This is a genomic window from Nocardia sp. NPDC004260, from assembly GCF_053603155.1.
Genome location: NZ_JBSGEZ010000033.1, coordinates 1 through 55,017 on the forward strand (window position 1 = coordinate 1; position 55,017 = coordinate 55,017).

At 68.7% G+C, this 55,017-nt stretch carries 63 protein-coding genes (1 of these 63 only partly in view); 31 read left to right on the forward strand and 32 right to left on the reverse strand.

Features of this window, described 5'->3' with window-relative positions; all coding sequences use genetic code 11:
* Nucleotides 1–149 precede the first annotated feature (149 nt).
* On the reverse strand, nt 150–1,541 hold the full coding sequence (locus tag ACWEO7_RS20035) for an IS1380 family transposase (protein WP_452425144.1): 1,392 nt from the start codon (nt 1,539–1,541) through the stop codon (nt 150–152).
* 409 nt (nt 1,542–1,950) lie between these two features.
* Here ACWEO7_RS20035 and ACWEO7_RS20040 point away from each other — a divergent pair, with 409 nt between their 5' ends.
* The 3 genes from ACWEO7_RS20040 to ACWEO7_RS20050 all read left to right on the forward strand — a co-directional run bounded on the left by ACWEO7_RS20040 (nt 1,951) and on the right by ACWEO7_RS20050 (nt 2,943).
* Nucleotides 1,951–2,244, forward strand: a complete 294-nt coding sequence (locus tag ACWEO7_RS20040; RefSeq protein ID WP_452425146.1) for a methyltransferase domain-containing protein — start codon at nt 1,951–1,953, stop codon at nt 2,242–2,244.
* A gap of 66 nt (nt 2,245–2,310) precedes the next feature.
* Complete coding sequence (locus ACWEO7_RS20045) at nt 2,311–2,580, forward strand: MerR family DNA-binding protein (RefSeq protein WP_452425286.1); 270 nt, start codon at nt 2,311–2,313, stop codon at nt 2,578–2,580.
* A 162-nt stretch (nt 2,581–2,742) separates the two neighbouring features.
* Entirely contained in the window at nt 2,743–2,943 is a 201-nt protein-coding gene (locus tag ACWEO7_RS20050; RefSeq protein WP_452425147.1) for a hypothetical protein, read from the forward strand.
* Nucleotides 2,944–3,009: 66 nt separating this feature from the next.
* Here ACWEO7_RS20050 and ACWEO7_RS20055 read toward each other — a convergent pair whose 3' ends face one another.
* Nucleotides 3,010–3,291, reverse strand: coding sequence for a hypothetical protein (locus tag ACWEO7_RS20055; RefSeq protein ID WP_452425148.1), 282 nt, complete (start codon nt 3,289–3,291; stop codon nt 3,010–3,012).
* Between the two features lie 175 nt (nt 3,292–3,466).
* Between ACWEO7_RS20055 and ACWEO7_RS20060 the strand changes: the two genes are divergently transcribed.
* On the forward strand, nt 3,467–3,751 hold the full coding sequence (locus ACWEO7_RS20060; protein ID WP_452425149.1) for an ANTAR domain-containing protein: 285 nt from the start codon (nt 3,467–3,469) through the stop codon (nt 3,749–3,751).
* A 13-nt stretch (nt 3,752–3,764) separates the two neighbouring features.
* Here ACWEO7_RS20060 and ACWEO7_RS20065 read toward each other — a convergent pair whose 3' ends face one another.
* Genes ACWEO7_RS20065 through ACWEO7_RS20075 form a run of 3 tightly spaced genes read right to left on the reverse strand, consistent with a single transcriptional unit; the run spans nt 3,765 to nt 5,156 of the window.
* Complete coding sequence (locus tag ACWEO7_RS20065; RefSeq protein WP_452425151.1) at nt 3,765–4,529, reverse strand: trans-aconitate 2-methyltransferase; 765 nt, start codon at nt 4,527–4,529, stop codon at nt 3,765–3,767.
* Nucleotides 4,530–4,587: 58 nt separating this feature from the next.
* Nucleotides 4,588–4,932, reverse strand: coding sequence for a sterol carrier protein domain-containing protein (locus ACWEO7_RS20070; RefSeq protein ID WP_452425153.1), 345 nt, complete (start codon nt 4,930–4,932; stop codon nt 4,588–4,590).
* Between the two features lie 47 nt (nt 4,933–4,979).
* Nucleotides 4,980–5,156, reverse strand: a complete 177-nt coding sequence (locus tag ACWEO7_RS20075) for a hypothetical protein (RefSeq protein ID WP_452425155.1) — start codon at nt 5,154–5,156, stop codon at nt 4,980–4,982.
* A 110-nt stretch (nt 5,157–5,266) separates the two neighbouring features.
* Between ACWEO7_RS20075 and ACWEO7_RS20080 the strand changes: the two genes are divergently transcribed.
* Nucleotides 5,267–5,458: a hypothetical protein gene (locus ACWEO7_RS20080; RefSeq protein WP_452425157.1), complete on the forward strand. Its 192-nt coding sequence runs from the start codon at nt 5,267–5,269 to the stop codon at nt 5,456–5,458.
* Nucleotides 5,459–5,532: 74 nt separating this feature from the next.
* The gene (locus ACWEO7_RS20085; protein WP_356965729.1) at nt 5,533–5,979 is read left to right on the forward strand and encodes a nuclear transport factor 2 family protein; all 447 of its coding nucleotides are present in this window, start codon (nt 5,533–5,535) and stop codon (nt 5,977–5,979) included.
* 23 nt (nt 5,980–6,002) lie between these two features.
* On the opposite strand, the gene ACWEO7_RS20090 is transcribed toward ACWEO7_RS20085, so the two are convergent.
* Nucleotides 6,003–7,310 (reverse strand): glycosyltransferase 87 family protein, encoded by a 1,308-nt coding sequence (locus ACWEO7_RS20090; protein ID WP_452425159.1) that lies wholly within the window; start codon nt 7,308–7,310, stop codon nt 6,003–6,005.
* Between the two features lie 126 nt (nt 7,311–7,436).
* On the opposite strand from ACWEO7_RS20090, the gene ACWEO7_RS20095 reads away from it, so the two are divergent.
* Both ACWEO7_RS20095 and ACWEO7_RS20100 read left to right on the forward strand, forming a co-directional pair.
* A complete protein-coding gene (locus ACWEO7_RS20095) occupies nt 7,437–8,072 on the forward strand; it encodes a UdgX family uracil-DNA binding protein (RefSeq protein ID WP_452425161.1) in 636 nt (211 codons plus the stop codon).
* 28 nt (nt 8,073–8,100) lie between these two features.
* Nucleotides 8,101–8,490: an ankyrin repeat domain-containing protein gene (locus ACWEO7_RS20100; RefSeq protein ID WP_452425162.1), complete on the forward strand. Its 390-nt coding sequence runs from the start codon at nt 8,101–8,103 to the stop codon at nt 8,488–8,490.
* 5 nt (nt 8,491–8,495) lie between these two features.
* Here the strand turns inward: ACWEO7_RS20100 and ACWEO7_RS20105 are convergent, their stop codons facing one another.
* Entirely contained in the window at nt 8,496–9,869 is a 1,374-nt protein-coding gene (locus ACWEO7_RS20105; RefSeq protein ID WP_452425163.1) for an FAD-dependent oxidoreductase, read from the reverse strand.
* A gap of 151 nt (nt 9,870–10,020) precedes the next feature.
* On the opposite strand from ACWEO7_RS20105, the gene ACWEO7_RS20110 reads away from it, so the two are divergent.
* Both ACWEO7_RS20110 and ACWEO7_RS20115 read left to right on the forward strand, forming a co-directional pair.
* A complete protein-coding gene (locus ACWEO7_RS20110; RefSeq protein ID WP_452425165.1) occupies nt 10,021–11,583 on the forward strand; it encodes an amino acid permease in 1,563 nt (520 codons plus the stop codon).
* 77 nt (nt 11,584–11,660) lie between these two features.
* Complete coding sequence (locus ACWEO7_RS20115) at nt 11,661–12,362, forward strand: hypothetical protein (protein WP_452425166.1); 702 nt, start codon at nt 11,661–11,663, stop codon at nt 12,360–12,362.
* Between the two features lie 16 nt (nt 12,363–12,378).
* Here the strand turns inward: ACWEO7_RS20115 and ACWEO7_RS20120 are convergent, their stop codons facing one another.
* On the reverse strand, nt 12,379–12,816 hold the full coding sequence (locus ACWEO7_RS20120) for a carboxymuconolactone decarboxylase family protein (RefSeq protein ID WP_452425288.1): 438 nt from the start codon (nt 12,814–12,816) through the stop codon (nt 12,379–12,381).
* A complete protein-coding gene (locus tag ACWEO7_RS20125; RefSeq protein ID WP_452425168.1) occupies nt 12,740–13,948 on the reverse strand; it encodes an NAD(P)H-dependent amine dehydrogenase family protein in 1,209 nt (402 codons plus the stop codon). The genes ACWEO7_RS20120 and ACWEO7_RS20125 overlap by 77 nt, the downstream gene beginning before the upstream one ends.
* 365 nt (nt 13,949–14,313) lie before the next feature.
* On the opposite strand from ACWEO7_RS20125, the gene ACWEO7_RS20130 reads away from it, so the two are divergent.
* From ACWEO7_RS20130 to ACWEO7_RS20140, 3 genes are all read left to right on the forward strand, one after another.
* Nucleotides 14,314–16,554: a hypothetical protein gene (locus ACWEO7_RS20130; RefSeq protein WP_452425169.1), complete on the forward strand. Its 2,241-nt coding sequence runs from the start codon at nt 14,314–14,316 to the stop codon at nt 16,552–16,554.
* A 21-nt stretch (nt 16,555–16,575) separates the two neighbouring features.
* Nucleotides 16,576–16,785 (forward strand): hypothetical protein, encoded by a 210-nt coding sequence (locus ACWEO7_RS20135; RefSeq protein ID WP_452425171.1) that lies wholly within the window; start codon nt 16,576–16,578, stop codon nt 16,783–16,785.
* 67 nt (nt 16,786–16,852) lie between these two features.
* The gene (locus tag ACWEO7_RS20140; protein ID WP_452425173.1) at nt 16,853–18,016 is read left to right on the forward strand and encodes a lactate 2-monooxygenase; all 1,164 of its coding nucleotides are present in this window, start codon (nt 16,853–16,855) and stop codon (nt 18,014–18,016) included.
* A 90-nt stretch (nt 18,017–18,106) separates the two neighbouring features.
* On the opposite strand, the gene thpD is transcribed toward ACWEO7_RS20140, so the two are convergent.
* The 11 genes from thpD to ACWEO7_RS20195 form a co-directional block, all read right to left on the reverse strand.
* Entirely contained in the window at nt 18,107–19,012 is a 906-nt protein-coding gene (gene thpD, locus ACWEO7_RS20145) for an ectoine hydroxylase (protein WP_452425175.1), read from the reverse strand.
* 8 nt (nt 19,013–19,020) lie between these two features.
* Complete coding sequence (locus tag ACWEO7_RS20150) at nt 19,021–19,422, reverse strand: ectoine synthase (RefSeq protein ID WP_452425176.1); 402 nt, start codon at nt 19,420–19,422, stop codon at nt 19,021–19,023.
* On the reverse strand, nt 19,419–20,696 hold the full coding sequence (gene ectB, locus ACWEO7_RS20155; RefSeq protein ID WP_452425178.1) for a diaminobutyrate--2-oxoglutarate transaminase: 1,278 nt from the start codon (nt 20,694–20,696) through the stop codon (nt 19,419–19,421). The genes ACWEO7_RS20150 and ectB overlap by 4 nt, the downstream gene beginning before the upstream one ends.
* Nucleotides 20,693–21,295, reverse strand: coding sequence for a diaminobutyrate acetyltransferase (gene ectA, locus ACWEO7_RS20160; RefSeq protein WP_452425180.1), 603 nt, complete (start codon nt 21,293–21,295; stop codon nt 20,693–20,695). Before ectA ends, ectB begins: the two co-directional genes overlap by 4 nt.
* 83 nt (nt 21,296–21,378) lie before the next feature.
* On the reverse strand, nt 21,379–22,488 hold the full coding sequence (locus tag ACWEO7_RS20165; RefSeq protein WP_452425182.1) for a sensor histidine kinase: 1,110 nt from the start codon (nt 22,486–22,488) through the stop codon (nt 21,379–21,381).
* A complete protein-coding gene (locus tag ACWEO7_RS20170; protein ID WP_452425183.1) occupies nt 22,475–23,185 on the reverse strand; it encodes a response regulator transcription factor in 711 nt (236 codons plus the stop codon). The genes ACWEO7_RS20165 and ACWEO7_RS20170 overlap by 14 nt, the downstream gene beginning before the upstream one ends.
* A gap of 445 nt (nt 23,186–23,630) precedes the next feature.
* Nucleotides 23,631–23,978: a hypothetical protein gene (locus ACWEO7_RS20175; RefSeq protein WP_452425185.1), complete on the reverse strand. Its 348-nt coding sequence runs from the start codon at nt 23,976–23,978 to the stop codon at nt 23,631–23,633.
* A gap of 513 nt (nt 23,979–24,491) precedes the next feature.
* Complete coding sequence (locus ACWEO7_RS20180; protein ID WP_452425186.1) at nt 24,492–25,277, reverse strand: RNA polymerase sigma factor SigF; 786 nt, start codon at nt 25,275–25,277, stop codon at nt 24,492–24,494.
* Nucleotides 25,267–25,698, reverse strand: coding sequence for an ATP-binding protein (locus ACWEO7_RS20185; RefSeq protein ID WP_452425188.1), 432 nt, complete (start codon nt 25,696–25,698; stop codon nt 25,267–25,269). The genes ACWEO7_RS20180 and ACWEO7_RS20185 overlap by 11 nt, the downstream gene beginning before the upstream one ends.
* A gap of 168 nt (nt 25,699–25,866) precedes the next feature.
* A complete protein-coding gene (locus ACWEO7_RS20190) occupies nt 25,867–26,550 on the reverse strand; it encodes a PAS and ANTAR domain-containing protein (RefSeq protein WP_452425189.1) in 684 nt (227 codons plus the stop codon).
* 89 nt (nt 26,551–26,639) lie between these two features.
* Nucleotides 26,640–27,053 carry an STAS domain-containing protein gene (locus ACWEO7_RS20195; RefSeq protein WP_355075253.1) on the reverse strand — a complete coding sequence of 138 codons (414 nt, stop codon included), beginning with the start codon at nt 27,051–27,053 and terminating at the stop codon, nt 26,640–26,642.
* A gap of 384 nt (nt 27,054–27,437) precedes the next feature.
* On the opposite strand from ACWEO7_RS20195, the gene ACWEO7_RS20200 reads away from it, so the two are divergent.
* The gene (locus ACWEO7_RS20200; RefSeq protein WP_452425191.1) at nt 27,438–28,649 is read left to right on the forward strand and encodes a glycosyltransferase; all 1,212 of its coding nucleotides are present in this window, start codon (nt 27,438–27,440) and stop codon (nt 28,647–28,649) included.
* A gap of 1 nt (nt 28,650) precedes the next feature.
* Here ACWEO7_RS20200 and ACWEO7_RS20205 read toward each other — a convergent pair whose 3' ends face one another.
* Together ACWEO7_RS20205 and ACWEO7_RS20210 are read right to left on the reverse strand one after the other, a co-directional pair.
* Nucleotides 28,651–29,163, reverse strand: a complete 513-nt coding sequence (locus ACWEO7_RS20205) for a DUF6328 family protein (RefSeq protein WP_452425193.1) — start codon at nt 29,161–29,163, stop codon at nt 28,651–28,653.
* The gene (locus ACWEO7_RS20210) at nt 29,150–29,575 is read right to left on the reverse strand and encodes a ChaB family protein (protein ID WP_452425194.1); all 426 of its coding nucleotides are present in this window, start codon (nt 29,573–29,575) and stop codon (nt 29,150–29,152) included. The genes ACWEO7_RS20205 and ACWEO7_RS20210 overlap by 14 nt, the downstream gene beginning before the upstream one ends.
* Before the next feature lie 141 nt (nt 29,576–29,716).
* Between ACWEO7_RS20210 and ACWEO7_RS20215 the strand changes: the two genes are divergently transcribed.
* From ACWEO7_RS20215 to ACWEO7_RS20225, 3 genes are read left to right on the forward strand one after another with little or no spacing between them, the layout of a single operon-like run.
* Nucleotides 29,717–30,280 carry a nucleotidyltransferase family protein gene (locus ACWEO7_RS20215; RefSeq protein ID WP_355075246.1) on the forward strand — a complete coding sequence of 188 codons (564 nt, stop codon included), beginning with the start codon at nt 29,717–29,719 and terminating at the stop codon, nt 30,278–30,280.
* Complete coding sequence (locus tag ACWEO7_RS20220; RefSeq protein ID WP_355075244.1) at nt 30,281–30,550, forward strand: BON domain-containing protein; 270 nt, start codon at nt 30,281–30,283, stop codon at nt 30,548–30,550.
* A gap of 5 nt (nt 30,551–30,555) precedes the next feature.
* A complete protein-coding gene (locus ACWEO7_RS20225) occupies nt 30,556–31,275 on the forward strand; it encodes a metallophosphoesterase family protein (RefSeq protein ID WP_452425195.1) in 720 nt (239 codons plus the stop codon).
* A gap of 12 nt (nt 31,276–31,287) precedes the next feature.
* Here ACWEO7_RS20225 and ACWEO7_RS20230 read toward each other — a convergent pair whose 3' ends face one another.
* Nucleotides 31,288–31,707, reverse strand: a complete 420-nt coding sequence (locus tag ACWEO7_RS20230) for a CBS domain-containing protein (RefSeq protein WP_452425197.1) — start codon at nt 31,705–31,707, stop codon at nt 31,288–31,290.
* Between the two features lie 195 nt (nt 31,708–31,902).
* Between ACWEO7_RS20230 and ACWEO7_RS20235 the strand changes: the two genes are divergently transcribed.
* From ACWEO7_RS20235 to ACWEO7_RS20255, 5 genes are read left to right on the forward strand one after another with little or no spacing between them, the layout of a single operon-like run.
* Nucleotides 31,903–32,238: a hypothetical protein gene (locus ACWEO7_RS20235; protein ID WP_452425198.1), complete on the forward strand. Its 336-nt coding sequence runs from the start codon at nt 31,903–31,905 to the stop codon at nt 32,236–32,238.
* A 57-nt stretch (nt 32,239–32,295) separates the two neighbouring features.
* Nucleotides 32,296–32,754, forward strand: coding sequence for a hypothetical protein (locus ACWEO7_RS20240; protein ID WP_452425200.1), 459 nt, complete (start codon nt 32,296–32,298; stop codon nt 32,752–32,754).
* Nucleotides 32,751–33,068 carry a hypothetical protein gene (locus tag ACWEO7_RS20245; RefSeq protein ID WP_450019619.1) on the forward strand — a complete coding sequence of 106 codons (318 nt, stop codon included), beginning with the start codon at nt 32,751–32,753 and terminating at the stop codon, nt 33,066–33,068. The genes ACWEO7_RS20240 and ACWEO7_RS20245 overlap by 4 nt, the downstream gene beginning before the upstream one ends.
* Nucleotides 33,065–34,000 (forward strand): glycosyltransferase family 9 protein, encoded by a 936-nt coding sequence (locus tag ACWEO7_RS20250; RefSeq protein WP_452425202.1) that lies wholly within the window; start codon nt 33,065–33,067, stop codon nt 33,998–34,000. The genes ACWEO7_RS20245 and ACWEO7_RS20250 overlap by 4 nt, the downstream gene beginning before the upstream one ends.
* Nucleotides 34,001–34,052: 52 nt before the next feature.
* A complete protein-coding gene (locus tag ACWEO7_RS20255; protein ID WP_452425204.1) occupies nt 34,053–35,558 on the forward strand; it encodes an FAD-dependent oxidoreductase in 1,506 nt (501 codons plus the stop codon).
* 16 nt (nt 35,559–35,574) lie between these two features.
* Here the strand turns inward: ACWEO7_RS20255 and ACWEO7_RS20260 are convergent, their stop codons facing one another.
* The 7 genes from ACWEO7_RS20260 to ACWEO7_RS20290 all read right to left on the reverse strand — a co-directional run bounded on the left by ACWEO7_RS20260 (nt 35,575) and on the right by ACWEO7_RS20290 (nt 41,958).
* Nucleotides 35,575–36,102, reverse strand: a complete 528-nt coding sequence (locus ACWEO7_RS20260; protein WP_452425206.1) for an AAA family ATPase — start codon at nt 36,100–36,102, stop codon at nt 35,575–35,577.
* Between the two features lie 53 nt (nt 36,103–36,155).
* A complete protein-coding gene (locus ACWEO7_RS20265) occupies nt 36,156–37,016 on the reverse strand; it encodes an SDR family oxidoreductase (protein WP_364432265.1) in 861 nt (286 codons plus the stop codon).
* Between the two features lie 35 nt (nt 37,017–37,051).
* Nucleotides 37,052–38,077: a PP2C family protein-serine/threonine phosphatase gene (locus tag ACWEO7_RS20270; protein ID WP_452425208.1), complete on the reverse strand. Its 1,026-nt coding sequence runs from the start codon at nt 38,075–38,077 to the stop codon at nt 37,052–37,054.
* Between the two features lie 289 nt (nt 38,078–38,366).
* Nucleotides 38,367–39,407, reverse strand: a complete 1,041-nt coding sequence (locus ACWEO7_RS20275) for an AraC family transcriptional regulator (protein WP_452425210.1) — start codon at nt 39,405–39,407, stop codon at nt 38,367–38,369.
* 90 nt (nt 39,408–39,497) lie between these two features.
* Nucleotides 39,498–40,220, reverse strand: coding sequence for a pentapeptide repeat-containing protein (locus tag ACWEO7_RS20280; protein WP_452425212.1), 723 nt, complete (start codon nt 40,218–40,220; stop codon nt 39,498–39,500).
* A gap of 80 nt (nt 40,221–40,300) precedes the next feature.
* Nucleotides 40,301–41,542, reverse strand: a complete 1,242-nt coding sequence (locus ACWEO7_RS20285) for an RNA polymerase sigma factor (protein ID WP_452425213.1) — start codon at nt 41,540–41,542, stop codon at nt 40,301–40,303.
* A 2-nt stretch (nt 41,543–41,544) separates the two neighbouring features.
* Nucleotides 41,545–41,958, reverse strand: a complete 414-nt coding sequence (locus ACWEO7_RS20290) for a YciI family protein (protein ID WP_452425215.1) — start codon at nt 41,956–41,958, stop codon at nt 41,545–41,547.
* A gap of 155 nt (nt 41,959–42,113) precedes the next feature.
* Here ACWEO7_RS20290 and ACWEO7_RS20295 point away from each other — a divergent pair, with 155 nt between their 5' ends.
* Complete coding sequence (locus ACWEO7_RS20295) at nt 42,114–43,289, forward strand: serine hydrolase domain-containing protein (RefSeq protein ID WP_452425217.1); 1,176 nt, start codon at nt 42,114–42,116, stop codon at nt 43,287–43,289.
* Between the two features lie 54 nt (nt 43,290–43,343).
* Here ACWEO7_RS20295 and ACWEO7_RS20300 read toward each other — a convergent pair whose 3' ends face one another.
* Both ACWEO7_RS20300 and ACWEO7_RS20305 read right to left on the reverse strand, forming a co-directional pair.
* Entirely contained in the window at nt 43,344–43,616 is a 273-nt protein-coding gene (locus ACWEO7_RS20300) for a hypothetical protein (protein ID WP_452425218.1), read from the reverse strand.
* Between the two features lie 183 nt (nt 43,617–43,799).
* Nucleotides 43,800–46,985, reverse strand: a complete 3,186-nt coding sequence (locus tag ACWEO7_RS20305; protein WP_452425290.1) for a carboxyl transferase domain-containing protein — start codon at nt 46,983–46,985, stop codon at nt 43,800–43,802.
* 55 nt (nt 46,986–47,040) lie between these two features.
* Between ACWEO7_RS20305 and ACWEO7_RS20310 the strand changes: the two genes are divergently transcribed.
* From ACWEO7_RS20310 to ACWEO7_RS20345, 8 genes are all read left to right on the forward strand, one after another.
* The gene (locus tag ACWEO7_RS20310) at nt 47,041–47,649 is read left to right on the forward strand and encodes a TetR/AcrR family transcriptional regulator (RefSeq protein ID WP_452425220.1); all 609 of its coding nucleotides are present in this window, start codon (nt 47,041–47,043) and stop codon (nt 47,647–47,649) included.
* Nucleotides 47,650–47,732: 83 nt separating this feature from the next.
* A complete protein-coding gene (locus ACWEO7_RS20315) occupies nt 47,733–47,930 on the forward strand; it encodes a hypothetical protein (RefSeq protein WP_452425222.1) in 198 nt (65 codons plus the stop codon).
* Between the two features lie 147 nt (nt 47,931–48,077).
* Entirely contained in the window at nt 48,078–48,734 is a 657-nt protein-coding gene (locus ACWEO7_RS20320; protein WP_452425224.1) for a TetR/AcrR family transcriptional regulator, read from the forward strand.
* Nucleotides 48,731–49,009, forward strand: coding sequence for a nuclear transport factor 2 family protein (locus ACWEO7_RS20325; protein ID WP_452425225.1), 279 nt, complete (start codon nt 48,731–48,733; stop codon nt 49,007–49,009). Before ACWEO7_RS20320 ends, ACWEO7_RS20325 begins: the two co-directional genes overlap by 4 nt.
* A gap of 244 nt (nt 49,010–49,253) precedes the next feature.
* Nucleotides 49,254–49,406: a hypothetical protein gene (locus ACWEO7_RS20330; RefSeq protein ID WP_452425227.1), complete on the forward strand. Its 153-nt coding sequence runs from the start codon at nt 49,254–49,256 to the stop codon at nt 49,404–49,406.
* Between the two features lie 260 nt (nt 49,407–49,666).
* Nucleotides 49,667–51,136, forward strand: a complete 1,470-nt coding sequence (locus ACWEO7_RS20335) for an NAD(P)/FAD-dependent oxidoreductase (protein ID WP_452425229.1) — start codon at nt 49,667–49,669, stop codon at nt 51,134–51,136.
* A gap of 50 nt (nt 51,137–51,186) precedes the next feature.
* Complete coding sequence (locus tag ACWEO7_RS20340; protein WP_452425231.1) at nt 51,187–52,893, forward strand: 3-deoxy-7-phosphoheptulonate synthase; 1,707 nt, start codon at nt 51,187–51,189, stop codon at nt 52,891–52,893.
* Between the two features lie 703 nt (nt 52,894–53,596).
* A protein-coding gene (locus ACWEO7_RS20345; RefSeq protein ID WP_452425233.1) for a nitrate- and nitrite sensing domain-containing protein crosses the window boundary here: on the forward strand, nt 53,597–55,017 show its 5' portion. The gene runs 913 nt beyond the window's last position; 1,421 of the gene's 2,334 nt are visible here — the first part of the coding sequence; it begins with the start codon at nt 53,597–53,599; its stop codon lies off the right edge, out of view.

The following is a 55,017-nucleotide window of genomic DNA, read 5'->3' on the forward strand; positions in this document are numbered from 1 at the left end:
TTCTACATAACCAAAAAAGAATTCTTTCTGGGGGGGGGGGGCCCGCGCGCCCCGCCCCGCCCGCCCCACTGGTTTTCGGGTAGCGGGTAGCCGCTGGTCTGCCCAGCCTTTCCACTGTTGTTCTTGGTCGTAGGGGCGTTTCGGGGTGTTCAGGCGGTCGATAGTGCGGTGGTGGTGGCGTGCCACAACTGCCGCCAGGGGTTGGCCCAGGGCCAGTGCGCGGGCAAGTGCAGGACGGGTCTGCGTTGCGGTCGGGTGAAACGAGCGGGAATGTTGATGATCTTCCGACGCAGGGTCGCCCCGCGAGCGCGGCCCAGTTGCGGGTCGGCCAGCCGACCGGCGGCCCGGAGCAGGTTGTGGGCGATCGCCGCGCACAACACCCAGGCGGAATTCGCGCCGAAACGCCCAGACGGCATATGCGCCAGCGGGCCGTCGATCAGGTCGGCGAACACGGCTTCGATCACGGCATGGCGACGATGAGTAAGGTCGGCGTCCACGACCGGTTCGGTCGAGTCGGTGAAGAACGAATGATACCGCCAGACCGGGAACAATTCATCCTGACGAGCAGCATCGCGGACACGGCGCACGATCAGCCGGGCGGTTACCCGGTCAGGCTTGGAAGCAAAAGCGGTGTAGAGAATTTCGGCGACTTCGGCATCGGAAATCCATGCCCCGGTATCCGGATCTTGCACCGCACCCGGATACTGCACCGGGGTCCACGCATCACCGGGAATCGACGCGATCGCCCGCGTAACGGCACGGTTCTTCGTCAACACCAGCGAGAACCGGGCACCTGCCCGGCGGCATGCGCCAACGACTGCGCGGCTGCCATGGGCCGAATCTCCACGGACGAGAATCTCACCGGTGGCACCGGCGGCCCGCGCAGTGGCGACGGCCTGGGCAACCATCCGACCAGCACCCTTGCCCGAGCCGGCCCTACCAGCCCGCAGCCTCATCCCCGCGATCACCGGCGCCGACAGATCGGTGCTGATCGTGGCTGCCAGCGGTGAAAGCCCCTTACGCAGAACCGGTTTACCCGACACCTTGGTGAACCCGTAAGATGCGCCCTGCTTGGCATACCCATACACCGGCCGCAACAAGGAATCGATATCGACGAACGCCCGCCGGTCGGCGCCCGGCAGCAGATCGACCCGCCGACACAGCCGTGACAAGTGCGCACCCAGCACCGATTCGAGCCGGCGGGCGTGACCGAAACTGAATTCCCGCAACAAAGTGCCGATCGTCGACGGCGCATACACCTGGCCGAACACCGTGGGCATGCCGCCGCTGCGAAGCACACCGACATCATCGATGCTGTCCGCGCCAGCGCACATCCCCGCGATCAGCGTCGTCAGCTTCGGCCCGGCATTCGCCGCTCCGGAACGGATCCGCGGCCCGGTGATCGTTACCTTCCGACTCAGCAGTTCACCCAGTCCGGTCTGCTCGGCCAACCGCAGCACCGGCACCAGCCCGGCCAGTGACACCAGACTCCGATCATCGAACACCGCTGACTCCGCGGCGAACCTAGGCAAAACTTGCACCCGAAGTGCCCTTCTGAACCGGACCGATCACTGCCTAGACAACAGCGATCATCCCAGCTCAAAGGGCACTTCTCCATTCACACCACCCAACCCCGCAGTAACCGATCGGTGAATCGAGGCTGAGAGCGCCTGTGGTGCGGCCCAGCCGAGTTCCGGCGGGCCGCATGGTGTGCAAACCATTTCGCCGGATCTCGCGCGAACCGACATAGGGAGGCATACAACCGTAGTCGCCGCCGCACGTGGATCGACCGTTGCGGCGGCACTGTACTGCCTACTCCCTTGGGTCCTACCATGGCTCGATCACGACTGGCCGGCGCGGCCGTGGCTCGGGGGACTCGGCGCCGGCAGCAGCTCTTGACTTCAAGTCGACCTCAACTCGCATGCTGAGCGCAGCACTAGACTAGGAGAGGTGAACGTGACAACCTTCGGAGCAAAGCAGAGCCGAGGCTACGATCAGCGAGGCTACGATCAGCGAGCTTCCCGCCTGCTCGGGCGCCTTTACCGCCGGATCGCCGCGGACATCGACGCGGTCGAGCGATCGGGGGCGTGGGTGCTCGATGTAGGGACCGGGCCGGGGGAACTCTTGGCACAGTTGCACTGCCTGCGGCCGGATCTACGGCTGCACGGGATCGACCTGTCACCGCACATGAGCGAACTCGCCGACGCGAAACTGTCCGGCGGCGGTCGAACTCTCGGTTGGTGACGTCGCCGCGCTCCCCTATCCCGACGACAGGGCCGCTATCACCACGACGACGCCGAGACCGTGCCGATGATCCTGATGGGCAAGCAGGTGGGTTTGTCGCTGGAGGAACTCGCAGCGCTGTTCGCGGAGGCGTCCGACCGCTCCGCTCGCCGCGAACTGCTGCGTGCGCAGCGAGACCAGCTCGTCCGCCGGATCGCCGAGGCCACCGCGGCGCTGGAGACCATCTCGCACGCACTCGACTGTGCCGCCGCGGACTTCCGCGAGTGCCCGCACTTCCGGGCAAAGGTCGCCGACGCGCTCGCACTGGTCACGAACCGGTCAAGCCTGCGGGGATAAATCGTTATGTGGCACGGAATTCCGTCCTGACGGCGCAGTTTGCCACCGCGTGGTGAATCAGCGGCGAAAGGCGGTGCTGCGCCGCGTTTCTCGGGATTAGGATCGATTCCTGCGAACATGGACACAGCAGCCAGTAATACTTCGACTCGATAGAGGTGCCCCGTGAGCAGGACGATTCGAGTACCCGCGGTGGAACTCGCCGATCATGTCGGCGAATCCGTCGTGGGGTACGGCACCCTAACCCAAGCAGGAGTGGTCCAGCCGGGCGGCGACCTCGTGGTCGCGGTTTTCGGCGTGGAGACCAACCGGCGCGAGAAGTCTTTCACGCCGGGTCAATTGGTCGAATTGGAGGTTACCGACTGACCACGGCCGCCGGCTTCGGATGCGGGTGCAGCGCCGTTGCGTGCCCCACCGCGCCGGCCGCCCGGTTCAACTGATCAGCGCGTTCATGATGGTCCCCGCGCTGGTCGCGATGACGCCGCCGAGTATGCCGCCCGCGACCATTTTCGCCGACACGAGCGGACCGCCGTTCCACTTCTCCCAGGCGAATCTGCCACCGGCATAGGCGATTCCCGTGACTCCGGAGAGAATCACGAACCACGTGAAATACCGGAACAGCTGGAGGATTTTTTCCGAGTTCGGGGGGGCTTCGGGGACCGGGTCGTCCACCTGAGCCAGAAGAAATGCTTCGACTGCCGTATGGATCGTCATTGATCTGTCTCCGTCGCGTTTCCGCAGGACAAGTTATACGCAATCGCTATGACGTTCGAAGTATCGCGATCCCCGCGGCTCGCGTCAACCCCTCGCCGGGCCGAGGCCACCGCAACGCCGGCGTTCGCCGCGCGCGAAGCCGTGTCGAACCGCCGTGGACGGGTAGTGCGTGCATGTGAGCTACGACTGTGACGGCACGGCGGGCGGTGACCTCGACCCGGTTGCCGCGCGGGCGGTGATCGAACAAGCCAAAGGCGCGGTCATGCTGGTCTATGGCCTCGACGCCGACGAAGCGTTCGACATCCTGCGCGTGCGGTCGCAGGAAACCAACACCAAATTGCGCGTTCTCGCCGCCAATGTGGCCGCCGAGCTACCGTCGGTCGGCATGCCCGGCGTGACCAGCGAACTGCGCAGCCGGGTCGACCGGCTGCTGTCGACGGCGCACGAGCAAGGGCGTTGAGCGCCGCTGCGGGCTACCGCTTCTGGGCGACGGCGAAGATCCGCCGGAAGGGCAGCCAAGTGGTGCCGTCGGCGCGTCGAGGGTAGGCGTTGCGCAACAGTGGGGCGAGTTGCGCTGTGAATTCCTGCCACTGCGCGTCGTCGAGGGCCCCGCGCACGGGCGTCAATGCCGTGCCGGTGACCCACTCGAGCACCGGATCTTCTCCGGTCAAGCGTTGCAGGTACGTCGTCTCCCAGGCATCGACCGCCCCGCCCGCGGCGGCGAGCAGGTCGGCGTATCCGGCGGGATCGAGTACCGCCCTCGGCTCGAGGATGCCCGCTCGTCCGAGGCTGTCGCGCCAATCGTCGCGCGCGGCCACCTGGCGGATCGCCCGGTGCGAGGCCGCGTCGAAATTGCCGGGCACCTGCACGGCCAGAAACGCGCCAGCGGGAAGCTCTCGCATCCACCGAGCCAGCAGGCCCGAATGCCCGGGCACCCATTGGAGGACGGCGTTGCAGACCACGACATCGGTCTCCGCGCTCGGCTGCCATTCCTGTACCGCCCCGAGCGTCGCATCGATGCCGCGATCGCGCGCGGCCGCGACCATCTCCGGCGACGAGTCGAGCGCTCGCACGATCGCGCCCGGCCAGCGCCGCGCGAGGACCGACGTGAGATGCCCGGGACCGCAGCCCAGGTCCACCACCACCCGGGGTTCGGCTGCGGCGACCCGGCTCAGCAGGTCGAAGAACGGGCGGGACCGGTGATCGTCGAAGGCGAGGTACTGCTGGGGATCCCACATAGGCCACTCCGAGGCTCGCTACCAAACCGTACGTACGTACTGTACGCCTGCCTCGTGCTCAGAAGAAGGTCCCCGAGAGCGGCAACGAGTCGGTGGCGAACAGCGCGTCCGCGACCGCGACCGCACCTGGACGGTGTTCGTCGACACGGCCCGCGAAAGCCAGTTCGCGCCACGTCGTTCCGCCCAGATAGGCCGCCGCGAGATCGGAGATACCCGTGGTGAGATCCGGGGTTTCCCGGACTCGTCGCACGCCGTCGACAGCGATCCGGTAGCGGCCGGAGTTCGCCGTCAGGATCGGGCCCCGCACCTCCACCACGACCGCGGCGGCCTCGCGATAGGTGCACCGCGCCGGCGCGTGCCCGACATCGACCAGGCGCAACCAGGTCTCGTCCCTGGTCGACACCACGCGCACCGCGCGTTCGTCGGTGAGCAGGTGGCGCAGCGGACTGTCTACGACTCCGCGGTGCCGATCAGTTCGCCATCGATGTAGGCGCCGAGCGTGCGGCCGGGCTCCGACAGCTCCGCGGTAGGGGTCAGCGGCGGCAAGCCCACCATGGCCGTGCGGAAAAGAGCGTTGGCGGAACGGATGTCGTCCTCGGTGACGAGGGTCTGCACAGCGACGGTCACGACTCGATCCTGCCCGAGCCGCCATCGAATGCCGACCTGCGGGCACGCCCCGGCGGAAAGTCAGCTGGCATCACGGTTTCGTAACGGGCCGCGGTGGGTATCACATAGCTATGACGGAACACCGACCAACCCGCATCGCCGGTGTGGAGCAGGGAACCGGCGCGCTCGCTTTGACCACGTGCCTTGCCTTTTCGATCGGCATCGCCGCGCTCACCCAATCGGCGTTCACCACTCTCGTGGCGTGTGTGAGCATCGTGGCGGGGCTCACACTCGTGCTGAACATCCTGCCGCGCAAGGCCTGACCGCGCGGACCTTGCCTCGCATGCCGAATCCTGGTGGCATCTACCCGGGTATCGACGTCAATCGGGAGGCAGGCATGCTGTCGTTGCAGGAGATTTCGGATCGACTCGAGATCGAAGACCTGATGGTGCGGTATTCGCACGCGGTCGACACTCGACAGTGGGACTTGCTGGACGAGGTGTTCACCCCGGATGCGCACATCGACTACTCGGCCATGGGCGGATCGGTGGGCGATCTGGCGGCGACGAAGCAGTTCCTGGCCGCCGTCCTGCCCAACTTCCCGGCCTTCCAACACCTGATCAGCAACTCGTCCATCCGAGTCGACGGTGACACCGCCACCGGGCGGACGATGTGTCACAACCCGATGCTCGTGTCCGGCGGCGACGGACCGCCGACGATGATGCTGTGCGGCCTCTGGTACCACGACACGTTCGTCCGTGTGGACGGACAGTGGCGGATCAAGCAGCGCGTCGAGGAGAAGAGCTTCCTCTTCGTCGCGCCCTCCGCTCCCGGCATGGGCTGACGCGACGGAGACCGGCCGCTGCCTCAGCGCGCCGACAGCGCGGAGGGCGGGGCCTCGGACGTGTGAGCGGGTTCCTCGCGCGCGGGGCTCCCGTCGCCCACGACCTTCCGCCTGCGGGCGACCAGGAACAGCACGACCAGCACCACACTGAACCAGACGTAGGTGTTGCCGATGAAATGCTGCCAGGGTGTCCACGCGGTCTCCCGGTGCTCGCCGTCGGGCAGCCAGTTGTGCGGGCCGATGACGAATACCGCCGCGGTCACCACGAACGTCGCCCACCACCCGATCGCCCGCCTGCCCGGCAGGCGGGACGCGTGACCGACCATGGCGAACAACGCGGGCGCGATCCACACCCAGTGGTGGGACCAAGAGATCGGCGAAACCAGCAGCGTGAAGACGGCGTTGAGGGACAGCGCGAGCGCGGGCAAGTCGGCGGCTCTGCGCATGGCGGTGACCACCAGCGCGAGCAGCAACGCGCCGAGGACCAACCAGATGATGGTGAACGCGGGCTCGGGCGTTTCGAAACGAGAGAACACCGCTTGAATCGACTGATTCGTGTGGAATGCCGAACCGCTCAGCCCGGACACGTTGCCCAGGCCGCCGAACCAATACTTGACGGACTCCTTCGGCAGAATTGCGAAGCCGAGCGCCGTGGCGGCCGCGCCGGTGACCGCGGCGGTCGCGGCCGCGCGGTAATCCCGCCGGACCAGGAAGTAGAGCACGAAGGCCGCGGGCGTCAGCTTGATCGCGGCGGCGACGCCGATCAGCATGCCCCGGGGCCAGCGCGACTTGTGGGTGAGGCAATCGGCGGCGACCAGGGCCATCAGCAACAGGTTGACCTGACCGAAGTCCAGCGTGGAGTGAATCGGCTCCAGCAGCAGCCCCAGCGGAGTGGCGCACGCGGTGGCCCAGACTGCCAGCCGGCGCTGCGACTCGTCCGGCCACACCCGCCGGGCCACCAGATAGAGCGTGAGGGCCAACGCGGCCACCGACGAGACGAAGAAGCTCAACGCGGCGACGTCCCAGGGCAGCATCGCGAAGGGGCCGAGCGCGAGCGCGGCGAAGGGCGGGTAGATGAACGGCAGGCCCGCTCCGATGGTGGTCTGCGGCAATTGCCCGTACATGTCGGCGCCGTGCCGCATGGCGTCCACGCCCAGGCGATACACCTGCAGGTCGATGAACCCGCCGGTGATCTTGTGGAACGGCCAGACCGGTGTCAGCAGGCAGAACGCGGAGAACGCGAGTGCGAGGACCGGCGCCGGGCGCAGCACGCGCGCGAGTCGACGGTTCTGGGACATCGGCGTTCCGGCGGTGGCGGTGACACTACTCATCCGCGGCGACTATACCGACCCGGGTCCGCTCGTTCACCACATGGGGAGGCGGATTCGCGACTGTCGCGTGAGGGCCGCGGAAACGGGTAAGCCGCCACCAGCACAAGGGGCACAGGAGGTCGGCCGATGGTGACGAAGGCGCCCGGCGCCGCGATGTACGTCCCCGAGAACGCGGATCTGACGCGGCTGCGGCAAGCGGCCTGCGACTGTCACGGGTGCGATCTCTACCGCCATGCCACGCAGACGGTGTTCGGCGCGGGGCCCGAGGACGCGGACGTGGTACTGATCGGCGAGCAGCCCGGCGATCAGGAGGACGTGGCAGGCCATCCGTTCGTCGGTCCGGCGGGGCGGCTGCTCGACCGGGCGCTGGCGGAGGTCGGCATCGACCGCGACGCGGTCTACCTGACCAACGCGGTGAAACATTTCAAGTTCGTGGAGCGCGGCAAGCGGCGCATCCACAAGCAACCCGGCCGCACCGAGGTGGTCGCCTGCTCGGCATGGCTCGACGCCGAACTCGATCTGCTGCGTCCGCGGTTGGTGGTGTGCCTCGGCGCGATCGCGGCGCAGGCGGTGCTCGGCCCCGCGTTCAAGGTCAGCGCGCGCCGCGGCGAGGTCGTCGAGACGGCCGACTTCCGCGCGATCGCCACCGTCCACCCGTCGTCGGTGTTGCGCGCGCCCGACCGTACCGCCGCCTACGAAGCGTTCGTCGACGATCTGCGCGTAGTGCGGGAACAACTGGGAAAGTCGGCGGCGGCGCGCTGATCACGCGGCCCAGGACAGGAGTGAGTGGATGAGCACCGACGAGATCGACCCGGAACTGCTGGAACTGGCCGCCAAGGTGTTCGACTTCGCTCGGCGCGGAGACACCGCGAGGTTGGCCGCCTATGTGGACGCCGGCGTGCCGGTCGACCTCACCAACGACGCGGGCGACACCCTGCTCATGCTCGCCGCCTACCACGGGCACGCCGATGCCGTGGCGGCGCTGCTGCACCGGTCGGCCGATCCGGACCGCGCCAACGACAAGGGCCAGACTCCGCTGGCCGGTGCGGTTTTCAAGGGCGAGAGCGAGATCGTGCGACAACTCGCGGCGGCGGGCGCCGACCCCGACGCGGGCACCCCGTCGGCCCGCGACGCCGCGGTCATGTTCGGCAAGACCGAGCTGCTGGAAATCTTCGGCTGAGCTGGTCACCCGCGCTTGCGCACGGCGGTGACGGCCTTGCGCGCGGCCACCAGAACGGGATCCCACACCGGGGAGAACGGCGGGGCGTAACCGAGATCGAGCATCGTCATCTGCTCGACGGTCATCCGGGCGGTCAGCGCGACCGCGGCGATGTCGACGCGCTTGGCCGCGCCCTCGCGTCCCACGATCTGGGTACCGAGCAAGCGTCCGGTGAGGCGCTCGGCGAGCATTTTCACCGTCATCGGCGCCGCGTCCGGGTAGTAGCCGGCGCGGCTGGTGGATTCGACCTCGACGGTCACGTATTGCAGGCCCGCTGCCCTGGCGTCCTTCTCACGAAGACCCGTTCGGGCGACCTCGAGTTCGCAGACCTTGCTGACCGCGGTGCCCACGACGCCGGGAAAGAGCGCGTATCCCCCGCCGATGTTCGCACCGATGATCTGACCGTGCTTGTTGGCATGGGTGCCGAGCGGGATGTGGCGTTCCCGGCCCGAGACGAGGTCGAGCACCTCGACGCAATCGCCGCCAGCCCAGATGTTCTCGTGCCCGCGTACCCGCATGGCGACATCGGTCCGCAGCCCGCCGTACTCCCCCAGCGGCAGACCGGCGGCGTGAGCCAGTTCGGTCTCCGGGCGCACGCCGATGCCGAGCACCACCACGTCGGCCGGGTATTCCGCGGTGTCGGTGACGACCGCGGCGATCCGGCCGTCGTCATCCGTCCGGAACTCGGACACCTCGACGTCGCCGACCACCTTGATGCCCATTCCGCACATCGCGTCGCGCACCAGAGCCCCCATGTCGGGGTCGAGCGTGGACATGGGTTCCGAGCCGCGGTTGACCATCGTGACGTCGTAGCCGCGCCGGATGAGGGCCTCGGCCATCTCCACGCCGATGTAACCGGCCCCGACCACGACGGCGCGGTTGCCGCGCGCCCGCTCCAGCGTGTCGAGCAGGGCCTGCCCGTCGTCGAGCGTCTGCACACCGTGCACGCCGTTCGCGTCGATACCGGGCAGCCGCGGCCGGACGGGGCGGGCGCCGGTGGCGATGACGAGGTGGTCGTAGGACATCCATGCCGAAGCGCCGGTTTCCCGGTCGCGATAGCGCACGCGAGCCTGCTCGGCATCGATCTCGGTGACCGCGGTGTGCAGGCGCAAGTCGATCTCGCGGGACCGATGTTCCTCGGGCGTGCGGGCGATCAGGGCATCCCGGTCGGCGACGTGACCGCCGACCCAATACGGAATGCCGCAGGCCGAGTAGGAGGTGAACCCGCCGCGCTCAAAAACTACGATCTCCAGCGCGTCGGCGTCCTTCATCCGGCGCGCCTGCGAGGCCGCCGACATTCCGGTCGCGTCACCGCCGATGACCACCAGTCGCTCGCTCATGGCTTCACGCTACGTTCGGCGTCCACCCGGCGGCCGCGTGGGCCACCGTTCCACGAATTTGCTGGTTGCGCTGCGGGTGACCGATCCGTACTTCACACTGATCTTCTGGCAAACGCGGTATGAGGGCAGCGTTTTGACCCGGGAGCACGACATGACCGAGACCCGACCCCCTTCCGACGACGAACGTCGGCTCGCCGAACTGGGCTACAAGCAGGAACTGGCCAGATCATGGTCGGGTTTCTCCAATTTCGCCATCAGCTTCACGATCGTGTCCATCCTGACCGGTGGATTGGCCAGTTATGGCATCGGTCTGGCGAACGGCGGTCCGATCACCATGGCCTGGGGGTGGCCGCTGGTCTCGCTCATGGTGTTGTTCGTCGGACTCGCCATGGCGGAATTGGCCTCCGCCTACCCCACCTCCGGCGGCTTGTACTGGTGGGCCGCCGAACTGGGTGGACCGGTGTGGGGCTGGTTCACCGGATGGTTCAACCTGATCGGGCAGATCGCCGTGACCGCGGCGATCGATTACGGCGCCGCCATCTTCACCACCGTGGTGTTGAACGTCGTCGGAATCGACATCGGCACCGACCGCACCGCGATTTTCCTGGTGTTCGCCGCCATCCTGATCTTGCACGCCGTCCTGAACGTGATCGGCCCGCATCTGTCGGCGGTGATCAACAACGTGTCGGCGTGGTGGCACGTGGGTGGTGTGGCGATCTTCGTGGTCGTCCTGGGCTTCGGAGCGGAACACCACCAGAGTGCCCGATTCGTCTTCACCGAGACGGTGGACAACAGCGCGATCGGATTCGGCGGGGTCGCGTTCAGCTTCCTGCTCGGCCTGCTGCATGCGCAATACACTTTCACCGGCTACGACGCTTCTGCGCATATGTCGGAGGAAACACACGATGCGTCGCGGATGGCGGCCAAAGGGATCATCAACACGATCGTCGTGTCGGCGATCGCCGGATATCTGCTCATCATGGCGGTGACGTTCGCCATCCCGAATCTGGACGACGCGCTGGATCCCGCGAAGAACAGCGGCTATCCCGTGATCTACATCCTGGAGAACTCGCTGAACGGCTTCTGGTCGGGTTCGCTGCTGATCATCGCGGCGGTCGCGCAATTGTTCTGCGGATATGCCTCGGTGACCTCGGCTTCCCGAATGCTGTTCGCGTTCGCGCGGGACGGCGCCGTGCCGGGGTCGAGGTTCTGGTCGCGGCTTTCCACGCGCAAGGTACCGGTGCACGCGGTGCTGTTCATCTCGTTCTTCGCTTTCGTGCTGCTGATTCCGTCGATGCTGGTGCCCGCGGCGAACGCACCGACCGCCTACGCCGCGGCGACCTCGGTCGCGACCATCGGGCTCTACATCGCCTACGGCATTCCGATCCTGTTGCGGCAGCGGCACGGGAGCCGGTTCCGCACCGGCCCATGGCACTTGGGTGCGTGGTATCGCCCGGTCGGCGTGGTCGCGTTGATCTGGATCGTGCTGATCAGCTTTCTGTTCATCCTGCCCACCGACGCCCGCGGCTATCCCTGGCACAGCGAATTCACTTGGAACACCGTGAACTACGCACCGATCACCCTGGTCGGCGTGGTGGGCGCGATCGGCATCTGGTGGCTGGCGTCGGCCCGGACCTGGTTCACCGGGCCGAAACGGACGGTGGACGAGCCGCCCGCCGACCAGCCGGAGCAGGAGGCGCCGGCCAACGCCTGAGGCACGACCGGTCCGGTCGCGGCTTCCCTGATCTGGCGTATCGAGTTTGTCGGCCTCGGTCGCTAGGGTGTGTCGGCATGGAAAGGACCGACCTGGTGCGTTTTTCGCCCGCCGGGAGAATTGTGTTCCCGGGCAATCCGTGGCCGGAAGGGCACGCGATCGAGGAGTTCGCGTGGACCGGCCGCATGGACCAGGCCGGCAGCCTGTGGTTCGATCTGCATCTGCGCTCCGCGGCGTACAACGCCGAACGCGACCCCGCCCACGGCGAGGAGGACGGCGAGGACTGGCTGTCGCCGATCGTATGGCAGAACTATCACAGCTGCACGCTGTCGTCCACGTACTGGGGCGAGGACGACGCCACCGGCCTGCGCGCCGCGGCGCCGGGTCGGCCCTTTCGACTGAAATCCGAACAGTGCCTCACGGTCGACCCGCTGCCCCTCGCGCACGCCGACGACGTCGAATACCTGGCGTTCAACATCTATCTGCTCGGGCACGACTCGGTCGCCGACCAGGAAGTGTCGTTCACCCGGCGGTCCGACGGCAGGCACGACATCGACTGGCAGGGTCGCATCGCGCTGACCTACGCGGGTCAGGTCGAATTCCGGTACCGATTCCGGGCCCGGATATCCGGCGCCACCCTCGAATACATCCGGTTCCCTGCGGAAATCTCCGCCGATCGAGCGCTCCGCCAGCTCGGCGCTGTGCTCGACGCTCCCGAGGAGTTCGAACTGGGTCTGGTCGACGGGCAGCCCGCGTGGGTGTCGAGAATGCCGGCCTAGCCTTTTCGGCGCCGGTTCACCGGTTGCCGGTATGGCCGGGCAGCACGCACACCGAATCCAAGCCGAGCACGTGGTTCAACCGGCCGAACGCCAGCCATGAGCCGATGCTCATGCTCAGTTCGACGACTTCGGCCTGGCTGTAGCGGGCGAGCATCCGATGCCAGAACTCTTCGTCCAGGTTGTGATGATCGGTGGCGTAACGCTCGGCGTATTCGGCGGCGAGCCGGGTGCGTTCGTCGAAAGCGTCGGTAGTGCGCCAGTTCGTGACGGCGTCGGCGAATTCGGGCTCGACCTTGACCCCGTCGCGTTCGGTGCGCCAGTCCATGCAGAACAGACAGCCGTTGATCTGGGCGATGCGCAGCCGGGCCGCCTCGAACTCACGCAGGCCGAGCGTGCTGTGCGAGTACACCGACAGCGAGAAATTCGAGGCGGCGACGCCGATGCCGGGGACCATCTCGCCCCAGACGTAGCCGATCGGATCCTTGCCCTCGGGAACGTCGATGATCATGGGTGCTTCCTTCGAGTTTGCCGACGGCGGGACGCAACGGGACATCGAGTGCGTCGTAGAGTCCGGGTTTCGCCGCCACCAGCCAGTCGATTGCGCCGACCAGGCGGCCGACGGCCGTGGCGTTCCCGCCCACGGAGCGGTTGCCGTCTTCGTCGGTCGCCTCGACGGTCACTTCGATGCGCGGGCGCCCCTCGATGATCACCCGGTGCGCACCCGCGCCGCCGTCGGCCGGTACGGGCCAATCGGGCGCACAGGTCGGATGGATGCGGGTGACGTGTTCGACAACCAATCGCGGCTGCCCCGCGACGATGCCCTGTACCTCGAAACGCACGGCCCCCTGGGTGCCCGCCTCGAATTCACCCATGGACATCGTGGTGACGGTGGCGTCGAGGGCGCGCCGATCCAGCGTCTCGCGGATTTCGTCGAGTTCGACACCGAGCGCCCGTGCCATCAGCCGGATCTGCCCGCCCCACACCATGGTCGGCACCGACGGCGCGAGCATCGGCGGCTGATAGTCCATCGGCTGTCCCATGCCGACCAGGTAGCGCACCGAGTCCGGCTGGTCGTAGGTGGAGTAGTCGAAGATCTCCTGGCAGCGGATCGTGTCCACCGTGCTCCCCAGCCCGCTGATCAGCAGCGGCAGTACGTCGTTGCCCCACCCGGGGTCGATACCGGAGACGAACAGCGATCCGCCGCTCTCGGCGATCGCCGCCAGTACCGGGTCGCGTACCTCCGGCGGTGCGTTGCGCGGATCGTAGAGCACGTAGAGAGCCGGGGTGACGACCACCGCGCCCGCACGCAGCGCGCGCACGATATCGGCGAGCGCGTCGTCCGGCCGGATGTCGCCGGAGGCCGCGTAGACCACCGCGTCCGGCCGTGCGCCGAGAATGGCGCCGACATCATCGCTCGCGGCGACGCCCAAGTCCCGATCCAGCCCGCCGATTTCGCCCGCATCACGGCCGACCTTCACCGGATCGTGCACCAGCACCCCGGTCAAACGCAGCGCGGGGTGCGCGTCGACGGCGCGGATGGCCGCCCGGCCGACATTGCCGGTTCCCCAGACCACCGTGGAGATCATCGATCGAGCGTAGCAAGCGCTTGGTCGGCTGTTCGGCGTTCCGGAAAAGCGCTCCGATCCGGCCTCGAAGCAGCTATTTCTCGCTCTCGACCGGCGACGCGATGCGCCACAGCGCACACCCGCCGATTCCAGGAGCGACGGTCGCAGCGGACCGTTCGCCCATGGCAGCGCGGGACAGCGCCGCCCGATCCCACGCCCGGCTCGCCACTGCGCACCATTGGGAAATGGCGTGAACTCCCCGGTAGCGTTGGGGCTCGGGGCATTACCTACCGCCAGGGGATCGCGGCGCAGTTCCGGTACGGTATATCCCGCCGCCCGGCGCGGGGGCGGCGGTAGGGATCGGGTGGAAAGGCAGGCGCGCGACAGTGAACGAGCGGTATTCGTCGTGGGCTGCCCGGAATACGCCCGAAGAGCTGCCACTGGCCGCGCGTTACCAGAGCGCGGATCCGATCCGCTGGCACGGCAGCATGGTCTACCCGATGTACACCGAGCAAGTCGGCCCCGCGCCCACCACCATCGCCTTGACCATGATCTCCGCCGCACCGCCCGCAGGGCTGCGTGGGCTCGGCATGGGTCTGTCGGTCGTCGACGGCTATCTGGACCTGCACGGACGTTCACTCGCCGGAGTCGACGCGTGGAGCGACGCGCTGGCCGCGGGGGTCAGCTTCGCCGTCACGCCCACCGCGCCGCTGACCCTGGTGACCCTGACCCCCGTCTGGGTGGACGAATTCGGCACGCAGAAGTCGTGGGCGGGCAACTACGGCATCGTCGTCGAGCACCGGCCCAACGGTCGCGTCGTGCTGTGGTGCAGCATCGGCGAGGGACCACCGAACTTCGCGAACCTGGTCGTGGAACTGTCCACCGCCCCCACACCAGTCGCCACGGAGCCTCCGGCTCCCGTCGCGCCCGCGACGGCTCCGATCGGCATGAATCCGCCCATCCCCCGGGCGCTCTCGTCGGCGGCGGCCCCGCCTACCGCGCCTACCATGCCCGTTCCGCGTATCGACGCCGCCACGGCCGCGAGCGCATCCGCGACGGCGGCCGAACGGCTCACCGGGGTTTCCTCGGCAGCCGGTGGCGGTGCCGAGAAAACGACGGAAACGACCCCGCCCCGCCGCGCAGGCAGTCTCTTCGTGAATCTGCAGTCGTCCCGCGCCACACGATCCACTCCGGGAACTCCACCTTCCACTCCCGGCTCCCGAGCCCCGGACAGCGCGCAGCCGGCGTCGAGCTCGACCACCGAAGAATTCGTAACGAAGGCAGCGCGCAGCGGGGCCCATCCCCTCGCCGGCGAGACCCCACCCGCGGTAAACGGCGTGTTCCAGTCGCCTGAGCCGCAGCCGGAGTCCGAAGTAGCCGCCCGGAACCTCGCTCACCATCCGAGGATCGCGCACGAGAGAACAGCGCCGGACTCGTACGCAACCTTCGGACCTCCGGTCGCACATACACATCCGCCCGAGGACCCGGCACGCTCCCGCACCGGCCTGCTGCTCGGCAACACCCCACCCGCACCGAACGCTGCGCTACCCACTCGTCCCGCGGCGGACGGCCCGAGCACCGAATCCAGCCCGGTCGTCGCGGATCCGTGGACCGCGCATCCATACCGCGCACTCGACCCCATCGGCACACACGCCCAACCCCAGACAGGCACCTCACCTCCTGGGTCCGGGCCGGTCCCCCAGGCCACTCGAGTCCCAGCCGACACCTCCCCCTCGGCGGACGGTCCACACTCCCGATCGAGCCCGCGGGTCGCGAACCGTCCAATTGCGGCAGACCCCAACGCACTCGACCCCGTCGACACACACGCCCAACCCCAGACAGGCACCTCACTTCCCGGGTCCGGGCCGGTCCCCCAGGCCACTCGAGTCCCAGCCGACACCTCCCCCTCGGCGGACGGTCCACACTCCCGATCGAGCCCGCGGGTCGCGAACCCTCCTGCTGCGGCGGACCCATATCGCGCATTCGGCCTCGCGGGCACGCACACCCAGACCCTGGCACAGACTTCGCCTTCGAGCTCCGGCGCTGCGGAGCCGAATCACACCCACCGAGAACCGAACTCACCGCTCGGCGGACAGGTGTCGCAAACGCCCCCCGCAGCGGAGGAACCCGGCCGTGAGCTCGACCCGGTGGCCACGGACGGCAGCCCCAAGGCGAACGTGCCGAGTACCCGGGCTCCCGACACAGCGTCGGTGCCGAACGACATCCCGGCGTCCGACGAACGGCAGGCTCCGGCCGACGCTCCGCCCCGGGCGGGCGAGTCCAGGCAGTCGGGCGACCCCGGGTATCGCGGTGCGCTCTACGACCTCGGCGTCGCGATGTACCGCCGCGGCGACGAAGAGCAGGCATGCGGACTGTGGGCGCAGGCCTCCGATGCCGGGCACGCGGGTGCCGCCTACGAACTCGGCATGGTTCGGCTGCGGCGCGGCGATCCCGTCGGGGCCGAATCCTGGTGGCGCACCGCCGCCGACCGCCACGAGCCGCGCGCCATCGCCGAACTCGCCGATCTGCTCGACCAGCTCGGCAAGCACGCGGAGGCCAAGTCCTGGCGGGCTTACGCCGCCGAGCGGCAAGACCCGGACGCGGTCGGCCAGTCGACGCCGCGCTGAACCCCACGGCCCGAGCCGCTGGTGCCGCGCGAGCAGCTCGGCGCTTACCGCAGGCTGGTCGAGTTGGGTTTCTCCGGAGTAGGGGGAAGTGTGGCCGCGTCGTTGCGGCGGGAGTTTCCCGCCCGCGCCGTCCACAGCGCTTGCGGGGCGGCCCGGATACCGCTCGAGCAGCCGGTCGGGCTCGTCTCCCCGGATCGCTGGCTGATGCTGTACCGCGCGCTACGCGCCTGAGGGGAACCGGACCCGCTACAGGAACGTATCGGATACATTCATGCATCGAGACGTGGACAGGAGCAGCGTGACCAACTTCGGCGACTACCAGAACGAGATCTACTTCCAAGGACTCGGCGGTGTGCTGCCCGATTTCCCGATGACGTACACCGACCTGGAAGCCAAGGCCCGGGCGGCGCTGCCACCGGGGATCTGGTCGTACGTCGCGGGCGGAGCCGGCGACGAGCTCACCCAGCGGGCCAATGTGACGGCCTTCGAGAAACTGGGCCTGATCCCGCGCATGTTGCGCGCGAGCAAGACGCGCGACCTCTCGATCGAGCTGTTCGGCATGACGCTGCCGACGCCGATCTTCCTCGCCCCGGTCGGCGTGATCGGGCTGTGCGCCCAGGACGGGCACGGCGACATCGCCACCGCCAAGGCCGCGGCGCGCACCGGCGTCCCGATGGTGGCCTCCACCCTCACCGTCGATCCGCTCGAGGACGTGGCGGCCGAGTTCGGCGACACCCCCGGGATGTTCCAGCTCTACACCCCCACCGATCGGGATCTCGCGCAGAGCCTGGTCCAGCGGGCGGAAGCGGCGGGATTCAAGGCCATCGTGGTCACTTTGGACACCTGGGTGCCCGGCTGGCGCCCGCGCGATCTGACGGTCTCCAACTTCCCCCAGCTGCGCGGCCACTGCCTGGCCAACTACTTCAGCGATCCGGTCTTCCGGGCCCTGCTGCCCAGCCCACCCGAACAGGATCCGAAAACTGCCGTCCTCAACTGGATCTCGCTGTTCGGCAACGCGTTGACCTGGGACGACCTGGCGTGGCTGCGATCGCTGACCGACCTGCCGCTCGTCCTCAAGGGCATCTGCCATCCCGACGACGCGCGGCGCGCCAAGGACGCGGGCGTCGACGGTATCTACTGCTCGAATCACGGCGGCAGACAGGCCAATGGCGGCATCCCCGCGATCGAGCATCTGCCGGAGGTGGTCGCGGCGGCCGATGGCCTGCCGGTGCTGTTCGACTCCGGCGTCCGCACCGGCGCCGACATCGTGAAAGCGCTGGCGCTCGGCGCCACAGCCGTCGGCATCGGACGCCCCTACCCCTACGGGCTCGCCCTCGGCGGTGTCGACGGCCTCGTGCACGTGGTGCGTTCGCTGCTCGCCGAGGCCGATCTGCTGATGGCGGTGGACGGCTACCCGACGATCGCCGACCTCGGTCCGGAAGCGATCCGGCGGCTCGCCTGATCCACACGAAACCGCCCGTCAGGCGAAACGCCCCGCGCGTACGGCTCGCCCGGCGATCAGGGCGGGCCGCACGCGCGGGGCGGCTCGGAATCAGGCCGACAGGGGCGTGAAGTCCCGGCTGCCGATGTAGCCCGGTCGCGGCGCGGGCGCGGCGAACGGGTCGACGAGCGTGTTGTGCACGCTGTTGAACACCACGAAGATGTTCGAGCGCGGGAACGGCGTGATGTTGTTCGACGACCCGTGCATCAGGTTGGAGTCGAACAACAGCGCCGAGCCCGCCCGGCCGGTGAATTGACTGATCCCGTACCGGTTCGCGAGCGCGGTGATGTCGTCGGTCGTCGGCACGCCGATCTCCTGCTCCTGCAACGACTCCCGGTAGTGCTCGGCCGGAGTGCTGCCCAGGCACGGCACGAAGGTGTGGTGCGAGCCCGGCATCACCATGAGACTGCCGTTGATCGGATAGTTGTCGGTCAGCGCGATCGACAGGCTCACCGCTCGCGGCGCGGGCATGCCGTCCTCGGCGTGCCAGGTCTCGAAATCGGAATGCCAGTAGAAACCGGTGCCGCGGAAACCGGGCATGTAGTTCACCCGGCTCTGGTGCACGTACACCGGCGAACCCAGCACCTGTTCGGCCAGCCGGAGCACTTGGGGCCGACGCACCAGTTCGGCGATCGCCTCGCTCAGCTTGTGCACCTCGAAGACCGAACGCACCCGGTTCGACGACTTCTCCACGATGACACGGTCGTCGTCGCGCAGCGCCGGATCGTTCGCCAGCCTCGTGATCTCCTCGCTGTACTCGCCCACTTCCGTGGGCGTGAGCAGCTGATCCAGGATGGCGAACCCATCGGCGTCGAACGAGGCCAGTTCCGGGCTCTCGACCTCCCCCCACACCGCGGGGTCGGCACGCTCCAAGTGCGGAGCGGGCGCGCCGAGACGGGTCGGGTAGCGATCGTAGCGAGCCGTCTCGGGCGGTGTTTCCGTGTGCTGCAGAACCATCGGTGTCCTCAACCTCCGATCGTCGCCGCGGAGACCAGCGGATAGACGCCGTTGCTGTCGTGAACCTCCTGACCGGTGACCGGCGGGTTGAACACGCACATCATCCGCATCGTGGTGCGCACCTCCAAGCGGTGGCGTTCGTGTCCGTCGAGCAGGTACATCGAGCCGGGCGCGAGCTCGTAGGTGACGCCGTTGTCAAGATCGGTGAGCGTGCCCTCGCCCTCGACGAGCCACACGGCCTCCACGTGATTCAGATAGTGGAACTCGTGCACCGTCCCGGCGTCAATGGTCGTCTCGTGGAACGAGAAGCCGACGCCGTCGCCGCCCAGGACGATGCGCTTGCTGCGCCAGCCTTCGCCCGCCACGTCGCGCTCGGTACCGGTGATCTCCGCGGTGCTGCGCACGATCATGCGATCGCCCCCATCCCGCCGCAGACCGACTCGACGGCGCCGGCGAGGACGCCGAGCCCCTGGTCGAGTTCCTCGTCGGTGACCGTCAGCGGCGGCAGCAGCTTCACCACCTCGTCGGTCGAGCCGGAGGTCTCCACCAGCAGCCCGCGCTCGAAGGCGATCTGGCAGACCTTGCCCGCCTGCGAGGGATCGTCGAACACCACGCCTTGCACCAGTCCGCGTCCACGGGTCGAGACGCCGGGGAAGTGCGCGGCCAGCTCGCCCAAGCTGCGCGCGACCTTCTCCCCCTTGGCCAGGGTCGCGGTCTGCAGGGCGTCGTCGGACCAGTAGTGGCGCAGCGCGGTCGTCGCGGTGACGAACGCGGGGTTGTTGCCGCGGAAGGTGCCGTTGTGCTCACCCGGCGACCACTCGTCCAGCTCCGGCTTGAACAGCACCAGCGCCATGGGCAGGCCGTAGCCGCCGATCGACTTCGACAACGTCACGATGTCGGGCGTGATGCCCGCGATCTCGAAGGAGAAGAACGGTCCGGTGCGGCCGCAGCCCATCTGCACGTCGTCGACGATCAACAGGATCTCCCGCTCCGTGCACAGCCCGGCGAGGTGGCGCAGCCACTCCGCCCGGGCGACGTTGACGCCGCCTTCCCCCTGCACCGTCTCCACGATCACCGCGGCCGGGCGGTCGAAGCCCGACGAGGTGTCGTCGAGCACCTTCTCCATCCACTGGAAGTCGGCGGTGGTGCCGTCGAAGTAGCCGTCGTAGGGCATGTGCGCGGCGTGCACCAGCGGCACACCGGCGCCCGCGCGCTTGGCGGCGTTGCCGGTGACCGACAGCGCGCCGAGGGTCATGCCGTGGAAGGCGTTGGTGAAGCTGACGATGGTCTCGCGACCGGTGACCTTACGCGCCAGCTTGAGCGCGGCCTCGACCGCGTTGGCGCCGGTCGGGCCGGGGAACTGGACCTTGTAGTCCAGGCCGCGCGGGGTGAAGAGCGTGTCGCGCAATGTCTCCAGCAGTTCGCGCTTGGCTCCGGTCGACATGTCCAGGCCGTGGGTGATGCCGTCGCTCGCGATGTAGTCCAGCAGCGAGCGCTTGAGCACATCGTTGTTGTGTCCGTAGTTCAGGGCACCGGCCCCCGCGAAGAAGTCCAGGTAGTCCTTGCCTTCCTCGTCGCGCAACCAGCTGCCCTTCGCCGTGGTGAACACGGTGGGCCAGGCGCGGCAGTAACCGCGCACATTCGACTCCAGACTCTCGAAAACGGTGGTGTCCGCGTTGATCATCGGTGATCCTCCTCGGTGGTGCGGGCGGTCGGGGCGATGCGATACAGGTCTTCGGGTGCGTGGCTGTCGGGGAAGACGCCCGCGTCGAACAAGTGGCGCTTGGTCACCTCGGCGCCGCGCGCCGCGGCCACCGACGTGAACAGCGCGATGGAACCGGCGTTGTCCGGCGAGATGGTGGTTTCGAGTACCGAAACGCCCTGAGCCGCGACGCTGTTGAGCAACGTGTGGAGCAACTCGGCGCCGATGCCGCGGCCGCGCTGCGCGCGGTCCACCGCGATCTGCCAGACGAAGACGGTGTCGGGCGCCTGCGGACGGACGAATCCGATCACGTATCCGACGACGCGACCGTCGGATTCGGCGACCACCGAGGTTCCGGCGAAGTCCCGGCACCACATCAGGTACGCGTAGCTCGAATTGACGTCCAGCACCGCGGAATTCTTCGCGATGCGCCACATCGGAGCGCCGTCGCCCAACCGGGGCGTGCGCAGGACCACGGCGGGCCCGGCGTTTCTCCGAGACGGGGTGGCCCCCGGAGCGGCCGCGGCGTTCCCGACGCGCGATCGCTCGATCTCCGCTGGGGACAGGGTTGGTGATGACATACAACTCCTCGTCTTAGCAGCAGTACTTATCCAGGCTCGCGAAGCGACTTTGAGGTGAACCTGTCGACTTCTTTACGGTCGTATTACGGATGGGTGTCGCCGAGCCGGGGCAACCGCACGACGAATCGCGCGCCCCCGCCGGGACGGTCGGTGCAGTGCACCCCGCCACCGTGTGTGGCGACCGTCTCGGCGACCAGCGCCAAGCCGATCCCCGTCCCGTCCGGCGAGCGGCGGCCGCTGCGGGCGGTGGCGAATCGCTCGAAGATCCGGTCGCGGTCCGCGGCGGGGACGCCGGGGCCCGCGTCGTCGACGGTGAGCACCGCGTCGGTGCCGTCGCGGTCGACGCTGACCGCGACCACATCGCCGCCGTGCCGGTCGGCGTTGTGCAGCAGGTTGGCCACCGCGCGCTCCAGTTCGACCTTGCGGCCGCGCACGGTGACGTCCTGACGCACCGTGAGCAGCTCGCCCGGATAGCGACGGTCGCTCAGCGTGTGCACCAGCAGGTCGCGCACCGACAGCGGCTCGGCGTCGCCGTGATGCATGCCCGCTTCCACTCGCGCCAGGGCGAGCAGATCGTCCAACAGTTTGCGCAGGTGCTCGACCTCGGCGGTGATCAGGCCGAGCGCCCGTTGCGAACGTTCCGGCAGATCGCCGCGATGCCGGTTGAGCACGTCGACGCTGGCCATCAGGGTGGTCAGGGGCGTGCGCAGCTCGTGGCTGACGTCACCGAAGAGCCGGTGTTCGCGCTCGATGCGCCGTTGCAGCGAGTCCACCATGGTGTTGAACGACTCGACTGTGGTCGCCAGATCCTGGTCTCCGGTCGCGGGCAACCGCTGGTCGAGATCACCGGAGGCGATCCGCGCGGCGGTGCCCGCCAACTGGTGCAGCGGGGTCAGCACCCGCCTGCTCGCCCACCAGCCGACCGCCGCGCCGATCAGGGTGACCACGACGGCGCAGCAGCTGAGCACGTTGCGCAGCAGATCGAGATCCGCGTTGAGATCTCCTGGCGATTCGCTGCCCGCGTGGGTTCGCTGCGCTTCCAGGTAGCCGCGGCTGATCATGAAGACCGAAACGACCAGTACCAGCGACATCAGCGCGGCGATCGTCGCGAAGGCAGCGGTCACCCGGGCGCGCAGGCTCCAGGCGTTCGGATTCCAGCGTTCGGCGTCGCAGCAGCGTTCAGCGGCGCACATCGAGGCGATAGCCGAGCCCGCGCACCGTCACCACGATGCGCGGATCGGACGGATCCCGCTCGATCTTCGTGCGCAAGCGGCGCATGTGCACGTCCACGATGCGTTCGTCGCCGAAAAACCCACGGTCCCAAACACGTTCGAGCAGCACCGTGCGGCTGAGCACCCGGCCCGGCGTCTCGGCCAGCTCACACAGCAGACGGAATTCGGTGAGCGTCAGCCTGATCTCCTCGTCGCCGCGGCGCACCACCCCGCTGTCCTGCGCGAGGACCAGCGGAGCCGTGTCGTCCGCCTCGAGCACCATCTCCTGCGGCGTCTCCCGTTCGGCGGTCAGCCGGGAGCGGCGGCGCACCGCGCGCATACGAGCGGTGATCTCCTTGATTTCGAACGGCTTGGTCACGAAATCGTCTGCACCCGCCTCCAGGGCGGCCACCACGTCGTGGGTATCGTCGCGAGCGCTGACCACGATGATCGGAACGTCATGGTCGCGGCGGATCTCCCGGATACATTCGAACCCGTCCATGCCGCCGAGCATCAGATCGACGATCATCACATCGGGAACACCATTGCTGCGCAGATGAGTGAGCGCGTCCTCGGCTTCCTCCGCCTCGTCGACGTCGTATCCCTCGTCTTCCATAGCGAGCCGTAACGCACCACGGACCCGGTCGTCGTCTTCCACGATCATCAGGTTTGCGCTCAAGACCTTATCCCTTGCAGACATGCGAAAGCGCGTCACGATGCGGACAACCGCATCCCCATACCGACGCGACCTTCCGCTTTCGAGCAACCTTTGCTCGGCTTCGAGTACCCCTGTGCCCGGCCGGTAAACGTCCGGCAGACCGATGTGGGGCCTCTTGGTTGTTCCATCGACGCTATACGTCAGCCCGACTCGGGCAGCACCCGGGCAGCAGCGGAACTCGCCTTCCGCGCACCCCGGCACGACGCGGAGAACGACACCGACCCCGAAAAATGCACGGCAACAGACTTTTTCGAATAGGCGATCGCATCAGGCCGTGGCGGCGCGAACCACAGGGCCGACAATAGGTTTCGCGAGGCTATCGTGCTGTGCGTCACATCGCTTCCGATGCACCGATCACGGGCGCACGACCGTGACCGGTCTCACGACGATTCCAGCGGCCGCCCGGCTATCGCGGCGGCTCCAAACGGTTGAAGTTGCTCGGCGGATCATCGGTGCCGCGCTCCTCGTACCAGAAGCGAAGTTTCCTGGCATCGAACGTGGCGAACCACTCTTCCCACCGCACCGGGCGCAGCACGGCGCCCCCGTACCCGGGAAAGTCGAATCGCAGCACCCCGAGCCGTCCGTCGTACTCGCTGCCCGGCACGGTCGCGGGCCGGGCTCCGCGCTGGGCGGCCCAGCGGCGGATGACATCGTGGTTCCTGGTGACGGAGATCCCTCGGGACTGGATCGACGCCCCCGGCCCACCCGGTCCGAACCGCGGATTCCGGGTGCCTGGGCGGCGCTGGTCGGTCATGACGAGCTCCTCGAGCCATCGGCATCTGTTGTCCGGTTCCTGTCTAACTACCCGTTGGGCCTGTTACGCAAACTGGTCGGCCGCACCGTGGCTGCCGCGCGAACCGGTTGGCGCCGTGATCGGTGGGTAACCGGCCGATGATCGGCCGGACGAAGCGCGGTCGCAGCCGTAGCGCACGCCGATCACCCGAACGAGGAGGAGTTCGCATGTCCCCCGACAGCGCGACACAGCCGGTCCCGCCCACGCCCGAGCCGGACCCCGTACCGCCCATTCCGGAACCGGATCCCGTACCGCCGATTCCCGAGCCGGATCCCATTCCGGATCCCAATCCCGTTCCGCCGGAACCTGATCCGCATCCGCTGCCACCGGTGCCCGGCCCCGCGCCACGTCCGCCGGTACCAGGACCGGCGCCGACGCCCCCCGTGCCGGATCCCGGCCGCCCTTCGCCGGACCCCGGTCTGCCCGGGCCGTCGCCGGACCCGACCCCGCCGAATCCGGTGTAACGGGCCGACGTCAGTCCCGCAGCGCCTGCTCGCGCAGCGCGTTCAAGGTCCGGGAAAGAATGCGCGAAACGTGCATTTGGGAGACTCCGAGCCGCTCGGCGATCTGATTCTGCGTCAACGACTCGAAGAATCGCATGGTCAGCACCTGACGCTCACGCTCGGGAAGGTCGCCGAGCAGCGGTTCGACCGCCATCACGTCCTCGACCAGGTGATAGGAGGGCTCTTCGGCGCCGAGGCTGTCCAGTAGCGGCTGCGCGGTATTCTCGGCGTCCTCACCGGCGGCCGCGTCGATGGACGACGACTGGTAGGCGTTGCCCGCGATCAGCGCTTGGGTCACCTCGACGAGCTCGACATCCAGCTCCGCCGCGATCTCCCTGGCGCGTGGCATCCGGCCCAGTCGCTGGGACAGCGTTTCGACGGTCGGACCGATACTCAGCTGGATCTCTTTGGTGCGGCGGGGCACCCGCACCGCCCAGGTGTTGTCCCGGAAGTGCCGCCTGACCTCGCCCATGATCGTGGGCACGGCGAAGGACAGGAACGACGATCCGCGCGTGACGTCGAAACGGTCCGCTGCCTGCACCAACCCCAGGCGGGCCACTTGCAGGAGGTCGTCGAAGTTCTCGCCGCGCCCGGCGAACTTGCGGGCGATGTGCTCGGCCAGCGGCAGGCATCGTTCGATCAGCTCCCGACGCATCGGCGCACGTCGTGGATCGCCGGGATCCAGCGCGGCGATCTTTTCGAACAGCGGCTCGATGTTGTCGTAGGTATCCCCGCGCGACCTCGGCTCACCCGCCATTCGGCGCACCTCGCACCCAGCTGAAGTCGATCACTGTCGGATATCCGCCGAGCACACTGTCGTAGGAGCCTTGCGCGGCGGCGATCGAATCGGTCAGCGTGCGTACGATGTGCCAGCCGAGCCCGGCGTGCCCGAGCACCGACTCGGTGACCGCCACCGAGGAGACGTGCACGAACATCTTCCCGTCGTCATAGGTGAACTCGCAGTCGATCGTCGAGCCCGGGGCGGCGTCGATGATGAGCGAGGTCGCCACCTCGTCGAGCGCGAGCCGGATGTCGGTGACCTCGTCCAAGGCGAAGTCCGCGATGAGGGCGACTGTCTCGGCGAGCGCGCGGAGCATGGTCAGCTGTTCCAGCCGGGCGGGCACCCGTACACCGACTGTCGTCGTGTCGGTCGAGGATCGGGAAGTCGACTCCCCCATTTGCCCATCACCACCTTGTCCTCACAGCCACTCCACTGGGGCCTGCATACCGCCGCCGAGTTCTCCTTCTCAGCCACCGGAACACCGCGTGCGCCACGGGGTGTGGAGCGGAATATCGCCGCGTTCCTCGTCCGGGACGTACCCGCAGGGGTCGGATCGAAACGCCGGTCAGTCGCTGTCGATGCGCTCGTGGGCGGTGAGCAGCAGATGATCGAATTCGGTGCGCAGCCCTACCGTGACGCCGGCCAGACCGGGCAGATCGGCGACCAGCCGCGCAGCCAGTTTGCGCAGTTTGACGTTGGTTTCCTGCGATCGCCAGCTCAGCACACGGAACGCCTGCTCGGGGCCGATACCGTAGATCAGCATGAGCGCGCCCTTCGCCTGCTCGATCACCGCTCGGGCGGCGTATAACTCGGGCAGGGCGTCGTCCAGCGCCTCCTGCCGGTGCTCCTCGAGGGTGTCGGTGACGTCGATGTAGTAGCCGGAGGTGCCCACCACGAGCCCCGAGTCGTCGATCATCCGGTCGGCGACCAGGACCACGTGGTGGACCGCGCCCGCGGTGTCGATGATGCGATGGCGACTGGAGAACGGTTCCGCGTCGGCGATCGACCGCGCCAAGGCGCTGGCCACCGCTTCGCGATCGTCCGGGTGCTTGTGCTTCAGCAACAACTCCGTGGTCGGCGTCACGGTCCCCACCGCGTAACCGTGCATCGACGCGACCTCGTCCGACCATTCCCACCGCTGGTCGGCGAACCAGAAACGGAAACTGCCGACACTTTGCGGCCTTCCGGTACCGATCACCTGGTCCAGCGCGAGGGCGTTCTCGGGCTGGACCGACCTGCTTTCACTCACCGCTGAAGTATCCGATGCCGACGCGCCCGGTGTGACCGGATCGGAAGCGGTCACACCGGCGAGCACGGGCCTCGGGGACAGTCTTCGGCTCAGGCGTCCAAAGCTGTGCGCATGGACTGGTAGCGGGGGAACAATGACCGCACGCCGGTCACCTCGAGTGCCCGCTCGACTCCCGGTCCGCCCACGACGATGCGCAGGTCCGGACGACCCAACCCCTCTCTGCGCAGCGCACCGAGCCGCACGGCCGCGCGCAGACTCAAGAACCTCGCCGCTCGCAGATCGATCACGACGGCATCGCACGGTGACTGCAACGCACGCTCGACCGTCTCGAAGAATTCGGCCGACACGGCGGCGTCCAACTCGCCTTCGACCCGGACCACCACGCATTCGCGACGGCGGTCCACCCGCTGTGCCCACAACCGGTTGTCCCGACGACGTCCCGGTCCCGAACCATTGAGATGCACGCCCTCGGCGTGGTCCCGTAGCAGAGAAATGGCAGACAAGTCGAACCTCCCGTGTAGGGGGTATCCAGTCCTCCGCGACGGCCGGAGAGGGCAGCGCGCGAATCGGTTGCCGTGCCGTCCCATCGACCGGCTGCGCCGAATGCGTCGAACCGGGGTCGGCTGTGATCTCAACCTCCCTACAGTGTGGCACGGCCGACCCCTTCCCGACAGCGTTCGGTAGGAGAACGTGACCCGCCGCCGGAGGGCCCGCAGCCGGGACAAACCGACCGTTCGGCCGGGAATGTGACCGCTGACGTGGGGTTTCATCGGGCCGACCGCGGGCATATACCGAACATATTCCCGAACGTCACGCGATGCCGGTCGTAGGGCAACCGCGCGTATCCGCGCGCCCGGATGCCGCCCGCGACGAGAACGGAGCACCCGGTGAAGATTGCCATGGTTTCCGAAGATGCCAGCCCGCTCGCCGAAGGCAGCCCCGCCGACGGGGGCGGCCGCGGCGCCTATGTAGCGGAGTTGTCGGCCGCCTATGCCCGCCGGGGCCACGACGTGACGGTTTATACCCGACGTATCAGTCCGCACGCCCCGCCCGAGTTGCTCGCCGACGGCGGTTATCGCGTGGTGCACGTCCCGGCTGGACCGCCCAACCCCTTGCCCAGCGACCGCACGCTGCCCTACCTCGGTGACTTCGGCACCGTTCTGCGACGGCACTGGGGTGCCGATCGGCCCGACATCGTGCACGCGCACTACTGGAAGTCCGGGCTCGCCGCCGAATTGGCCTCCCGCGCCCACGGCATCCCGGTGGTGCTGACCTTCCACGGGCTCGGCACCGTGCAGCGGCGCTGCGAAGGTCTCGCCGATCCGAGCCCACGCTCGCGGATCCGCTTCGAGCGGCTCATCGCGACGCGGGCGGCGCACGTGGTGGCGACCTGCTCCGACGAGGTCGCGGAGCTGGCCAGGATGGGCGTGCCGCGCTTCCGTACCTCGATCGTGCCGCACGGAGTCGACCTCACGAGGTTCACCCCGGAGGGCGCGGCCGCCGATCGGCACGCTACGCACCGGCTGCTCGCGGCCGGAGAGTTGGTGCGCCGCAGCGGATTCGACCCCGTGATCGGAGCGCTGGCGGAGCTGCCGGACACCGAGCTGGTGATCGTCGGCGGCCCCGCGGCCGACGACGAGGACGACGCCGAAGGCCGCAGGCTGCGCCGCATCGCATCGGATCACGGTGTGCGAGAACGGCTTCAGTTGACCGGACCGGTCACACGGCCGACCCTGCCCCGGCTGTACCGCTCCGCCGACGTCGTGCTCTGCACGCCCTGGTACGAGCCGTTCGGCCGGGTGGCGCTGGAGGCGATGGCCTGCGGGAAGCCGGTGGTCGCCACGGCCGTCGGCGGCCTGCTGGACACCGTGGTCGACGGCGTCACGGGACGATTCGTCGCTCCGCCCGAACCCGATGCCATCGTGCGGGCGGTGCGCCCACTGCTGGCGGACTCGACGTTGCGCGAAACGTGGGGCGCGGCAGCCTATCAGCGGGCGGCGAGCCGCAATTCCTGGGATCGGGTCGCGGTCGAGACGCTCAGCGCCTACCACCGCGGCGCCCCCGCTCACGCGGGCGAGGTCGTCTCCTGGGCCCGGTGAATCAGTAGTGCTCGGCGCGGACGTCCTCGGACGCGCTGCGCCAGCGCCACGGGGCGACGAGCCATGTCGACACGAACAACGCGACGGCGGCGATACCGGTCACCACCGCCGCTGCCGTGCCCGTCACATAGTCGACCACGAGAACCACCGCGCCGATCAACGCGAGACCCAGCAGTGCGACGCCGGCCATCGCGCACCGGTGCGCCGCCCAGACGACATTGCCCAGCCGGTGCCTGCGGAACAGGATCCGATGCCAGGACACCGGCGCGATCAGGAACACCGTCGCCCCCAGCACAGCAGCCAAAGTGGCGATGTACAGCGCTCGCAAGCCCGGCGCCAGCGTGCCGAACGACGCCTGGAACGGCAGCACCAGCAACGCCCCGAACAGGAATTGCACACCGGTCTGGACGACGCGCAACTCTTGGATCAGGCTCGACCAGTTCCGGTCCAGTCGTTCCAGCTCGGTCTCGCCGCGCGCACGGCGGGCCCAGTCGTCCTCCTCACCCTCGGGCACGCGCGGTCTCCCGGCGGTTGCGTTTCTTGATCGCCTCGACGAGTTCGTCCTTACTCATCCGCGAGCGCCCGGGGACCTCGAGTCGCCGGGCGACGTCCAGCAGGTGTTGTTTCGACGCGTTGGCATCGACGCCTTCGGCCGTCTCACCCCGCGCGTCCGGGCCGTGTTGCCTGGCGCGTTCGTCCGAGGGACCGCGGTGCGCCTTGGGCTCCCAGTGGTCGCCGACTTTCTCGTAGCTGTGCTTCAGCGCGGCATAGGCGACGCGGTGGGCGCGCTGTTCGTTCCCGTCGTACTGCTCCAGCGCGGCGTCGTGCGCCTCGGCGAAGGTGCGCTGCGCCTTCTCCTCCGACCGCTTCAGCGTGCTCGGCAACTCGGACTTCTTCACATCGCCGCGCGCTGTCGTCTTGGGCATGTGTCGCTCCTTCCCTGCTCGCGAGGTTGGTCCGAAGTGGTCCGAAAGCCCGGTGCCGGGCCGCGTCGGGCCCTCCGGATATCCGGACGCATACCCGGTGAAACGTCGATTAACCCGGTGTCCGCCGGGTACCACCGCTGCATGGCCGTTACCACCGATCAGCTGCTGCATGCGCTCACCCGTACGGTGAACGCGTTGGCGGCGACAGACATCCGATTCGCGGTGGCGGGCGGCTGCGCGGTCTACGCCCGTGGCGGCCCCACCTCCCAGCACGACGTGGACATCTTCGTCAAACCGGCGGACAGCGGGCGGGCGATCCAAACGCTGGCCCGTGCGGGCCTGCGGGTGTGCGACCCGCCGGAGAACTGGCTACGCAAGGTCTACGCCGACGACATCCTGGTGGACGTCATTCACCGCCCGAACGATCGCGAGGTGACCGACGAACTGCTCGACCGGGCCACCGAGATGCGGATCGGGCCCGCAAAGGCCCCGGTGATCAGCGGTACCGACCTGATGATCGACAAGATGCTCGTCTTCGACGCGCACCGCCTTGATCTCAGCCCGATCCTGCATATCGCGCGCGACCTGCGCGAACAGGTCGACTGGGAGGTGGTGCGCGAGCAGACCAAGGCCTCGCCCTACGCGCGAGCCTTCCTGGGCCTGCTGGACGATCTCGGCATCACCCGCACCGGAAAGGTGGAGTAGATGGAGCAGCCGCAATACTTGGTCGCACGATTGCGCCGGGCGCTGGCCGAGGATCCCCGCACCGCCGAACTCGGTGTGCAGGTGACCATTCGCGGCGACGTCGTGGTGCTGTGCGGCGAGGTGAGCAGCGAGAACTGCAAACAGCAGATGGAAACCGTGGTGCGCGAACAGCTTCCGCACGCTCGGATCCACAACGACGTCCATGTCACCCGTCCCACGGCGCCCGTCGAAACCGAGACGCTGGAGCCGGACGGATCCGAAAGGAGTTGAGCGGCATGCGGATAGCCGCGGTCGGTGACGTCCATCTCGGCGTGGATTCGCGCGGGCAATGGCGGGAGGCACTGGACGGACTGTCCGCGCGAGCGGATGTGCTCCTGCTGGCGGGCGACCTGACGCGCCACGGCGCCGTCGACGAAGGCCGGGTGGTCGCGGAGGAGTTCGCCGACCTGGGCGTGCCGGTCGTCGCCGTCCTGGGCAACCACGACTATCACAGCGACGCCGATCAGGAGATCAGCAGCGTGCTGGCCGACCACGGCATCACGGTGCTGGAAGGCACTTCGGTGACGTTGCACGTCGACGGGAGCACGCTCGGGATCGCGGGCACGAAAGGCTTCGGCGGCGGCTTCGCCGGCAAGTGCGCAAGCGTCTTCGGTGAACCCCTGATGCGTGAATTCGCCCGGCACACCGTGGACGTAGCCGCCGCACTCGGCGATGCGCTGGCGAATCTGCACACCGACGTCACCGTCGCGCTCACGCACTACTCCCCGATCAGCGACACCCTGCACGGCGAGCCGAGGGAGATCTATCCGTTCCTCGGCTCCTACCTGCTCGGCGAGGCGATCGATGAACACGGCGCCGACCTGGCGTTGCACGGTCACGCGCACGCGGGCACGGAGCGCGGCACCACTCCAGGCGGCATCCGGGTGCGCAATGTCGCCCAGCCGGTGATCCGAGCGGCGTACGCGGTCTACGACATGCACCCGGCCGCGGTCTGAGTAGGGCCGGACTCAGAAGTCGGTCGAGATCGCCTCCACGGTGCTGCCCGCTTGGGTGTTCTCGACGGTGGTGGCCACGTCGGCCTGCGCGATGATTCCGACCAGCTTGCCTTTCTCCAGTACCGGCACGCGGCGCACCTGATGCTGCGACATCACCGACATCACCTTGCGCACGTCGTCGTCGGCTTCGACGGTGACCAATTCCCCGCCCCCGAGTTCGCCCGCGTCGACGCCGAGCGGGTCCTTACGCTGGGCGATCACCTTCACGACGATGTCGCGATCGGTGAGCATTCCTTTCAGCTTGTCGTCCTCACCGCAGATGGGTAAGGCGCCGACGTTCAACTCCGCCATGCGCTGCGCGGCCGCTACCACTGTGTCGCTGGAGCGGACACACTCCACGTTCGGGGTCATGATGTCCCGTGCTGTTGTCATCGGGGTCCTCCTGGGACTGCTCGCGGGTACGAGCGGCCCGGAACAGGGTCGCTCGCTCACGTCCTACCCCCGTTTCGGATCCCTTAACGCGGGCATCCGACCGGTATGGCCGCCCAGGACGGCCCGCTCGCAACGCCGCGGGCCGGGGGTTGCCCGCGCACCGAAATCGTTGCCGCTCAGCAGAAAGGACATCCGATGCTGCCAGCACCGAACGAGCCGACCGCGGGATCCGGCGGCGGAGACGCGCCCCGGACCCACGCGTTTCCGGACGACACCCGCACCATTCGGACACACGCCGGAGAATCCATCGAGGACGCCCGGAACTGGCCGGGCATCATCCTGGTCGCGGTGGGCATCGTGGCCATGGCCCTGACGCTCACCGCCGCCGGGTACGGATTCGCGGGGTGGGCGGTGGTGGCGGGGGTCGTCAGCGGCGTCTGCATCATCGCCGGCGTCTTGGTGATCGTCGCCGAGCACCGCCGGATCAAGGCGCGAGAAGGCATGCGGCTGCGGGACGCCGCCGGTCACTGATCCTCGCCCGATCGCGTGCCGCCCGCGGGGATGCGGCTTCGAACAACAGGAGAAGGAATGATCTACCAGCCCAATCGGCCCTTGGGCCGCTTCGCCCTGCTCATCGGCGCTATGGCGGCGGGATCGGCGCTCACGGCATGTTCGGTCGACGGCGGCGATCCGGCCGCGGATACGCCCCAACCCGCGACCGTCTCGATCACCATGCCGGGGCCGAGCAGCCCCCAGGTGCCGAACACTGACCAGATCACGGCGGAAGCGGCGAAGCAGCTGTGCGACATGATGGGCGCGGACGTCGACACCTGGCGTGGCCAGAGCGCCACGGTGGCCAAAGTGACGTTCAACGGCACCGTGCACAACTGGGCGGCCCGTAACGGCGGGCTCAACGACGTCGTCGTCACTCACCGCGACACGGTCGACGCCGTCACTACCCAGACCTGCCCCGACGTGCGCGAACAGGCGGTGCAGGCGCTCGGCGTACCGGACCTGGCCTCGGCGCTGGCGGGGTTCGGGCGATGAGCGCCGCGCGCCGGATGGGCATCGCAGTCCTGGCCGCGCTGGCGGTGTGCGCGGCGGGGTGCGGCGACGAGCCGGAGAAGATCGTGAACAAGGGCGGTGACACACCGTGCAACGAATACGTCGCCCAGGATCCCGACAAGCAGCGCGTCACCACCGAGAAGTTCCTCGAAGAGGAGCGCGAGGGGCACGAGACGCCCGACGCCAGAACCGTCGACGCGGCGATCACGGCGATCAAGTTGATGTGCGCGGCGCAGGCCAATCCGGACACCCCGATCCGCAAGGCCGACCTCACCGGCGTCTTCGTGCCGAAATGACCGTCTTGCTCGCGTTGCGCGCGCACGGGTTGCGGGAGCTGCTGACCGCGGTTCCCGCCCTGCGCGCCTTGCACGACGCCCGCCCGCGACACCGGCTCGTACTGGCCGCGCCGGGATGGCTGCGCCCGGTGGTGGAACTGGCCGCGTGCGTCGACGAACTCCACGCGACGCCGATGGCGGCCGGATTGCGCTGGAACGCCGCGGCGCCGACCTTCGCGGTCAATCTGCACGACTCCGGGGCCGAGAGCATACGCGCGCTGCTCGCGACCGATCCGGAACGGATGATCACCCACCGCCACAAGGACTTTCCGCAGGTGCCGGGCCCGCTGTACGAGCCAGGCGTGCCCGATGCCGTGCGGTGGTGCCGGCTACTGGATTGGGCGGGCATCCCGGCCGATTCGGCCCGACTGGACATCACACCGCCGCCGGAATGCACCGGAGAGCGGCGCTCCATCGTCGTCTATCCGGGTGGAGCCCCGGCGCGTCGCTGGCCCGCCGACCGTTTCGCGACGGTGGCCGCGGGCCTGCGCGAGTGGGGATGTCCGATACGTATCGTCGGCAGTGCCGCGGACCGTCCGCTCGCGCTCAGCGTCGCGGCACAGGCGGGCTTGCCCGAAAACGACGTCCTGGCAGGCGAACTCACGTTGCGCCAACTCGCCGCGACGGTGGCCGACGCGTCCCTCGTGCTCAGCGGCGACACCGGCGTCGGGCATCTGGCCACGGCGTTCGGCACACCGTCGGTGCTGATCTTCGGTCCCGACTCGCCCGCGGTCTGGGGGCCGCCACCGGAACGGGTGGCGCATGTCGCCTTGTGGGCCGGGCAGCCCGGCGACCCGCGGGCGGACACACCCGCGCCCGGATTGGCGATGATCAGCGCCGCCGAGGTGCTCGCCGCCGCCGATCGGCAACTCAGCGGCCACGTGCGAGTATGAGAAGGAATCCGCACGGGCGTTTCGCCCCGTCGAGACCGGCTATCTCGGGCATATGACGTCCCTATGGTTGCACGGCGCGCAGGTGCCGGCGCGGTTGCGGTTGACGCCGGGATCGCGCTTCGACACGGTGGTGATCGGCGGCGGGCTCACCGGACTGGTGACCGCCCTGCTGCTGGTCGAGAACGGCGTGGAAGTGGCCGTGGTCGAAGGAAGGCGCGTCGGTGCGGGCACCACCGGGGCCACCACGGGGAAGGTCAGTCTGCTGCAGGGGACGCGTGCGCAGCAGATCGCCCGGCACCATTCCGACGACGTCCTGCGCGACTATGTGGCGGCCAATCGCGGAGGGCAGGAATGGCTCTTGGATTACTGTGCCGCGCACGGCGTGACCGTCGAGCGGGCAGCAGCCTTGACCTACGCGCAGAACGGCGACGAAATGTCGGCGGTGCGAGCGGAATACGCCGCGACGCAGAAGGCCGGCCTGCCCACCGAGCTGTTGCGCGAGCTGGACGTCGACTTTCCCGCGCGCGGCGCGGTGCGCTTGGCCGATCAGGCCCAACTCGATCCGATGGCCCTGCTGGCCGCGCTCGCGGCCGACGTGGAGTCACACGGCGCGCCGATCTACGAATCCACCCTCGTGCGCGGCGTACATCACGGTGGCGGAGGTGATCTCGTCGTCTCCACCGAACACGGCGACCTCGGCGCGGGCCGGGTGGTGCTGGCCACCGGGACGCCCATCCTCGATCGTGGCGGATTCTTCGCCCGCCTCACCCCGCAACGCTCCTATCTGACGGCCTTCCGCCTGGACCGGCCGGCTCCGCGCGATATGTACATCAGCGCGGGCAGCCCGACTCGCTCCCTGCGCCGCGCGCAGGGACCGGACGGCGAACTTCTGCTGGTCGGCGGCAACGGTCATGTCGTCGGCCGCGGCGGATCGACCCGGGAGAAAGTGGAGGATCTGGTGAACTTGGCGCACACCTGGTTCCCGGGCGCCGAGTTGACGCACCGCTGGTCGGCTCAGGACTACTCCCCCATCGGAGAGCTTCCCTATGTGGGTCCGTTGCTGCCGGGGCAGAACGACATTCAGCTGGCCACCGGCTACGCCAAGTGGGGTTTGACCAACGGGGTCGCCGCGGCGATCGCGCTGGCCGGACGGTTCACCGGGGCGTCACCTCGATGGGCGGGCGCGCTGGCGAGCTGGCGTCCGGACGAGCTCAAGGCACTGCCCGCGGCGACGAAGATCAACGGCGCCGTGGCGCAGAAACTCTCCGCGGGCTGGCTGCGGGTCGCGACCCACCACGACGGCGACGCTCCGGCCGAAGACTGCGGCATGGTCCTGCGCGAGGGCCTGCGCCCGACCGCGGTGTGCACGGTGGACGGCGTCACCAACCGGGTGTCGGCGGTGTGCCCGCATCTCTACGGCATCGTCAACTGGAACGACGCCGAACGCACGTGGGACTGTCCGCTGCACGGCTCGCGTTTCGCCGCGGACGGCACGCTGCTCGAGGGCCCGGCCACCAGCTCGCTCACTCCCCTGCACGAGCCGCGCGACGCCCGGTGAACGGGCGACGGGCTGCTCAGTCCGTCAGCGGCCTGGCATCGGCGAGGATTCGATCGACCGTCTGCTCGACCGTGAGATCCGACGTGTCCAGCCAGAGCCCGATCCGGGGAGTGGTCTCGCGCAACACCCTGTCCAGCCCCGCGACGGTGAATTCGTCGTAGGCGTCTTTTCCGCGTCCGGCCTCGCGCGCCAGGACCACTTCGGTGCGCGGCGCGAGCACGACGACATACAGCGGTCGCGTGACGATCAGATCCGCCGTCCAGGGCAGGAATTCACCGAGGAAGACATCCTGCAGCACAGCCGTGAACCCGGCATCGGCATAGGCGTCGGCCGTCGCCGCGGCCAGGCTGTGCCGTAGCCGCAACTGGGCCAGCGCCTCGGGCGAGGGGTCCGCGGTCATCTCGGCGCGCCCCTTCACCACGAACCGGCGGAAGGCGTCCCCGCGCACGTGCGCCGAGAGCGGCAGCCGCTCGGCCAGCGCCTGGGCGACGGTGGATTTGCCCGCGGCCTGGATGCCGGTGATCAGATAGACAGCCGATGCCATGACGACGATCATGGCGCGCCCCGCCACGACCGGCTACGGCGACCCCGCCGCGCTCAGTTCGCCCGAGCCCCTGCCTTCTGCTCGACATAGCGGTTCATCGCCCAATTCAATCCGCGCATCGCGGCGTTGTACGCGGGCGGGAAATACCGCTGCGCCCAGAAGCCCACGCGAATGTCGGGCGAGGTGAACACGAGGTAGCGGTTGCGTTCGACACCACGCACGATCGAGCGCGCCGCCGCCTCCGGGGTGACCGCGTGCCGCATGAACAGCGCCATGCCCCGCTGCACCGCTTCGGCCGTGCGATCGACGCCCGCGATGTCGACGCTGTCGACCATCGGCGTGGCCATGGCGCCCGGACACACCAAGCTCACGCCGATGCGGTGGCGTGCCAAGTCGAAGCGCAGCACCTCCGACACGCCGCGCAGGCCGAACTTGCCCGCGCTGTACGGCGCGTGCCACGGCAGGCCGAACAGGCCGGCCGCCGAGGACACATTCACCACGTGACCGCCGCGTCCGGCCGCGATCATCGGCGGGACGAACGCTTCGATCACGTGGATCGGGCCCATGAGGTCGATGTCGACCGTGCGCCGCCACTGGTCGTGCGTCAGCCGATCCACGGTCCCCCACGTCGCGATGCCGGCCACGTTCATGACGATGTCGACGCTGCCGACCACGTCGTGCACCTGGGCCGCCAGCGCGACGACCTGGTCGTAATCACTGACATCGGCCGCCTCGGCGACGTGGACGGTCGCGCCCGCGGCGCGCGCGTCGGCCGCGGTCCGCGCCAGGCCGTCAGCGGCGATATCGGTCAGCACGAGCGAAGCGCCTTCGGTTGCCGCCGCGAGCGCCGTACTGCGACCGAGACCGCTGGCCGCGCCGGTGATCAGACAGGTTTTGCCGGCGAACTTCGTCATAGTCGATGACCATACGCAACCATGAACATCACTGTCTATGGAACAGGCGGACGGCTCTGCCACGGAACCGGCGCGAGCGCGACCGTGATGTTGTCGCCGCCACCGCAACGCAATGCGTACTCCGCGAGCGCGCGGGCCGCCTCCGCGGGCGCCTTCGCTGCCACCTGGTCGGCCAGCGTGGCGGGCGCGGGCGAGTAGTTCCACAGCCCGTCGGAGCACAGCAGCAGCACACCGGGCCCCGAGACGCGCACCGTCCGAACGCAATTGTCCGCCCACGGCTTCGGCGGACTGTCCGCGCCGAGCCAGCGGATCAGTGTGTGCGCCCGGGGATCGGCCATCGCCGCGCGCTCGTCCATCGCACCCGCGTCGACCAGTGCCTGCGCCCACGAGTCGTCGACGGTCAAGCGCTGGGCCTGCTCGTCGCGCTGCGGCGTCGGCAGCCAATAGGCGCGGCTGTCACCGACATTCGCCACGGTGATCTCGGTTTCCGCGCCGTGGTGGGCGACGATGGCGGACACATACGTGCACGAGGGCGCGGGACCATCGGGAACGTCCACGTCGCGGACCGCCTGCACCGCGGCCGCCAACCCGGCCATGATCGCCTCCGTCGCGGGCTGTCCGGCCGCGAGCGCGGCGGCGGTCGCGCCGACACCGGCCCGGACCGCCGCACCGGAGGCCACCTGCGGCCGGGACGAAGTCGACACGCCGTCACTGACCGCGATCACGACCGACGCGTCCGTTTCCGGCACTACGCCTTCCAGCACCCCGGCCGCGACGGCGTCCTCGTTGCGCGCATGGACGATGCCGCGATCGGTGAGCACCGCCACCGCGCCCAGATCGGTGTCGAAGCGATCCGCCACCGGCCGCGACCGGCCGCACCGCGCACAGCGCCCGTCGGCGTAGAAGTGGTCGCCTCCGCAATCGGCGCACGACGTCGCGTCGGGACCGGGCAGCGCTATGTATCGATAACCGAGTTCCCGACCGCACGACCCGCACCGCAGGCCGTCGAGTCCGACAGCCGAGCATCCGGCGCAGCGTAGGTCGGCACCTTCATCGGTCATCGGACGGCTCCCCGGCCGACAGTGCCGTGGCCCGCGGGCGCGCCATGCTCCGGAAGTCGTTGGCCCAACCGTAACCACAGTGGCGTATTGCTGGTGCGAACTTCCACACCCTCCTCCTTCATCTCCCCGGCAGGCCGACTCCGATCGCGATAGTACGGGAGTGTTCCTGGTCTCGATCCCGGTGCCGGATCTCCCTGCCCGCTGCCCGGCAGCACGATAGCCGACGGTCTGCCCGCACCCGCGAGAGATGGCACCCCGGATGATCCGCACGGGGGCAGCCGCTCGTCGCTCAGACCAGCTCGGGCGACCGATGCGGGCGCCGCCCCCGCGTGCGAAACGTCTGCGGAGGACAGCCCTGCCAACGGCGGAAGGCCCGGATGAAGGACGCCGCCTCCGCGTAGCCCAGCCGCGCGGCGACCTGTTCGGTGGTCATATCGGTGTGCGCGAGCAGCACCTCCGACATGGTCTGGCGTACCTCGTCCAGCAGCGCCCGGAACGAGGTGCCCTCCTCGTTCAGCCGCCGCGACAGGGTGCGCGAGCTCATGAACAGCCCGAGAGCGACCGTCGCCTGATCGGGGATCTCACCCGGAGTGCGAACGAGGCGGTCGCGCACCGACGCCGCGACGCCGGTGCGTGACCGGCGCCGGTCCAGCAGGTCGCGGCACAGTTGTCCGCAGTTGTCCCGCGCGACGGCGTTCGCCGGTGGCAGCGGCCGGTCCAGCACACTGCGCTCGAAGACCACCGCGCTCGTCGGCGCACCGAAAACCGGCGCCACACCGAAGACGTCGCGGTACCGCTTGATGTCGCGCGGACCGGCGTGCCGGAAACCGACCCGCCGCACCGGGACGCCGACGGCGAACAATTCGCGATCGAAGGCGGGCAATCCGGCCAGGGCCGCTTCGGCGAAGAACGCCCGCATCTCGGGTGGGATGTCGGCGTCGTCGAACACCAGCCGCGCTTCGCCGTCGGCTTCCTCGATAGCCAGTCGCCCGAACGGCACTGTGCGACCGATGTAGCGCGACCCCACCTCGATCAGCTCACGCAGCGTCCGGCTGCCCAGCAGCGCGAGACCCCACGGCCAGCGCGACCGCAGATCGTGCCGGACCGCCGCCGCGAGACCGAGTCCCGGCTCGTCGCCGAACCGGCCGAGCACCGTCCGCACCACCAGCACTTCGTCCTGCGCGGTGATCTCGGCGGAGGGGTCGCCCAGTTCGGCGGGCGTCAGCGTGGTACCGGCCAGGCACGCGGCGGGCGCCATGCCCCGCTCTCCGGCGATGCGTACGAGCGCACGCACGCCTGCGGCGCTGCGGAGGGTATCCGGATCGACCATGACTCGCGTCCTCGATGAAGCGGTACTGCGCGGTATCGGCGCAATGTATCAATCGGGTGTCGTGCGCATCGGCGGTTCGCCGAAATGGCGTCACGGCGGCCGCTGGCAGCCAGCTGTTTTCGTCGCCGGACCGGGAGCCGTGTCCGGTGTCGCGTGAGTTCGGCGCCATCGATCCCGCACAGTGATACCGATGGAACGCGCGAAGGCGGGCGCGAGATCCATCAGCTGCGGACTGCTGATCGTCGCCCCGCGCAGGCTGTCGAGCCCGTCGGCGACATCGAGTGCCGTCGCGCCGCGCAGGTCCACTTTCACCACGCGAGCGTTGCGCAGCGAGAGCCGGACGAGCGCCGAGCCGGGCACCGTGATCTCGGTCAGCGCGGCCTCGGCGAAGTCACAATCGCGCAGTACGCAGTCGGTGAAGATCACCTCGCGCAACTGGGCCCGGCGAAAGTTCACCGAGTCGAACTTGCAACCTTCGAACCGCACCCGCCGCAGGTTCGCCCCCGCGAAGTCGACACCGGACATCGCGCCCGCCACCACCTCACTGTCCAGCCACGCCGTGTCGGCCAATTCGGTGCCGACCCAGCGGACGTGGCGCAGCCACACATCGGTGAACCGGCTGTAGCGCAGCGTGCCGCGGGTGAAGGTGTTCGAGCTGAACGCCGACTCGTTGAAGCGCGCGTGCGACACATCGATGTCGTCCAGCGCACCGCCGTCGACCCGGACGCAGTCGTAGTCGCCCTCCGCTTCGAGGTCCCCGTCCAAGGCGGTGAGATACCGCGCGTAGGGCAGGTCTTCGAGTTCGCGCGCCATGCACTCCTCCAGTTCGTCACGAAGATCGGTCGGCGACGAGTATTCCGGTGCGCAACGACAAGTTCGGCCGCCGATCGAGATCAGTCGCCGCTCGACTCCAGCCGGGCGGCCCGCGACAGCAGGTAGCGCTGCTGCGGAATGCTCGTCGTCCGCTCCGCGGCGGCCAGATAGGCCCCGCGGGCGCCGGCGATGTCGCCGAGCATCTCCAGCAGGTGTCCGCGCACGGCGGGCAACCGGTGGTCGCCGGCGAGACGCTCGCCGAGATCATCGGCCAGCTTCAGCCCCGCCGCGGGGCCCACCGCCATCGCCACCGCGACCGCGTGGTTCAGTGCGACCATCGGATTGTCGGCCGCCGCCAGCAGGCGTTCGTAGAGCAGGGCGATCTGCGGCCAGTCCGTCGCGGCGTAATTGGGCGCCTCGTCGTGTAGTGCGGCGATCGCGGCTTGCAACTGATAGGGCCCCGGAATGCCCCGTGGCAGTGCGGCAGTGACCAGTGCGATTCCCTCGGCGATCGCGCCCGCGTCCCATCGGCTCCGGTCCTGTTCCTCCATCGGAATCAGCTCGCCGCCGGGGCCGGTGCGTGCGGCACGACGGGCGTCGGTGAGCAGCATCAGCGCCAGCAGTCCCGCTACTTCGTCGTCCTCGGGAAGCAGGCGGTGCACGAGGCGGGTGAGCCGGATCGCCTCGGCCGACAACTCGACCCGGTGCAGGTGGGGGCCGGAGGTGGCGGCGTAGCCCTCGGTGAAGGCCAGATACAGCACGTGTAGCACGGCGGCCAGCCGGTCGGCGCGGTCGGCCGCGGACGGCGGGGCGAACGGCACGCCGCTGCGTGCGATGGTGCGCTTCGCCCGGCCGACGCGTTTCGCCATGGTCGGTTCCGGAACCAGGAAGCACCGGGCGATCTCCGCGGTGGTGAGGCCGCCGACCGCGCGCAGCGTGAGCGCGACCTGGGAGGACGGCGACAGCGCGGGGTGACAGCACAGGAACAGCAGGACCAGGGTGTCGTCGGCGTCGCTGGGCTGCCGGTCGGCGGGCGGCGTCAGCCAGTCCTCCGGCAGCGCCCAGCGGGCCACGGTCTGTTCGCGTTGCCTGCGGGCCTGCTCGGCCCGCAGCAGATCGGTGAGCCTGCGCGACGCGACGGTGATCAGCCAGGCCAGCGGTTTGGCGGGGACACCGTCGGCGGGCCACTGCGTCGCCGCGGCGAGCAACGCCTCCTGCACCGCGTCCTCCGCGGTGTCGAAGTGCCCGTACTTGCGCACGAGCGCGGCGAGGACCCGCGGCGCCAACGGGCGCAGCAGGTCCGTCGCCACCGGATCGGGCATGGTCAGCCGAATTCGGGAGCGGCTTCGGCGATCGGGCGCACATCGGCGTAGACCGATTGGAGCACGTGCGCGGGAGCTGGGCACTTGTTGAGTTCGGACGCGATCTCGGTGGCGCGGTCGAAGCTCTCGCATTCCACGATCCAGAATCCCGCGAGCACTTCCTGGGTCTCGGCGTAGGGGCCGTCGGTGACGAACGGCTTTCCGTCCCTGATGCCCAGCCGCCTGGTGTGTACCGGCTCCGCAAGTCCCCGGGTCTCCACGAGTTCGCCCGATTCCTCGAGCTTCTTGTTGAACTCGGTCATGAACTGGGTCAGTGCCGCGAACTCCTCGGCCGTCCACGCGGGCTTGCCCGTGTCCTTGCCGACCATGCCGTCGTAGTCCCGCTGAGAGGCGTAGCTCAGGATCATGTATTTCATGGCGATTCCTCTGGGTCGTCGGCGCCCCGGTGGCGCCGCTCGTCTGGAACGTCGGAGCCGCTGACCATTCTCGGACATCGCGGTGGGAAAAACTTCTCGATGGTGGTCACCAGGCCGGATGCCCTGCTCGGCCGCGTCGTGACATGCTGTCCCGCATGATCATCGAGGGGACGGCCGCCGCCGGCTACGAGGCCGTGCGGGAGGCGTTCGCGGCCAATTTCACCGAGCAGGGCGACATCGGCGCCGCGGTCTGCGTGTACCTGGGCGGGCGGCCGGTGGTCGATCTGTGGGGCGGAACGGCCGATCCCGATACCGGGCGGCCGTGGCAGCGCGACACCTTGCAGCTGGTCTATTCGGCGACGAAAGGCGTCGTCGCCACCATCGCGCACCTGCTCGCGCAACGGGGCGATCTCGATCTCGACGCTCCGGTGGCGCGCTACTGGCCGGAATTCGCGGCGGCGGGTAAGGCCGACATCCCGGTGCGCTGGCTGCTGACGCACCAAGCGGGCCTTGCGGCGCTGGACAAGCCCGTCGAACTGGGTGACGCATTGGCCTGGACGCCGATGGTGGACGCGCTGGCCGCGCAAGCGCCGAATTGGCCCCCCGGCACCGCGTTCGGGTATCACGGGCGCACCTACGGCTGGCTGGTCGGCGAAGTGATCCGCCGCGTGTCCGGTCGCACGCCCGGCCGGTTTCTCGCCGAGGAGATCGCTGGTCCGCTCGATATCGACTTCTTCATCGGCCTGCCACCGTCCGAGCAGAGCCGGGTCAGCCGCTTGGTATTCGCGCCCGCGCCCGACTTGACCGCGGTGCCAGAGGACACCGTTCCCGAGTCGCTGCGTCCGCTGCTCGCGGCGATGCGTGATCCGCAGGCCCTGGTCAATCGAGCCTTCCAGATCACCGATCCGGCGGACATCGACTTCAATTCACCGGCCGTCCAAGCCGCGGAACTGCCCGCGACCAACGGCATCGGCACCGCCCGCGGCCTGGCGCGTCTGTACGCGGCGCTCGTCGGCGAGGTCGAGGGCACGCGCCTGCTCACCGTCGACACTCTCGCCGCTGCCTGCCGGGAACAGGTCGCGGGCACCGATCATGTGCTGATGCTGCCCGGCCGTTATGCCTCGGGGTACATGCTGCCCACCGCGGAACTGCCACTGGGCGGAGCCGCCTCGTTCGGCCATCCGGGCCGCGGCGGCAGTCTCGCGTTCGCCGATCCCGAACGTCGTCTCGCCTTCGCCTACGTCACCAACCACATCGTCGAAGGCGCGCTCGATCTGCGCGCCCGCAACCTGGTCGACGCGCTGAACGGCGTGCACGCGAGCGTTCGCTGAGCGTTCGCTCCGCCCCGACGCGCGCAGGCTCACCCGACCACCGGGTGTGGCGGTTCAGCGCACGGTCACGTGCACGTCGACGAGTCCGGCGAGCCGGTCGGCGATCCGCGTGGTCGTCGCGTCGTCACCGCCGAGTGCCACGCGCATCCGCGCCGTGCCGGTCGCTGGATCGGTGGTCACGGTCAACTCGTGCACCCTGCCGCCGAATCGGCGTGTCACCAGCGCCAGCCGTACCAAGGTGCCGGACGCGTCATCGACGAGCAGGTCGAGAATCGCGCACGCTGACGCCGGGCGATCAAGGAAGAAGCCGCGCCCGGAACGACACATCGGCTGGTTCCGGCAGGTCTCTCTGCCGTGGATGTGTCGCGGGCGTTGCCCGGCTCGCCGGTCCTCGATCCCGTGGTGAGGACGGACCGTCCTGGCACGGCGCCTGATGGGGCGCGCGTGCGGATCATGATCTCAACCCGGAGCGCGTGGCGGGTGGCGCCGGATCCCTGGCTGCCGTACCGGTCAGCGCAGAGTACGGATCCAGCGGCGGGTATCGGCCGGATCGATGACGTCGTCGACTTCCAGAACGGTGGCGGCGGTGAGAGCCTTGCCGTTGGCGTAGGCGAGCTGGACCAGGTTGTCGAACGCCTGCTGCCGCTCGCCCGGATCCTCGATGGCGGCCAGCTCCTTCGCGAACCCGAGGCGGACCGCTCCCTCCAGGCCCATGCCGCCGATCTCGCCGGTCGGCCAGGCGATGACGAACCGCGGAGCGCGGAACGAGCCCGCCGCCATGGCCTGAGCGCCCAGACCGTAGCCCTTGCGCACGATGACGGTGCCCAGCGGCACCGACAGCGCGGCGGAGTCGATGAACAGGCGGCTGAACTTCGTCACCGTGGCGTCCTTCTCCGCGTCGGGGCCCACCATGAAGCCCGGTGTGTCGCAGAAGGAGACGATCGGCAAGCCGTGCTCGTCACACAGACGTAGGAACATGCTGAGCTTGTCGGCGGCCGGAGCATCGATCGCCCCGCCGTGATGGTGGCAGTCGTTGGCGATCAAACCGAACGGCCGTCCTTCGACCCGGATCAGTGCGGTAATGATCCCGGCCGCCCAGTCGCGGCGCAGCTCCAGCACCGACCCGACATCCGCGACGGCCTCGATCGCGGCACGAATATCGAACGCACGCAGGCGATTCTCCGGAACCACGTGCCGCGCCAGCCGCGGGTCCGGCGGGGTCCATTCCTCGATGTCGCCTTGGAAGTAGGCGAGATAGCGCCGCGCGGTGGCGACCGCCCCCGCCTCGTCCGCGGCCACGATGTGCACGACGCCGTTGCGACGCTGCACCTCGACGGGGCCGATGTCCTCCGGCGCGTAGACGCCCAGGCCGCCGCCCTCGATCATGGCGGGGCCGCCCATGCCGATATTCGCGTCGGGAGTGGCGATCACGACATCGCACATGCCGAGCAGCGCCGCGTTGCCCGCGAAGCAGCGTCCGGACACGATGCCGATCAGCGGAACCCTGCCCGAGAGTGCGCCCATCGCGCGGAAGGTGGTGACGTCCAGACCGGAGATGCCGGGATAGTCGGTGTCGCCCGGTCTGCCGCCGCCGCCCTCGGTGAAGAAGATCACCGGAAGCCGTTGTTCGCGTGCGAGTTCCAGCATGCGGTCGGTCTTGACGTGGTTGCGCATCCCTTGGGTGCCCGCCAGCACCGTGTAGTCGTAGGACAGCACCACCGCGCGCGAGCGGCCGGGACCGAATCGCTCGGCGCCGACGGTGGCCACGCCCGCGATCAGGCCGTCCGCGGGCGTGTTCGCGATCAGGTCCTCCGGACTGCGGCGCAGGCGCTGGGCGGCCACCGCGAGCGCGCCGTACTCGACGAAGCTGTCCGCGTCGACGAGGTCGGTGATGTTCTCCCTGGCGGTGCGCCGCCCGAGCCGATGGCGTTTGGCGACCGCCTCCGGCCGTGCTTCGTCGAGCACTCCCCGTCGGCGGGCGTGGACTTCGGCGAGGTCGGCGCGCACCGAGTCCAGGTCGACCGCGGTGTGATCCGCGACCGCGCCCTCGTGCTCGGCGGGGACGAAGGTCAGCAGCGGCGCGTGCGAATCGACGACCGCGCCGACCGCTGCCACGTGGCGGCACACGCGCAGGTCCTGCTCGGCGCGCACCACGTGCTGCATCTTCATCGCTTCCAGCACCGCGACCTCACCGCCCGCCGCGACCACGACGCCGGGCTCGGTGAGCGCGACCACCGTGCCACCCATGGGCGACCGCACCGCCTCCTCGTCGTCGTCCAGGGTCACTTCGGCGGCCGCGATCTCTTCCCGGTCGGGCGCGGCGGGCACAACGACAGCGAAATCATCTGCCCGCCGGACCAATTCGCCGACGTTCCGCTCGAACCACGTGGTCGGCACGACGCGGCCCTCCGACAGATCCGTCAAGATCGCGCGCAGCACGGCGATATTGGTGTCCACCCCGGTCACGACGGTCTCGGCCAGCGCGTCGGCGCACCGGCGCAGCGCGGCCGGGTAGGACGGTCCGCAGGCGATGACCTTGGCCAGTAACGAGTCGAAGCGCGCGTCCTGCCGCATACCGGTGAACGCGGCGGTGTCGACCCGTACGCCGACTCCGGTCGGTGGCGCGAACCGCGTCAGCGTGCCGGTGCCGGGCAGCACGTCGCCGCCCGCGGTGACGGTTTCGGCGTTCAGGCGCGCCTGCACCGCGTAACCGCTCGCGGAACCGGGGTCGGGGAGCGCGAGATCGGCCAGCGTGGCGCCGCGGGCGAGATCGCATTGCACCGCCACCAGATCAATTCCCAGAACCGCTTCGGTGACGGTGTGCTCGACCTGCAGCCGCGGGTTGACCTCGAGAAACCACGCCTCGCCGCCGCGCGCCAGGAATTCGACGGTGAGGACACCGCGGCAGCCGACGGATTCGGCGAGCCGGACCGCCCAGCGATGCAACCGCTCGCGCAACCCGGCCGGCAATTCGGGTGCGGGCGCGACCTCGAGCAGTTTCTGCTGCCTGCGCTGCACGCTGCAATCGCGGTCGCCGATCGCCGCCGCCACGGCTCCGTCGGTGACGATCTGGACCTCGATGTGCCGAGCGCCGGTGATCAGCGCCTCCGCGTAGACCGCGTCGTCACCGAATCCGGCCAGCGCCTCCGCGCGGCAGCGTTCGAACACCTCCGGGAGGCGGGCCGCGTCGCGCACCGCACGCATACCGCGCCCGCCACCGCCCGCCGCGGCCTTCACCATCACCCCGTCGGGATGCGCGGTGAGCAGTGCCCGCACCTCGGCGATGTCCGCGCCGCGGGGGCTCGCCGGGATCACCGGGACACCCGCGCGCTCGGCCGCCGCGCGTGCCGCGGTCTTGTCGCCGAAGATGTCGAGCGCTTCGGGCGACGGACCGACGAACACGAGTTCGGCCGCCGCACACGCCTTCGCGAATTCGGCGCTCTCGCTGAGGAATCCGTAGCCGGGGTGCACCAACGCGCCGGGCCCCGCCTTTCTCGCCGCCGTGACGACGGCCGTGACATCGATGTAGGCGGAGGCTCCCACGCCGGGCAATGGCACGGCATCGTCGGCCAGCCGGACGTGCAGCGCGTCTCGTTCCTCGGCGGTGTGCACCGCGAGGGTTCGCCAACCCCGTTCCCGGGCGGTGCGCAACACGCGGACCGCTACTTCTCCCCTGTTCGCCACGAAGACCTGCATGCCGCTCAGTCTCGTTGACATTGACGTCAACGTCAACATGGGTCATCATATCGGCGTGACCCAGTCCACCTGGTCGGTGCGCGCCGCGCGGGAGCGCTCGCACACCTCCCGGCACCGCGATCTGCTCGACGCCGCGACCCGCGTGTTCGCCGAGCGCGGCTACGACAACACCACCGTCGCCGCCATCACCGCCGAGGCCGGCGTCTCCCGTGCGACGATGTACGTGTACTTCGCCTCCAAGGAGGAGATCTTCCTCGCACTGGCCGAGCGGGTGCGCGACGACTTCCTCGCCGCGCAGGAGCCGGGCATCGAGGATGACGATCCGCGAATTATGTTGCGCGCCACCATCGAATCCTTCGCCACCGCGGTCACCGCAGCGGGACCTCTGCTGCGCCTGATCGACGAGCGCGGGTCCGTGGATCCCAAAGTGGCGGCGCTGTCCGAGGAGATCACCGAACGGCCGATCCGCCGCTTCACCCGGTATCTCCAGCGTCAACTCGACGCGGGCCGCATCACCCCGGTGGCGACGCCGCGGGTGATCGCGGAAACGATCGGCTACACCCTCACCGCGGGCGTCCTCGCGCGTCGGACCGCCGACGAATCCAGCCGTGCGGAGTATCGCGAGGCTATGGGAAAGGTCGCGGAAACCCTGCTCGGCCTGTAGCCCATCACCGCCTGACCTGCGTCATTCTTTCCCTGCTGATCGCGGCCACCGCGCCGCTCTACCCGGCGAGCACCGCGTCCGATGTGGCTGGACCGGGCGCTCCCCCCGGTTTGCCCCGCGGCTCCGCCGATCGCGCCGCCGCCATCGACCGCGTCGCGCAACTGCCGCCCGACCGCTTCCCCGAACTCATCGAGATCGCCCGAGCGGCCGCCACCGTCTCCTCGGCGGCCGAATTCCGAAATGGCCTGCGAATCAGCCCGACCGGCCTACGAACGGAGTAGCTCTCGCCGGGGATGTCTTCCGTGACCGCCGGAAACTCATCGGTGCCGCCGTGCGCCGGGTCTCATGGTCACGGGCTCGAGCCGAAACAAGCGAGGCTTTGTACCAGCTGGTTCAATCTAATATTCGGACTGTACTAGACTGCGGGAGTGGCACCAGTGACATCGCAAGCCGGACAAGCGGCTTCGCGCGGGCGGATCGACAAACGGCAGGCGATCCTGGACGCGGCGTTCGTGGTCTTCGCACGCCACGGTTACGCGCAGGCGTGCGTGCAGGAGATCGCCGAGGCGGCAGGCGTCGCCAAGCCGACCATCTACAACCACCTCAACGACAAGGAAACCCTGTTCCGGCACACGCTGGCGGCCGCGGGCGACGCGGTGCTCGCCGAGAACCTGTCGGTGGTGGAACGGTTGCGCAACCCCGGCCCCGACTTGCGCGCCACACTGGAGGACCTGGCGTACCGGCTGATCCGGGTCTGCTGCTCCGAGCGATCCCGGTCGCTGCGGTGGCTGACCTACGGGCAGGTCGCCCAGTTCCCCGACCTGATCGACATCGTCGTCAGCCGCACGTCCGACCAACTCGCCGAGGCGCTGGCCGATCGGCTGGCGCGCCTGTCGCTGTCCGGCCGCTTGCGCGCGTGCGACCCGGCCATCGCCGCGGAACAGTTCCTCGCGCTGATCACCGGCCCGATGGAGGGCCGCTCACGGCTGGGCACCCGCAAGGTCTCCACCACCGAGATGCACGCGGTCGCCACGACGGGGGTCGACACCTTCCTGCGCGCCTACGAAGCGCCCGAAAAAACATGAGCCGCGCGCCGAAATCCCAGCGCGCCATGGTGGCGCATGTCGCCGGGCAGGCCACCATCGAGTGGACCGAGGACGGCCCGCTGCTCACCGCCTACGCCACGGTATGGCATTGGTTCACCCCCAGGGAATTCGCCGACACCAACCGCCCCGCGGACTGGACCACCATCGGCCTGGTGCAGGACAGGTACGAGAAATACGACGGCGAGTGGCTGATATCCCACCGCGACGTACGGCCGGTCGCGGGCCGGGTCGCCGCCGGACGCGGCCCGGCCTGAACTCGCCCCCTCTCGCTCAGTTCGCCCACCGGAGTGTCACAACCACCGACACCGGGAAATTCTTAACCGCGCAGGTCAGCAGGGTCGGCAAATCGGCCGCGCCACAACGTCATCCACCCGCCTGGACCGATCGCCGGGAGTTGGCCGAAGCCGAGACCTGGTCACCAGTATGGTAACTCTGGATGAACGGCTCGTGCGGCGCGAGGGTCCGCCGTATCCTTGGATCCGTTGGGAAAGAGGGGTGATGACCGAACGACATATGTCATCGTCTCCTACCCCTGACGTCCACATTTTGCGCCGCGACCGCATAGCGCTGGCGAAACACTTCCTCCCCGCAACGGTTTCCATAGACGATGTGATGTCCACCATCTTCGGCATCACAGCTCATGCCCAGTGACGACAGTCCATCGGCAAGGTCTCCTGCGGGCATTTTGGCAACCCTTCAGTAACCTCCCGCCGGATAGACCGATGGTTGCCAAATAGCTTGTATCTATTGAGGTTTGGCTATCAATTGCTACAATCGAATCGTGCACCGTTAGTTTAGCTAATCAGTGGCAAAACTCGATCCGGACGCGTCGACGACCGCGGCTCGCCCGGAGATCTTCCACCACTGAGGCGGGCACACGATCCGTTGTCGGCAGTTCCAGGGAGTTCGCTATGGACAATCCGCATGTTCTGGTCATCGGTGGCGGCCCAGCCGGGTCCACCACCGCAGCCCTGCTCGCGAAATCGGGGGTCCGGGTGACCCTCCTGGAACGAGATAAGTTCCCGCGCTACCACATCGGCGAGAGCCTGTTGGCTTCGGTCCTGTCGACCTTGCGCGTCTCCGGCGCCTACGACGCGGTGGCCGCCCACGGCTTCCAGATCAAACGAGGCGGCCACTTCCAGTGGCAGGACGACAACTGGTTGCTGGACTGGTCCAAGCTCGTGGACGCCGAGGCCTGGTCCTGGCAGGTCCAGCGCGACGTCTTCGACGATCTACTGCTGCGCAACGCCGCCGAGCAGGGTGCGCAGGTGATCGAGCAGGCCACGGTCACAAACGTCCTGTTCGAGGGCGACCGGCCGACGGCCATGGAATGGACCGTCGACGGTGACGACCAAGTGCACACCACCGAGATCGACTTTCTCGTCGACGCCTCCGGCCGCGCAGGCGTACTGGCCAAACACCAGGTCGTCGATCGTCAGCAGCATCCCGCCTTCCGCAACGTCGCCGTGTGGTCGTATTGGGAAGGCGCACAGCTACATCCGGACAGCCCGGAGGGCGCGATCAACGTCGTCTCCACGCCGGAGGGCGGCTGGTTCTGGAACATTCCGCTTTCGAACGGCCGCCACAGCGTCGGCTATGTCGTCTCGGCACGCAAAGCGGCTCCGAAACTCCGCGAACTCGGCCGTGAGGCGTACTACGCACAGACCATCGCCGACAGCGCGGCGATGAGCAAGTTGCTCGTCGGCGCGCGGCAGGTCGCGGAGGTCAAGGCGGAGCAGGACTACTCCTACACCTCCGACCGGTTCAGCGGTCCGGGCTGGGTGGTCGTCGGCGACGCGGCCTGCTTCCTCGATCCGCTGTTGTCCAGCGGCGTGCATCTCGCGACATACTCCGGCCTGGTCGCCGCGGCGGCGATCGCGACGATCCTGCGCGGGGAACTGAGCGAGTCCGACGCGCTGGCCTTCTACGAGGACGCCTATCGCCGGGCCTACACGCGATTCCTTGTCCTGGTGTCGCGGATGTACGAGCAGTATGTGGGCTCGGAGGAGTATTTCGCGCACGCGGGCACCTTGACCACCGGGCACAGCGGCGACACGAAGCAGGCTCAGTTCACCGAGATCATGGCCGGCCTGACCGACATGGACGAGTCCTCGGGCGTGCAACAGCGCGCCGCGACCGCGACCATCATCTCCGCGGCCGAAGGTCTGCACGCCGAGTCGGCGAACCTCGAGTACATGGGCCACCTAGACATGTCCGTCGTGTGGGATCACTGGCGCGATCCGTTGGCGGACACGACGACGGGCCAGTTGCGCATCACGACCGAACCGGTGCTCGGCCTCACCGATCGGCCGCGGACCGATGCGGAGATCGCCGCCGTGGCTCGTCCCGTTCTTCCACCGACGGCTGCCACCACCCTTTAGCGCCGGTACCGGCACGGATTTCTCGTGACAGGCACTGCACGGAGCCGGTCGTGACGATCACGCACACCGGCCCCGAACCACCGGGTGATCACCCGCCCGGTGGTTCGGGATTGCGCACCCACGACGAGATCGGGCGATTCGACCACCCCCTGACCAGGATGCTGCTGGCGAGTGACGGATTCACCACCCCCGCGCTGGCGGCGATACTTCGCACCGACCTGCACGTGCGGGTACTGCGTCAGGACGACATCGCGGCCGGCCGGCTGCCGACCACGGTCACCGACGCTTTGGGCGTATCCGGTTCCGATCGCGTCATCGTCCGCCGCTCCTGCCTGGTCAACGCCGACCTGCTCACCGCATCCATCAATTACGTCGTCGCGCTGCGCGCAGGCGCGGCCGCTTCCGGTGTCGACGATGTGCGGGTACCGATCGGGACCGGCCTCATCTCCCGGGGCGTATCCCAGCGGCGGCATCTCCTGCGGACCGGCGTGATGCGGTGGCCGGACGGTCGCCTCTGCGCGGCACGGGCATACGTCATGACGCTCGGGGATCGGCCGCTCTGCTACATCCGGGAGTCGTTCAACCCGGACGTCATCCCACCCGACCACACCGCCACGGCCGGTGCTGATCCGCCTTGGGCCGACGAACCGGAACCCGCGCGGCCGGGGTCGTTCCAGGTGGCGAGCCGACTGATCGAGCCGCACGAATTCCTGGGCGGCGCACAGCGGGGTGCGGACTCCGCAGCGCCACCCATCCGCCTGCGACGTTCGCGGCCCGGGCCCGTCCAACCCCACGAATGCGATTCACTCACAGCGGATTTGGCGAAGGCAGCACGGGGAGACGGTTTCGTCCTGCACCTCAGTGGCCGCGACGACGCCTCTGCTGGAGACGACACCAGCCCGGTCGCCGCGCGCAGGGCACTGACGTACGCGGCGGCCGCGGTCATGACGCATGGGCTGGGAGCGGCGACCGTCACCATCGAACGAGCGCCTGGACGACACCGCGGCGACCTCCGCGCTGCCGCGGCGCTCGACGAGTGGCCCGCCGACCGCCTGCCGATCACGCTGTGCGTGAACATTTTGCGCCGCGCCGCCGATCGGTCGCATGATCCGGTGCGACGCGACCTGCTCCGCGCGGTGAGCGGGCTGTTGCCCGTCGCCGCCATCGCACCGCCGGGCGCCAGTGAACTGCACAATTGGCTACCGCTGCTGCGCATCTCCCGCGAACCGGCATTCCCACCCGGCCCGAAACCCGACGAACGATGGTGGGACCGCTCGGCACACCTGTTGTGGCTCGGCGATCGGACGGGAACGCTGGCCCGCGACCGGATGCGGGTCGCCATCCATGCCGGAAACCCTGTCGCGGTAGCACTCGGCCCCGCCACCACCCCGGACGACATCGAGTTCCTCTGTCGCACATTGAATCCGCGAAAAGAGCCGGGGCGGCTCACACTGGTCCCCCGACTCGGCGTCGCCGGTACCCTCGATACGCTTCCGTCCTTGTTCGCCGCGGCCGCCGCGTGTGAGACGCCGATCTGCTGGGTGTGCGATCCGATGCCGTCCACGCGCATGCCGCACGGCGGCGGCGACTTCGGTGCCGACGATGTCGCCGACGTGATTCGCGCGTTCTTCCACACGTGCCGGACGACCGGCACCGTTCCCGGCGGCCTGCACCTCGAAGGCGGTCCCGATCCCGTCGAAACGCTTCATCGCGTCATCGTCGCGCTCGAACTGCGGGCCACCTGGTCACCGCGATGACACGAACTTCCGGCGCGGCGCCGACGGTCCGGTAACGAGAGCCACGCCACCGCTGGAATGTTCGCCGGGCACCCGGCGGCACTCCGGGACCTCGCACGAACAGCGCGGGTCGCGGCGCCGAGTGTTGGTGTGGCGATCGAGCGACGAATTTATTGCCAGCAGCGGGAATCGGATATCGAAGGCGGCGCTATATCATCACCCGGTTCCGTGGACATTGGGCTGTCCTACTCGGTGTCGGGTTCGATGCCACGGAGCGGATCACCAATATCGCACAGGCGGACAGCTGAGGAATCGAGCGCGCTCTCCATATACGACCAGAACCATCGGTAAGTTAGCGATAGATGTTCGCTCTGGTTCTCGCAGCCGCGGATCGGCTACGCCATACCGTCGAGTAGCCCGAGTAGCAATCCATTCGGGCACGTTTACGGTCGACGATCACGCGCGGTGCCGTTACACCCTTAGCGCGATCGCTCGAATTTCGGAATAATTGCGGTTCACTTGTTGGCAGCAGCGAATCCGTGGGATTCGCGATCGAACCGCTACACTTTCGTTATTCTTCGGAACGGGTACAGGTGAGGTGCCGCCCGGGTCGGGCGGGGCCGTGTCAGAGGGTAGGCATTTTCCAGCCGTGAGCAAGTGGTCAGAGCTGCGCAAATCCGCTATGGGAGTGGTTCGATCGAGTCGGCGTGACGTCCGTGGTCGAGTGAGTGTCCGGGTACGCCTGCTGGCGATCGTGCTCATATCGAGCGTCACGCTACTCATCATCGGTGTGGGCGCGGCCGGCTATCTGGTGCGATCCGCCCGGGCGGCCAAGGAATGGGCGGAGCTGGCCAGCAGCACGACGGCGCCGGCCATCCTCATGGTCCAGGCGTTCCAGGAGGAGCGCCGCTTGTCGCTGTTGTCCCTGGCCGGTGACGCCGAAGTCGCCCGCGGGCTCGCCGCCGCACGCCAGCGTTCGGACGCGGCGCTGGCGGGGGTGATGGCGAAAGGCGATGCCGCCCGCAAACTGAATCCCGGCGGGTCCGCCTCCGATATCGAGGGCTACAACAAGCTGTTCGCGATGGTTCCGACGCTGCGCGGCGGGGTCGACACCCGGCAGGCCGCGCCGAACGAGGTTTTCGAAGTCTTCAGCGGGGTCATCGGCACGATCATCGCCGCGTCGACCCTCGCCGCCCGGGTGGCGCCGGAAGCCGACATCGCCATGGAACTGAACTACGGCGTCGAGCCCCTACGCGCGGCCGAAGCCCTGTCGATGGCGGACACCTTGGGCGCGGTGGCGCTGACCGTCGGCGAGAACACTCCCGCGCAATTGACCGAATTCAGCCGGTTGGTCGGTGAATTCCGCGGTGAGGTCGCCTACTCCGGCCGCGTGCTGAAGGACGCGCGACTCGCCCAGCTGCGGGAGATCACCGCCGGACCGGCCTATCAGAAGCTGATCGCGATGCAGGACGCGGTGCTGCTGCGCGGGCCGGTGGAGGCGGGCTCCGACTCCGACGAGTCCACCGGCACCGGTAGGACCCAGAGCGGCCGCCCGGCCTCCAGGACCACGTCGTCGTTGCCCATGGGTGTCGCGGCCTGGCAAGAGGCCTCCGGCCAGGTCTCGGCGGCCCTGCTGAAGCTTTGGGACGACCAGAGCCGCGACGCGCACCAGATCGCGCGCGAGCGAGGCGATGAAACCGCGCGGCAGTCCATGCTCGGTGGCGCGGGTGTGCTGTTGGTCGCGACCATCGCCTTCATCGCGGCGTTGATCATGGCCAATCGCTTCATCGGGCGAATGCGCCGATTGCGGCGCGACACACTGGAACTGGCGGACCAGCAGCTGCCCGATCTCATGGGCAGGCTCGGCCGAGGCGAAAGCATCGACTCCGAGGCCGAGTTGGCCCGACTGGATTTCGGTTCCGACGAATTGGGCCAGGTGGCCGACGCCTTCAACCGCGCCCATGTCGCGGCCGTGTCCGCCGCGGTCGCGGAGGCGAAGACCCGAACGGGCGTCAACGCGGTGTTCCTCAACATCGCCCATCGCAGCCAGATCGTGGTGCACCGCCAGTTGGCGCTGCTCGACCAGGCCGAGCGCAAGGAGGAGAACGCCGACCAGCTCGAGCTGCTGTTCCAGCTCGACCACCT

Coding starts and splice junctions, on each gene's coding strand:
- ACWEO7_RS20045 (WP_452425286.1), top strand. CDS start 2,311: ATGATCCTGATGGGCAAGCAGGTGGGTTTGTCGCTGGAGGAACTCGCA.
- ACWEO7_RS20055 (WP_452425148.1), bottom strand. CDS start 3,291: ATGACGATCCATACGGCAGTCGAAGCATTTCTTCTGGCTCAGGTGGAC.
- ACWEO7_RS20065 (WP_452425151.1), bottom strand. CDS start 4,529: ATGTGGGATCCCCAGCAGTACCTCGCCTTCGACGATCACCGGTCCCGC.
- ACWEO7_RS20080 (WP_452425157.1), top strand. CDS start 5,267: ATGACGGAACACCGACCAACCCGCATCGCCGGTGTGGAGCAGGGAACC.
- ACWEO7_RS20085 (WP_356965729.1), top strand. CDS start 5,533: ATGCTGTCGTTGCAGGAGATTTCGGATCGACTCGAGATCGAAGACCTG.
- ACWEO7_RS20090 (WP_452425159.1), bottom strand. CDS start 7,310: ATGAGTAGTGTCACCGCCACCGCCGGAACGCCGATGTCCCAGAACCGT.
- ACWEO7_RS20095 (WP_452425161.1), top strand. CDS start 7,437: ATGGTGACGAAGGCGCCCGGCGCCGCGATGTACGTCCCCGAGAACGCG.
- ACWEO7_RS20100 (WP_452425162.1), top strand. CDS start 8,101: ATGAGCACCGACGAGATCGACCCGGAACTGCTGGAACTGGCCGCCAAG.
- ACWEO7_RS20105 (WP_452425163.1), bottom strand. CDS start 9,869: ATGAGCGAGCGACTGGTGGTCATCGGCGGTGACGCGACCGGAATGTCG.
- ACWEO7_RS20110 (WP_452425165.1), top strand. CDS start 10,021: ATGACCGAGACCCGACCCCCTTCCGACGACGAACGTCGGCTCGCCGAA.
- ACWEO7_RS20115 (WP_452425166.1), top strand. CDS start 11,661: ATGGAAAGGACCGACCTGGTGCGTTTTTCGCCCGCCGGGAGAATTGTG.
- ACWEO7_RS20120 (WP_452425288.1), bottom strand. CDS start 12,816: ATGGTCCCCGGCATCGGCGTCGCCGCCTCGAATTTCTCGCTGTCGGTG.
- ACWEO7_RS20125 (WP_452425168.1), bottom strand. CDS start 13,948: ATGATCTCCACGGTGGTCTGGGGAACCGGCAATGTCGGCCGGGCGGCC.
- thpD (WP_452425175.1), bottom strand. CDS start 19,012: ATGGTTCTGCAGCACACGGAAACACCGCCCGAGACGGCTCGCTACGAT.
- ACWEO7_RS20150 (WP_452425176.1), bottom strand. CDS start 19,422: ATGATCGTGCGCAGCACCGCGGAGATCACCGGTACCGAGCGCGACGTG.
- ectB (WP_452425178.1), bottom strand. CDS start 20,696: ATGATCAACGCGGACACCACCGTTTTCGAGAGTCTGGAGTCGAATGTG.
- ectA (WP_452425180.1), bottom strand. CDS start 21,295: ATGTCATCACCAACCCTGTCCCCAGCGGAGATCGAGCGATCGCGCGTC.
- ACWEO7_RS20165 (WP_452425182.1), bottom strand. CDS start 22,488: ATGTGCGCCGCTGAACGCTGCTGCGACGCCGAACGCTGGAATCCGAAC.
- ACWEO7_RS20175 (WP_452425185.1), bottom strand. CDS start 23,978: ATGACCGACCAGCGCCGCCCAGGCACCCGGAATCCGCGGTTCGGACCG.
- ACWEO7_RS20180 (WP_452425186.1), bottom strand. CDS start 25,277: ATGGCGGGTGAGCCGAGGTCGCGCGGGGATACCTACGACAACATCGAG.
- ACWEO7_RS20185 (WP_452425188.1), bottom strand. CDS start 25,698: ATGGGGGAGTCGACTTCCCGATCCTCGACCGACACGACGACAGTCGGT.
- ACWEO7_RS20210 (WP_452425194.1), bottom strand. CDS start 29,575: ATGCCCAAGACGACAGCGCGCGGCGATGTGAAGAAGTCCGAGTTGCCG.
- ACWEO7_RS20215 (WP_355075246.1), top strand. CDS start 29,717: ATGGCCGTTACCACCGATCAGCTGCTGCATGCGCTCACCCGTACGGTG.
- ACWEO7_RS20220 (WP_355075244.1), top strand. CDS start 30,281: ATGGAGCAGCCGCAATACTTGGTCGCACGATTGCGCCGGGCGCTGGCC.
- ACWEO7_RS20225 (WP_452425195.1), top strand. CDS start 30,556: ATGCGGATAGCCGCGGTCGGTGACGTCCATCTCGGCGTGGATTCGCGC.
- ACWEO7_RS20230 (WP_452425197.1), bottom strand. CDS start 31,707: ATGACAACAGCACGGGACATCATGACCCCGAACGTGGAGTGTGTCCGC.
- ACWEO7_RS20235 (WP_452425198.1), top strand. CDS start 31,903: ATGCTGCCAGCACCGAACGAGCCGACCGCGGGATCCGGCGGCGGAGAC.
- ACWEO7_RS20240 (WP_452425200.1), top strand. CDS start 32,296: ATGATCTACCAGCCCAATCGGCCCTTGGGCCGCTTCGCCCTGCTCATC.
- ACWEO7_RS20245 (WP_450019619.1), top strand. CDS start 32,751: ATGAGCGCCGCGCGCCGGATGGGCATCGCAGTCCTGGCCGCGCTGGCG.
- ACWEO7_RS20250 (WP_452425202.1), top strand. CDS start 33,065: ATGACCGTCTTGCTCGCGTTGCGCGCGCACGGGTTGCGGGAGCTGCTG.
- ACWEO7_RS20255 (WP_452425204.1), top strand. CDS start 34,053: ATGACGTCCCTATGGTTGCACGGCGCGCAGGTGCCGGCGCGGTTGCGG.
- ACWEO7_RS20260 (WP_452425206.1), bottom strand. CDS start 36,102: ATGGCATCGGCTGTCTATCTGATCACCGGCATCCAGGCCGCGGGCAAA.
- ACWEO7_RS20265 (WP_364432265.1), bottom strand. CDS start 37,016: ATGACGAAGTTCGCCGGCAAAACCTGTCTGATCACCGGCGCGGCCAGC.
- ACWEO7_RS20270 (WP_452425208.1), bottom strand. CDS start 38,077: ATGACCGATGAAGGTGCCGACCTACGCTGCGCCGGATGCTCGGCTGTC.
- ACWEO7_RS20275 (WP_452425210.1), bottom strand. CDS start 39,407: ATGGTCGATCCGGATACCCTCCGCAGCGCCGCAGGCGTGCGTGCGCTC.
- ACWEO7_RS20280 (WP_452425212.1), bottom strand. CDS start 40,220: ATGGCGCGCGAACTCGAAGACCTGCCCTACGCGCGGTATCTCACCGCC.
- ACWEO7_RS20285 (WP_452425213.1), bottom strand. CDS start 41,542: ATGCCCGATCCGGTGGCGACGGACCTGCTGCGCCCGTTGGCGCCGCGG.
- ACWEO7_RS20290 (WP_452425215.1), bottom strand. CDS start 41,958: ATGAAATACATGATCCTGAGCTACGCCTCTCAGCGGGACTACGACGGC.
- ACWEO7_RS20295 (WP_452425217.1), top strand. CDS start 42,114: ATGATCATCGAGGGGACGGCCGCCGCCGGCTACGAGGCCGTGCGGGAG.
- ACWEO7_RS20300 (WP_452425218.1), bottom strand. CDS start 43,616: ATGTGTCGTTCCGGGCGCGGCTTCTTCCTTGATCGCCCGGCGTCAGCG.
- ACWEO7_RS20305 (WP_452425290.1), bottom strand. CDS start 46,985: ATGCAGGTCTTCGTGGCGAACAGGGGAGAAGTAGCGGTCCGCGTGTTG.
- ACWEO7_RS20325 (WP_452425225.1), top strand. CDS start 48,731: ATGAGCCGCGCGCCGAAATCCCAGCGCGCCATGGTGGCGCATGTCGCC.
- ACWEO7_RS20330 (WP_452425227.1), top strand. CDS start 49,254: ATGACCGAACGACATATGTCATCGTCTCCTACCCCTGACGTCCACATT.
- ACWEO7_RS20335 (WP_452425229.1), top strand. CDS start 49,667: ATGGACAATCCGCATGTTCTGGTCATCGGTGGCGGCCCAGCCGGGTCC.